The 49,194-nt window shown below is 72.5% G+C and carries 45 protein-coding genes and 1 tRNA gene (1 of these 46 running past the window's edge); 24 read left to right on the forward strand and 22 right to left on the reverse strand.

What is annotated here, in order from left to right; translation table 11 throughout:
- The 4 genes in view from ACZ68P_RS02885 to ACZ68P_RS02900 are tightly spaced (each overlapping or abutting the next) and all read left to right on the forward strand, a layout consistent with a single transcriptional unit that may run on beyond the window.
- Positions 1-130, forward strand: partial view of a hypothetical protein gene (locus tag ACZ68P_RS02885; protein ID WP_471001594.1) — the 3' portion only. The gene continues 62 nt to the left of window position 1, outside the view; only the last 130 of its 192 coding nucleotides appear in the window; its start codon lies beyond the left edge, outside the window; the stop codon is at positions 128-130.
- On the forward strand, positions 127-1,518 hold the full coding sequence (repSA, locus tag ACZ68P_RS02890; RefSeq protein ID WP_471001596.1) for a replication initiator protein RepSA: 1,392 nt from the start codon (positions 127-129) through the stop codon (positions 1,516-1,518). The genes ACZ68P_RS02885 and repSA overlap by 4 nt, the downstream gene beginning before the upstream one ends.
- Positions 1,515-1,706: a helix-turn-helix domain-containing protein gene (locus tag ACZ68P_RS02895; protein ID WP_471001599.1), complete on the forward strand. Its 192-nt coding sequence runs from the start codon at positions 1,515-1,517 to the stop codon at positions 1,704-1,706. The genes repSA and ACZ68P_RS02895 overlap by 4 nt, the downstream gene beginning before the upstream one ends.
- Positions 1,706-2,857 carry a tyrosine-type recombinase/integrase gene (locus ACZ68P_RS02900; RefSeq protein ID WP_471001602.1) on the forward strand — a complete coding sequence of 384 codons (1,152 nt, stop codon included), beginning with the start codon at positions 1,706-1,708 and terminating at the stop codon, positions 2,855-2,857. Before ACZ68P_RS02895 ends, ACZ68P_RS02900 begins: the two co-directional genes overlap by 1 nt.
- 72 nt (positions 2,858-2,929) lie before the next feature.
- On the opposite strand, the gene ACZ68P_RS02905 is transcribed toward ACZ68P_RS02900, so the two are convergent.
- Positions 2,930-3,004 (reverse strand) — tRNA-Val (locus ACZ68P_RS02905).
- Positions 3,005-3,170: 166 nt separating this feature from the next.
- On the opposite strand from ACZ68P_RS02905, the gene ACZ68P_RS02910 reads away from it, so the two are divergent.
- The 3 genes from ACZ68P_RS02910 (at position 3,171) to ACZ68P_RS02920 (ending at position 5,623) form a co-directional block, all read left to right on the forward strand.
- Entirely contained in the window at positions 3,171-3,938 is a 768-nt protein-coding gene (locus tag ACZ68P_RS02910) for a DUF4097 family beta strand repeat-containing protein (RefSeq protein WP_471001605.1), read from the forward strand.
- Between the two features lie 143 nt (positions 3,939-4,081).
- The gene (locus ACZ68P_RS02915) at positions 4,082-5,401 is read left to right on the forward strand and encodes a hypothetical protein (protein WP_471002418.1); all 1,320 of its coding nucleotides are present in this window, start codon (positions 4,082-4,084) and stop codon (positions 5,399-5,401) included.
- 9 nt (positions 5,402-5,410) lie between these two features.
- A complete protein-coding gene (locus ACZ68P_RS02920; protein WP_471001608.1) occupies positions 5,411-5,623 on the forward strand; it encodes an FmdB family zinc ribbon protein in 213 nt (70 codons plus the stop codon).
- Between the two features lie 86 nt (positions 5,624-5,709).
- Here the strand turns inward: ACZ68P_RS02920 and ACZ68P_RS02925 are convergent, their stop codons facing one another.
- The 5 genes from ACZ68P_RS02925 to ACZ68P_RS02945 form a co-directional block, all read right to left on the reverse strand.
- On the reverse strand, positions 5,710-6,357 hold the full coding sequence (locus tag ACZ68P_RS02925; protein ID WP_471002421.1) for a response regulator transcription factor: 648 nt from the start codon (positions 6,355-6,357) through the stop codon (positions 5,710-5,712).
- Positions 6,357-7,505 (reverse strand): sensor histidine kinase, encoded by a 1,149-nt coding sequence (locus tag ACZ68P_RS02930; RefSeq protein ID WP_471001611.1) that lies wholly within the window; start codon positions 7,503-7,505, stop codon positions 6,357-6,359. The genes ACZ68P_RS02925 and ACZ68P_RS02930 overlap by 1 nt, the downstream gene beginning before the upstream one ends.
- 244 nt (positions 7,506-7,749) lie before the next feature.
- Complete coding sequence (locus ACZ68P_RS02935) at positions 7,750-8,640, reverse strand: HAD family hydrolase (protein WP_471002424.1); 891 nt, start codon at positions 8,638-8,640, stop codon at positions 7,750-7,752.
- Positions 8,641-8,654: 14 nt separating this feature from the next.
- Positions 8,655-11,153 (reverse strand): phosphoribosyltransferase, encoded by a 2,499-nt coding sequence (locus ACZ68P_RS02940; protein ID WP_471001614.1) that lies wholly within the window; start codon positions 11,151-11,153, stop codon positions 8,655-8,657.
- Between the two features lie 6 nt (positions 11,154-11,159).
- Positions 11,160-12,449 carry an HpcH/HpaI aldolase/citrate lyase family protein gene (locus tag ACZ68P_RS02945; protein WP_471001616.1) on the reverse strand — a complete coding sequence of 430 codons (1,290 nt, stop codon included), beginning with the start codon at positions 12,447-12,449 and terminating at the stop codon, positions 11,160-11,162.
- A gap of 177 nt (positions 12,450-12,626) precedes the next feature.
- On the opposite strand from ACZ68P_RS02945, the gene ACZ68P_RS02950 reads away from it, so the two are divergent.
- Positions 12,627-13,556, forward strand: a complete 930-nt coding sequence (locus ACZ68P_RS02950) for a TerD family protein (protein ID WP_471001618.1) — start codon at positions 12,627-12,629, stop codon at positions 13,554-13,556.
- A gap of 64 nt (positions 13,557-13,620) precedes the next feature.
- On the opposite strand, the gene ACZ68P_RS02955 is transcribed toward ACZ68P_RS02950, so the two are convergent.
- From ACZ68P_RS02955 to ACZ68P_RS02980, 6 genes are all read right to left on the reverse strand, one after another.
- Positions 13,621-14,358, reverse strand: a complete 738-nt coding sequence (locus ACZ68P_RS02955; RefSeq protein ID WP_471001621.1) for a TerD family protein — start codon at positions 14,356-14,358, stop codon at positions 13,621-13,623.
- A 146-nt stretch (positions 14,359-14,504) separates the two neighbouring features.
- Positions 14,505-15,650: a DUF475 domain-containing protein gene (locus ACZ68P_RS02960; protein WP_471001624.1), complete on the reverse strand. Its 1,146-nt coding sequence runs from the start codon at positions 15,648-15,650 to the stop codon at positions 14,505-14,507.
- Between the two features lie 29 nt (positions 15,651-15,679).
- On the reverse strand, positions 15,680-16,255 hold the full coding sequence (locus ACZ68P_RS02965; protein ID WP_365717275.1) for a TerD family protein: 576 nt from the start codon (positions 16,253-16,255) through the stop codon (positions 15,680-15,682).
- Positions 16,256-16,439: 184 nt separating this feature from the next.
- Complete coding sequence (locus ACZ68P_RS02970; protein WP_471001626.1) at positions 16,440-17,015, reverse strand: TerD family protein; 576 nt, start codon at positions 17,013-17,015, stop codon at positions 16,440-16,442.
- 112 nt (positions 17,016-17,127) lie between these two features.
- Complete coding sequence (locus ACZ68P_RS02975; RefSeq protein ID WP_471001629.1) at positions 17,128-17,586, reverse strand: peroxiredoxin; 459 nt, start codon at positions 17,584-17,586, stop codon at positions 17,128-17,130.
- Between the two features lie 136 nt (positions 17,587-17,722).
- Positions 17,723-18,145 carry a DUF3052 domain-containing protein gene (locus tag ACZ68P_RS02980; protein WP_137989507.1) on the reverse strand — a complete coding sequence of 141 codons (423 nt, stop codon included), beginning with the start codon at positions 18,143-18,145 and terminating at the stop codon, positions 17,723-17,725.
- 399 nt (positions 18,146-18,544) lie between these two features.
- Here ACZ68P_RS02980 and aceE point away from each other — a divergent pair, with 399 nt between their 5' ends.
- Both aceE and ACZ68P_RS02990 read left to right on the forward strand, forming a co-directional pair.
- Positions 18,545-21,277: a pyruvate dehydrogenase (acetyl-transferring), homodimeric type gene (gene aceE / locus ACZ68P_RS02985; protein ID WP_471001632.1), complete on the forward strand. Its 2,733-nt coding sequence runs from the start codon at positions 18,545-18,547 to the stop codon at positions 21,275-21,277.
- 71 nt (positions 21,278-21,348) lie between these two features.
- Positions 21,349-22,251 carry an ion channel gene (locus ACZ68P_RS02990; RefSeq protein ID WP_471001635.1) on the forward strand — a complete coding sequence of 301 codons (903 nt, stop codon included), beginning with the start codon at positions 21,349-21,351 and terminating at the stop codon, positions 22,249-22,251.
- On the opposite strand, the gene ACZ68P_RS02995 is transcribed toward ACZ68P_RS02990, so the two are convergent.
- Positions 22,232-22,687 carry a peptidase inhibitor family I36 protein gene (locus tag ACZ68P_RS02995; protein WP_471001638.1) on the reverse strand — a complete coding sequence of 152 codons (456 nt, stop codon included), beginning with the start codon at positions 22,685-22,687 and terminating at the stop codon, positions 22,232-22,234. The two genes, ACZ68P_RS02990 and ACZ68P_RS02995, sit on opposite strands and share 20 nt — an antisense overlap.
- A 192-nt stretch (positions 22,688-22,879) precedes the next feature.
- The gene (locus ACZ68P_RS03000) at positions 22,880-24,373 is read right to left on the reverse strand and encodes an MFS transporter (RefSeq protein WP_471002428.1); all 1,494 of its coding nucleotides are present in this window, start codon (positions 24,371-24,373) and stop codon (positions 22,880-22,882) included.
- Between the two features lie 255 nt (positions 24,374-24,628).
- Between ACZ68P_RS03000 and ACZ68P_RS03005 the strand changes: the two genes are divergently transcribed.
- The 7 genes from ACZ68P_RS03005 (at position 24,629) to ACZ68P_RS03035 (ending at position 32,987) form a co-directional block, all read left to right on the forward strand.
- Positions 24,629-25,267 (forward strand): TetR/AcrR family transcriptional regulator, encoded by a 639-nt coding sequence (locus ACZ68P_RS03005; RefSeq protein WP_471001641.1) that lies wholly within the window; start codon positions 24,629-24,631, stop codon positions 25,265-25,267.
- A gap of 252 nt (positions 25,268-25,519) precedes the next feature.
- Positions 25,520-26,731: an alpha/beta hydrolase gene (locus ACZ68P_RS03010; protein ID WP_471001644.1), complete on the forward strand. Its 1,212-nt coding sequence runs from the start codon at positions 25,520-25,522 to the stop codon at positions 26,729-26,731.
- A 75-nt stretch (positions 26,732-26,806) separates the two neighbouring features.
- Positions 26,807-27,658, forward strand: a complete 852-nt coding sequence (locus tag ACZ68P_RS03015) for a DUF4429 domain-containing protein (protein ID WP_471001646.1) — start codon at positions 26,807-26,809, stop codon at positions 27,656-27,658.
- Between the two features lie 242 nt (positions 27,659-27,900).
- Complete coding sequence (locus ACZ68P_RS03020; RefSeq protein ID WP_471001649.1) at positions 27,901-29,277, forward strand: sensor histidine kinase; 1,377 nt, start codon at positions 27,901-27,903, stop codon at positions 29,275-29,277.
- Entirely contained in the window at positions 29,274-29,963 is a 690-nt protein-coding gene (locus tag ACZ68P_RS03025; protein WP_471001652.1) for a response regulator, read from the forward strand. The genes ACZ68P_RS03020 and ACZ68P_RS03025 overlap by 4 nt, the downstream gene beginning before the upstream one ends.
- An 850-nt stretch (positions 29,964-30,813) precedes the next feature.
- Positions 30,814-31,794, forward strand: a complete 981-nt coding sequence (locus ACZ68P_RS03030) for an alpha/beta hydrolase (RefSeq protein WP_471001655.1) — start codon at positions 30,814-30,816, stop codon at positions 31,792-31,794.
- Positions 31,791-32,987, forward strand: a complete 1,197-nt coding sequence (locus tag ACZ68P_RS03035) for an acyltransferase family protein (protein ID WP_471001658.1) — start codon at positions 31,791-31,793, stop codon at positions 32,985-32,987. The genes ACZ68P_RS03030 and ACZ68P_RS03035 overlap by 4 nt, the downstream gene beginning before the upstream one ends.
- Before the next feature lie 179 nt (positions 32,988-33,166).
- On the opposite strand, the gene ACZ68P_RS03040 is transcribed toward ACZ68P_RS03035, so the two are convergent.
- Complete coding sequence (locus ACZ68P_RS03040) at positions 33,167-34,177, reverse strand: aldo/keto reductase (RefSeq protein ID WP_471001661.1); 1,011 nt, start codon at positions 34,175-34,177, stop codon at positions 33,167-33,169.
- Positions 34,178-34,181: 4 nt separating this feature from the next.
- A complete protein-coding gene (locus ACZ68P_RS03045) occupies positions 34,182-34,595 on the reverse strand; it encodes a MerR family transcriptional regulator (protein ID WP_471001664.1) in 414 nt (137 codons plus the stop codon).
- Positions 34,596-34,647: 52 nt separating this feature from the next.
- Between ACZ68P_RS03045 and ACZ68P_RS03050 the strand changes: the two genes are divergently transcribed.
- Positions 34,648-35,466, forward strand: a complete 819-nt coding sequence (locus ACZ68P_RS03050) for a serine hydrolase domain-containing protein (protein WP_471001666.1) — start codon at positions 34,648-34,650, stop codon at positions 35,464-35,466.
- 162 nt (positions 35,467-35,628) lie between these two features.
- On the opposite strand, the gene ACZ68P_RS03055 is transcribed toward ACZ68P_RS03050, so the two are convergent.
- The 5 genes from ACZ68P_RS03055 to ACZ68P_RS03075 form a co-directional block, all read right to left on the reverse strand.
- The gene (locus ACZ68P_RS03055) at positions 35,629-36,246 is read right to left on the reverse strand and encodes a hypothetical protein (RefSeq protein WP_471001669.1); all 618 of its coding nucleotides are present in this window, start codon (positions 36,244-36,246) and stop codon (positions 35,629-35,631) included.
- Positions 36,243-37,769: an ATP-binding protein gene (locus ACZ68P_RS03060; RefSeq protein ID WP_471001672.1), complete on the reverse strand. Its 1,527-nt coding sequence runs from the start codon at positions 37,767-37,769 to the stop codon at positions 36,243-36,245. Before ACZ68P_RS03060 ends, ACZ68P_RS03055 begins: the two co-directional genes overlap by 4 nt.
- 8 nt (positions 37,770-37,777) lie before the next feature.
- Positions 37,778-38,461, reverse strand: a complete 684-nt coding sequence (locus tag ACZ68P_RS03065; protein ID WP_471001675.1) for a response regulator — start codon at positions 38,459-38,461, stop codon at positions 37,778-37,780.
- A 471-nt stretch (positions 38,462-38,932) separates the two neighbouring features.
- Positions 38,933-40,639 (reverse strand): murein biosynthesis integral membrane protein MurJ, encoded by a 1,707-nt coding sequence (gene murJ / locus ACZ68P_RS03070; protein ID WP_471001678.1) that lies wholly within the window; start codon positions 40,637-40,639, stop codon positions 38,933-38,935.
- Positions 40,636-41,826: a lipid II:glycine glycyltransferase FemX gene (locus ACZ68P_RS03075; RefSeq protein WP_471001681.1), complete on the reverse strand. Its 1,191-nt coding sequence runs from the start codon at positions 41,824-41,826 to the stop codon at positions 40,636-40,638. Before ACZ68P_RS03075 ends, murJ begins: the two co-directional genes overlap by 4 nt.
- 191 nt (positions 41,827-42,017) lie before the next feature.
- Here ACZ68P_RS03075 and ACZ68P_RS03080 point away from each other — a divergent pair, with 191 nt between their 5' ends.
- Positions 42,018-43,190: a L,D-transpeptidase gene (locus ACZ68P_RS03080; RefSeq protein ID WP_471001684.1), complete on the forward strand. Its 1,173-nt coding sequence runs from the start codon at positions 42,018-42,020 to the stop codon at positions 43,188-43,190.
- A 50-nt stretch (positions 43,191-43,240) separates the two neighbouring features.
- Here ACZ68P_RS03080 and ACZ68P_RS03085 read toward each other — a convergent pair whose 3' ends face one another.
- Entirely contained in the window at positions 43,241-43,897 is a 657-nt protein-coding gene (locus ACZ68P_RS03085; protein ID WP_471002431.1) for a pirin family protein, read from the reverse strand.
- A 187-nt stretch (positions 43,898-44,084) separates the two neighbouring features.
- On the opposite strand from ACZ68P_RS03085, the gene fasR reads away from it, so the two are divergent.
- The 5 genes from fasR to fabF all read left to right on the forward strand — a co-directional run bounded on the left by fasR (position 44,085) and on the right by fabF (position 48,971).
- Positions 44,085-45,266, forward strand: coding sequence for a fatty acid biosynthesis transcriptional regulator FasR (fasR, locus tag ACZ68P_RS03090; RefSeq protein WP_471001687.1), 1,182 nt, complete (start codon positions 44,085-44,087; stop codon positions 45,264-45,266).
- An 89-nt stretch (positions 45,267-45,355) separates the two neighbouring features.
- On the forward strand, positions 45,356-46,276 hold the full coding sequence (locus ACZ68P_RS03095) for an ACP S-malonyltransferase (protein ID WP_471001690.1): 921 nt from the start codon (positions 45,356-45,358) through the stop codon (positions 46,274-46,276).
- Positions 46,277-46,292: 16 nt separating this feature from the next.
- Positions 46,293-47,324, forward strand: a complete 1,032-nt coding sequence (locus ACZ68P_RS03100) for a beta-ketoacyl-ACP synthase 3 (protein ID WP_471001693.1) — start codon at positions 46,293-46,295, stop codon at positions 47,322-47,324.
- A gap of 56 nt (positions 47,325-47,380) precedes the next feature.
- The gene (locus ACZ68P_RS03105; RefSeq protein ID WP_215067269.1) at positions 47,381-47,629 is read left to right on the forward strand and encodes an acyl carrier protein; all 249 of its coding nucleotides are present in this window, start codon (positions 47,381-47,383) and stop codon (positions 47,627-47,629) included.
- Positions 47,630-47,708: 79 nt separating this feature from the next.
- The gene (gene fabF, locus ACZ68P_RS03110; RefSeq protein ID WP_365717226.1) at positions 47,709-48,971 is read left to right on the forward strand and encodes a beta-ketoacyl-ACP synthase II; all 1,263 of its coding nucleotides are present in this window, start codon (positions 47,709-47,711) and stop codon (positions 48,969-48,971) included.
- The last annotated feature ends 223 nt before the right edge of the window (positions 48,972-49,194 follow it).

Consider the following 49,194-nt stretch of genomic DNA (forward strand, 5'->3'; position numbering starts at 1 on the left):
CGCCATCACCCTCGGCGGCCGCGACCACAGCGGCCACCTCCGCACCATCGCCGCCCACTGCCCGGCCTGCCACGGCACCGGCACCCGCCCCGCGCCCCGAGCCTCCACCGTCCCGGCGGTGTCGGCGTGACGAACTCCGCGACCTTCGCGGGCCTGCACCCGGCCACCCTGAGCGACATGCTCACGGTGGCCGGGTCCACCGGCTTCGACCGCTGGAAGGAACAGATCCACCGCACCGGCGGCTGCTCCAACCCCATCCACCTCCAGGGCTGGACGCTGACGCAGGACAAAACCACCGGCGAGACCCTGCACCGCTACTCCACCGATACCGAACCTGGCGGACGGCTCCGGGTCGCCTGCGGCAACCGGCGGGCCTCCCGCTGCCCCGCCTGCGCCTGGACCTACGCGGGAGACACCTACCGCCTCATCCGCGCCGGTCTCGCCGGAGACGACCGCCGCGACATCCCCGCAGCCGTCCGCGAGCACCCCCGCGTATTCCTGACGCTCACGGCACCGTCGTTCGGGCCCGTCCACAACCGGCCCGGCACCCGGCCCTGCCGATGCGGCACCCGCCACCCCGAAGACGCCGCCGAACTGGGCACCCCGCTCGACCCCGACTCGTACGACTACGCCACCGCCGTCCTCTACAACAACCACGCCGGACAACTCTGGGACCGCTTCGCCAAGCGGCTACGCCGAGAGATCGCCGCCGCTGCCGGCCTCTCGCAGCGAGCCTTGAAGGAGGTCGCCCGAATCTCCTACGGAAAGGTGGCCGAATTCCAGAAACGGGGCGCCGTCCACTTCCACGCCGTCGTCCGCCTTGACGGTCCCGACGGACCGGACGCCCCTCCCCCGTCCTGGGCCACCACCGAACTCCTCATCGCATCGATTCAGGCCGCTGCCGCGCACTCCTACACGACCATCACCGTTCCGGCTGCTGGCGATCAGCCGTTACGCCGCCTGCGCTGGGGCACCCAGCTCGACATCCGCCCCGTGAAGGCCTTTGGTGACGGCTCCGACATCACGGAACAGGCCGTCGCCTCCTACATCGCCAAGTACTCCACAAAAGCCGCTGAGACGACCGGCAGCCTCGACCGTCGCATCGGCAACCGGGAGGCCCTCGTCCTTCTCGGCGTCCCCGACCACACCCGCCGCCTCGTCGAAGCCTGCTTCGATCTGGACCCGCTCTACCCGGACCGCAGGCTCCTCGCCTGGGCTCACATGCTCGGCTTCAGGGGCCACTTCTCCACCAAGTCCCGGCAGTACTCCACCACCCTGAGCGACCTCCGCCAGACCCGCGCCGACTACCGCGCCGCGCAGGAACGCACGGCCCGCGGCCTCGACGACATCGAGCCGGACACCGTCCTCGTCCTCACCTCCTGGGCCTACGCCGGCCAAGGCCACACCCCGGGAGAGGCCGCCCTCGCCGCCTCCATCGCCCGGGACATCCAGCTCAACCGCGAAACCGCCCGCGAAGCCCTGCGCGACCAACTCGCTCTGGAAGGAGCCGCAACATGACCACCGCCCCCGCTGAACTGCTGACCGTGCCCGAGGTCATGGCGCGGCTCAAGCTCGGCCGCTCCACCGTCTACGACCTCATCCGCTCCCGCCGCCTGGTCTCCATCACGATCGGTCGGTCGCGCCGCGTGCCCGCCGACGCCGTCCGGGACTTCATCGACAACCAGATCGAGGAAACCGCCGCCTGATGGCCACGCAACGCAAGCGCAACCCCAACGGCGCTGGCACCCTCACCCAGCGCAAGGACGGCCGTTTCCAGGCCGCCGTCTACGTCCTTCAGCCCGATGGCACCCGGGCCCGGAAGTTCGCCTATGGCAAGACCTGGGCAGAGTGCGACGCCAAGCGCCGCGCGCTCCTCGACAAGGTCGACAACGGCATCGCCGTACCGACCCGTTCGATGAAGCTCTCCGAGTGGCTGCCGTACTGGCTCGACAACATCGTCAAGCCGCGCCGGAAGAGGACCACCGCGGCCAAGTACGAGGTGCACGTCCGGCTCTACCTAGTCCCAATGATCGGATCCAAGCGGCTGGAATCCCTCAGCGTCGCTGACGTCCGTCGCTTCCTCGTCCAGCTGGAGAAGAAGACCAGCGCCGCCACGGCTAAGGAGTCGCACCGCGTTCTGCGCACCGCCCTAACTGCGGCCTGCCGTGAGGAGCTGGTGACCCGGAACGTCGCCACGCTCGTTGAGCCGCCGGCCGTCACCGCCCGGGAGCTTTCCCCCTGGTCCCTGGACGAGACGCTCGACTTCCTCTCCGCCGCCCGGAAGGACCCGCTGTACGCCGCGTTCGTGCTCGCCATCGCGCTCGGCTTCCGCCGCGGGGAGGTCGTCGGCCTCCGCTGGGAAAATGTCGACCTCGACAAGCGGGAGATCCGGGTCAGGACGCAGCGGCAGCGGGTGGCCGGTGAGGTGTACGAGGACGACCCCAAGGGGCGCCGGCGCAAGCAGACTCTTCCCCTCCCCGCGATCTGCGTCGCTCCCCTGCGGTGGCAGCGTCTCAAGCAGGCCGCCGCCCGGGAGCGTGCCGGGGAGAAGTGGACGGAGACCGGGTACGTCTTCACCACCCGCACCGGCCAGCCCATCGAGCCGCGCAACCTCTACCGCTCGTTCACCCGCGTCGCGAAGAACGCCGGTCTCCGCGTCGTCCGGCTGCACGACGCCCGGCACGGTACGGCGACCCTCCTGACCGCCGCCGGCGTCCCGCCCCGCGTCGTGATGGAGATCCTCGGGCACAGCCAGATCGCCGTGACGATGAACGTGTACACGCACGTCGTCCAGGACACGCAGCGCGAGGCCGTGAGTCACATGGACCGGCTGCTCAGGAGCCGTCCCCGGGCGTGACCAACCGACCCCGTTGATGTCAGAAGTAGATGTCAAAGGCCCCCAGCCATGATCGGCTGGGGGCCTTTGTGCTGGTGGGCGCGGACGGTTTCGAACCGCCGACATCTGCTTTGTAAGAGCAGCGCTCTACCCCTGAGCTACGCACCCGTGGAATGAGGCAACAGCGTACATGGCCCACGGGTGGGTCCCGCAAACCCATAGTGGCCCGGGGGGTAGCCCCACCCCCGGGTCGGTGGGTCGCCGGATCGTGGGGTGGGGTGGGGGTTCGTACGGTGGGGGGACAGTCAGCGCGTTACCTGGGGGTTGGATCGTCATGGTCGCTCGTCGTCGTATCCGTACGCTCCTCGCCGCCGGCGGGGCCCTCGTCATCGCTCTCGGGGTCACCGGTTGTGGCGACGCGGATGTCGAGGGGGCGCCCATCGAGGCGAAGCGGTTCGCGTTCTCCGGGGGGACGCTCACGATCGACGCCGACGACACCGAGCTGGAGATCGTGCCCGCCGACATCGAGGACGTGCGCGTCAGCCGGCAGGTCGACGGGTGGGTGTTCATGGGGTCCGGGCCCGAGCCGGTGTGGCGGATGGAGGGTGGGCGGCTGACGTTGCGGGTCGAGTGCGACGCGCTCGCCAGTGACTGCGACTCCGTGCACCGCGTCCAGGTGCCCCGTGGAGTGGCCCTCGTGGTGGAGGACGACAACGGGAAGGTGACGGCCGACGGGTTCGACACTCCCGTGACGGTACGGGCCGACAACGGCGCCGTCCTGGTGCGCGACGCCTCCGGCGCGCTCGATCTGGCCAGTGGCAACGGCGAGGTCGTCGTCGAGGGCGACACCACCTCGCAGCGGATCGTCGCCCGTTCCGACAACGGGGCCGTACGGCTCGCGCTCCGCGCCGTGCCGAGCAGCGTGGAGGCCACCAGCGACAACGGGGAGATCGACATCGCCCTGCCGCCGGGGACGTACGACGTCGACGGGCGCAGCGACAACGGGGAGGTGCGTGTCGACGTCCCGACCGCGAAGGGATCCGGGCACGTCGTGACCGCGCGCAGCGACAACGGAGAAGTCGTGGTGCGGAGCGCGAACTAAAGGCCTCGTGTGTTCGTCACTACCTGGTGGGAGAATGAACCGGACCGGGCAGCGCGGCGATCACAGCACGGGAGAGGTACGTGGCGGCGACTCACGCGAGGGGCGGGGCGGCCGGTTCGGCGTCTCCGCGGACCCCCGGCGGCCTGGGGCTCGCGTTCGCGCTTCCGCTTCTCGGGCTCGCCCTTCTTCCCGCCGCCTTCGCCGGTGGCGGCACCCGGCGCTGGTTCGGCGGGCGGGGCGAGAGCCAGCGCGCCGAGGCGCAGGCCGCCAAGGACGCCGCCGCGGCCGCGTTCTACGAGCTGGACACCGCCCAGCGTGACCTGCGGATCTCCATCGAGACGATCACCGCCGTCGACGACTCCCCCGGGGCCCGCCGCGCCGTCGACGGCTTCGCCGATCTCGGGCGGCGGATCGACGAGGTCAGTCACGCGTACATCACCGCCGTCGACGCCCACGATCTCGACCGGGACGAGCTGGACGCGGCGACCGCCGTGCGGGCCAGGACCGAGCTGACCCGGGCCACGGACGAGCTCGTCCGGGTCAAGGGGGAGCTGGACCGGTTCGAGCAGGGGCTCGGGCCGCTGCTCGACAAGGCCGAGACCCAGCTCGCCCGGCTCGCTCCCGCCGTCGAGCGGGCCCGGCAGGCGCTGCGCGCCGCGAGCGACGCTCTCGACGCGGTGCGGGAGGCGGGTCTGCGCGCCGACGACCTCGCGGCGCGGCTCGCCGCGCTGGGCCCCGATCTCACCAAGCTGAACGAAGGCGCCGGCCGCCACGGCGTCCCCGCGACCCTCCAGCGCGCCGACAGCGTCCTGCGGGACGCGGAAGCCGTGCGCTCCGAGGCCGAGCGGCTCCCCGAGCGCGCCGCCGAGACCGACAAGCGCCTGGTCTCCCTGCGGACGCGCGCGCAGGCGCTCACCACCCGGGCCGGGGCCGTCGAACCCGTCCTCTCCGAGCTCCGCCGCCGTTTCTCCGCCGCCTGCTGGCAGGACCTGCAGTACGTCCCCGACCAGGCCGCCGAGAGCGTCCGCCAGGCCGAGGAGCGGTTGAAGGAGGCCGCCGTGGCCCGTGCCGAGCAGCGCTGGCCCGACGCGACGAGCCTGCTGGCCACCGCCCGCGCCCTGCTCAACCACACCGACGAGGCCGTCTCCGCCGCCGGCGACCGGCTGCGCCGTCTCGACGCCGTCGCCAAGGACCCGCAGCACGAGATCGACCGCGCCCGCTTCGCCGTGCGGGACGCCCAGCGCCTCGCCATGGACGGCCGCACCACTCCCGACCCCCGGCACGCCCGGCCTCTCGACGACGGCGTCGCCCGCCTCGACCGGGCGGTCGCCGCCCTCGACAGCGGCCGCCACCCCGACTACTGGCACTTCCTCACCGAGCTGGAGGCCGTCCGCGCCACCGCCGCGCGGGTCGTCGAGCTCATCCGGGAGGAACGGGGCGGGGGCGGCAGCGGCGGCCGTTAGCCTGTCCGTATGCCTCGTTACGAATACCGCTGCCGGACCTGCGGCGACACCTTCGAACTCAGCCGCCCCATGGCCGAGTCCTCCGCCCCCGCCGCCTGCCCCGAGGGGCACGACGACACCGTCAAGCTGCTCTCCGCCGTCGCCGTGGGTGGTACGGCGACCGGTGGTGGCCCCGCGCCGGCCTCCGGTGGCGGGTGCTGCGGTGGCGGCTGCTGCGGCTGACCCGTCCGCCGGGGCTTCGACCCCGCTTCGTCGCCGACGGTCCTCCGCCTCCGGCGGGGCCCGCGGCAGGAGGCGGGGCCGGCGGCTCAGCTGCCGAGGTAGCGCAGCACCGCCAGGACCCGGCGGCTGTAGCCCTCTCCCCGGCCCGTCAGCTCCAGCTTGTCGAAGATCGCGTTGATGTGTTTCTCCACCGCGCTCTGCGAGACGTGCAGCCGGGCGGCGATCGCCGCGTTCGTGTGCCCCTGCGCCATCGCCGCCAGGACCTCCCCCTCCCGGGGCGTAAGCCGGGACAGCGGATCCGTGTGGGAGGAGCGGACCAGAAGGCGGCGGACGACCTCGGGGTCGAACGCGGTACGGCCCTCCCCGACGCGTTCCAGTGCCTCCAGGAACTCGTCGACCTGCGCCACCCGGTCCTTGAGCAGATAGCCGACGGCTCCCGGCCCCTCCGGCTCGCCGGTCAGCAACTCGGTCGCGTACCGCCGCTCCACGTACTGCGAGAGGACGAGCACGCCGACCCGCGGCCACGTCCGGCGGATCTCCAGGGCCGCGCGCAGCCCCTCGTCGGTGTGCGTGGGCGGCATCCGGACGTCGGCGACGACCACGTCCGGCGGGTCGCCCGCCACCGCGGCGAGCAGTTCGACGGCGTTGCCGACGGCGGCCGTCACCTCGTGGCCCTCCTCGGCCAGGAGCCGTACGAGCCCCTCCCTCAGCAGGGTCGAGTCCTCGGCGAGCATCACCCGCACGGCAGCTCCGCCCGCACGACCGTCGGCCCGCCCACCGGGCTGTCCACCGCGAGGCGTCCGTCCAGTGCGGCCGCCCGGCTCGCCAGGCCGGTCAGACCGCTGCCGGCGGCGTCCGCGCCGCCCGTCCCGTCGTCGCGCACGCGCACGTCCAGCACTCCGTTCTCCAGGGTGACTCGTACGTCCATGCGGCTCGCTCCCGCATGCTTGACCACGTTGGTGGCCGCTTCCGAGACGACGAAGTACGCGACCGTCTCCACCGCCCTCGGCAGGGGGCCGGGCGCGTCGTAGACGAGCCCGACCGGCAGCGGGCCGCGCTCGGCGAGCGCCTCCAGGGCGGCCCGCAGGCCCGCCTCGTCCAGGACCGTGGGATAGACCCGCCAGGCCACCTCGCGGAGCTCGGCCAATGCCCGCCGGCTCTCCTCGTGGGCCTGGAGCAGCAGTTCGGCGGCCTGTCCGGGGTCCTTGCTGCGGCGGGCCCGGCCGAGGAGCATGCCGAGGGCGACGAGCCGCTGCTGTACGCCGTCGTGGAGATCGCGCTCGATACGGCGGCGCTCGTCGTGGACGACGTCCATGACCTCGGCGCGGCTGGCGGCGAGCTGGGCGATCCTGGCCTCCAGCGCGTCGGCGTGGCGGGGCCCGAGGAAGTGACGGGCCAGCCGGCCTTCCAGCGAGGCCACCCCCGTGGCGCCCTGGTCGGAGAGGAAGAGCAGGAACAGCCCGCCGAGGCTGGCGAGGGCGACGAGGCCCGGGTAGTCGATGTCGGTGATCAGCCACCCGTAGAGGCCGAAGGTGCCGAGGCCGAGGCCGTACGCGGCGCAGGCCAGTACGACGCCGCCGAGGAGGCCCAGCGGCCAGCGGGCGGCCAGGTGCCGCACGGCCGCGCCGTCCGGCCGGGAGCCGGGCAGGCGTGCGCCGAGGAGCCGGTCGAGCCGCCACCGCTCCAGCCGGGCCAGGGGCCGGGCGGCGGCGGTCAGCCACCGCTGGACGGCGGCGCGCCCTCGCGGCCAGGCCAGGACCGGCAGCAGGACGAGTCCGCCGACGACGACGCCGAGCAGCCCGGCGATCGCGGTGCCGGCCCCGAGGGCGAGGCCGACGGCGGTCAGGAGCCGGTGTGTGAGATGTCCCCCCAGATTCCCCATGACCGGCCACGCTAGCCGGAGCCGGCGGCCTCCCGCACTGCGGAAAACCGCACCGTCGGCGGCGCGGAAACCAGAGAACCTCACGCCCGGTCGGCGACGCTTCACGCCGCGCCGGGGAACCAACACGTCCGGCCGAGCGATCCCGCGCTCGGCGCCGGGGCCCCGACGCCCGGTCGGCGACGCTTCACACCGCGCCGGGAAACCCGCGCCCGGTCGGCGATGCCTCACTCCGTGCCGGGGAGCCTCACGCCGGGTCGGGCAGGGCGGTCGGCCCTCCTGCGGCGGGCGCTCCGCCGAGGGGGAGGGTCGTCGCATCGAGGGTGGAGGGCGTCGCGCGGTGGGTGCGGATCGTGGACAGGAAGCGGCGCAGGATCTCCTCGCCCGCCGCGACGCCCCGTTCGGCGAGGACGTCGAGGTGCGGCGCGGTCCAGCCGCTGTCGGCGAGTTCGCCGTGGCCGGGGCGCCAGGCGTGGTCGGCGGCGAGCAGCAGGTCGGCGTCGAGGAGGGAGTCCCCGGCTGCCAGGGTGAGGCCGGCGCCGGTGCGGCGGGCGACCTCGCGCATCGCCGCGCTCTTGGTGAGCGGCTTCGGTACGGCGTACACCTTGCGGCCCTGGAGGGAGACGGTCCAGCCCCGGTCGTCGGCCCAGTCGCCGAACCGCTTCAGCCACTCCTCCGGCAGCCGCTCGCGCTCCACGACGAGGTACGCGAAGAGGTCCTCGGCGACCCGGTGCTTGCGCACCCAGGAAAGGTCGGTGGTGGCGGTGAAGTAGGCGCGGATCTCGGCGAGCGGAGCGCACTCGTCGGCGAGCCGCCGCAGGACGGCGTCGTGCCAGTCGCGGTCGGTGACGCCGTCCACGAGGAGGTGCCCGCCGTTGGCGCAGATGGCGTACTTCGGTGCCGGGCCCGGCAGTTGGATGCGCTGGTACTGCTTGCGGGTCCGGGTCGTGGTGGGGACGAAGACGGATTCCGCGGACACCTCCGCCAGCAGCACGGCCGCGTCCTCGGTGAGGTACGACAGCGGCTTGGACTCGTGGACCTCGATGCTGAGCAGCCGGGGCGCCTGTGCGTCGGGCATGCCGAGGGCGAGGGCGGCGGCGGAGTAGATCAGCGTACGGTCGAGGTCGCTGGCGACCATCACGGTGTCGGTATTCACTGGGAGACCACCGCCTTCCCGTCGGCGCCCGTGGCGCCGCGCGTGTACTGGGGGTGGATGAGGCCGACGCAGGTGTACGGGAGGTCGTCGACCTCCTCGACGGGCACTCCGCGCTGTTCGGCGAGGAGCCGTACGTGGGCGAGGTCGGCGCCCGCGCCGCGCTGGGCGAGGATCTTCCAGGGAACGCGGCGCAGCAGGACCCGGGTGGTCTCGCCGACGCCCGGCTTGACCAGGTTGACGTCGTGGATGCCGTACTCCTCACTGATCCGCTCGACGGCCGCCCAGCCCTCCCAGGTGGGGGTCCGGTCGGCGGCGAGCAGTTCCTTGACGTCGGTGTCGACGGCGTCGACGACCTCGTCGAAGCGGGCGGCGACGGCGTCGAGGAAGTCGCGGGACACGTCGGCGCCGGCCAGCTCGCGGTAGAACTTCCCGCCGTGGAAGTCGTCGGGGCCGACCAGGTCGGCGCGCAGGACCGTACGCGATATCAGGCCGGAGACGGTGGAGTTGAGGCAGGCGGAGGGGATGAGGAAGTCCTCGCGGGTGCCGTAGGTGCGGACGCAGGAGCCGGGGTCGGCGAGGACGGCGATCTCCGGGTCGAAGCCGGGGAAGTCCTCCAGGGCTTCGGCGAGTTCGCGGGTGATGGCGCCCTTGCCGGTCCAGCCGTCGACGAAGACGACGTCGGCGGGGTCGTGGTGGGCGGCGAGCCAGCGCAGGGCGTTGGCGTCGATGCCGCGGCCGCGCACGATGGAGACGGCGTAGTGCGGCAGGTCGAGGCCGTGCCGGGCCTGCGCCCAGCGGCGCATCAGGACGCCGACGGGGGTCCCGGCGCGGGCGAGGGAGACGAGCACGGGCGTGCCGCTGCCCCGGCCGGACCGCTCGGCGAGGACGGTCTCGGTGACGGTGCCGACGGCGCGGGCGATGCGGGCCGCGGAGGTCTCCAGGGCGGCGTGGAACAGCTCCTGGTACTGCGCGCTGGGCTGGTACTCGACCGGCAGCGACTCGGCGTAGTGGGCGCCGCCGCTCTGGATGGCCTCCTCGCGCTCCTCGGTCGGGGCCTCCAGTTCGACGTCCGAGAGGTCCTGGAGCAGCCAGCCGACCTCCTCCGGCGCGTACGAGGAGAAGGCGGGGCCGCGGAGGGGCTCGGGCAGCATGGACGCCCTTTCGGGGGAAGCGGTGGGCTGGTAGGTCGGTACGACGGCGAGCACCACGTGCGGGATGTGCGCGGCGAGCTGCGCCAGAAGGCCGTCCGGGGCGTGCAGCTCGGGAGTGTCGGCGGCGGAGTCGACCACGGCGACGACGGCGTCGAAGCCGGCGCCCGCGACGTTGTAGGCGTAGCGCGGGCCGGGTCCGTCGGCGGGCGCGTCGTGGGCCGGGAAGACGAGGCGGGTGCGTATGGCGTAGCCGGGGTCGTCGACGGCCAGGACGGGCGAGCGGGTGGTGGTGGAGTACGCGACGTCGTGTCCGGCGCGCTCCAGCTCGACGGCCAGGCGCAGCGGCGCGTACATCAGCTCCTCGAAGCCGAGCACGAGGACACGACGGCCGGCGGCGGGTCGGGGCGCCGGGGCGGCGGCCGGGTCGGCAGCGGCGCCGGAAGGGCCGCCGCCGGGCGCGGGGGCGAGGGCGGTGGCCAGGCGGTCCGCCATGGCCGGCAGGGCGTCCGTCAGCGCCAGGGCGTGCGAGACGGTGAAGCCGTGGCGGCCTCCGTCCGGGACGCCGTCGGGCCAGCCGAGCTCGACCCGTACGGGGCGGCGGCCGGCGGGCGGCAGGGTGGCGGGGGCCGGCGCGGTCTCGTACTCCGCCACCAGGGCCTGGCCCTTCTCCAGGACGCCGTCGGGGAGCCGTACCGTGCCCGCCGCGCCGGCCACGAGGTCGACGCGGGCGCCGATCTCCCGCGCGAAGGCTTCCAGGCGGCCGTGGTCGGCGGGCGAGCGCATGTCGACGAGGGCGACGACCACATACCGGTCGCGGGGGTAGCGCTCGTGCAGGTCCCGGATGGTGTTGAGGACGGTGTTGCCGGTGGAGAACTCGTCGTCGACGAGGACGAGGGGGCCTTCGCCGGCCAGCAGCTTCGGGTCCTCCGGGAGCAGCAGGTGCGAGGTGGCGTGCGAGTGGGACTCCTCGAAGCCGCCGGCCCGTGCCACGCCCTCCACCGGGCGCCGGGTGGAGTGCAGGTAGGGCGCGGACCCGAGGCCGTCGGCGACCGCGTGGCCGAGGGCGGTCGCCGTCTCCGCGTAGCCGACGACGACGGCCCGCCCGGCCTCCTCGCCGCCCAGCAGGTCGCGTACGCGCTCGCCGAGGGCGAAGCCGGAGCCGTACACGACCGTGGGGCGCTGGGGTATGTGCTTGCCCAGCACGTGGGAGACGAGCAGATGCGCCCTCTTGGGGTTGCGGCGCAGTGCGAGGCCCAACAGGCCCGGGAGCTTCTCGTCGCCGACCAGTTCGACACCGAGTCGCTCGGCGACCCATGTTCCCGACCACACCACGTCGTCAATCACCCTTCGTCAGCCGGCCAGTCCGGCGGTCAGCAGATCCACGAAGCCGACGTCCTCCCGTGCGACGCCGAAGACCTCGGCGCGCAGGAGAGTCCGCTCGGCCCACGCGCGATGCGGCTTCACTTCGTTCATCTTGTTCGTGTACGCGGAGCGCATCACTCCGCCTCCGCCCCGCTCGGGGCGCAGGATGTCCTGTGCGTCGCTGAACTCCTCGTGACTGACGACGGAGAGCGCGTGGACGGGCACCACGTGGGTGGGGTGGATGCAGGTCTTGCCGAGCAGGCCGTTGGCCCGGTCGAGTTCGATCTCGCGCAGCAGCCCGTCGAGGTCGTGCTCGATGAGGGCCGTACGCAGGTCCTCCGCGCTGCCCTCCAGGAAGGGGCTGCGGCGCAGCTGCGGCTTGAACATGCGTTCGCCGAGCCGGAAGTACTCCCAGACGGGTCCGGTGATGGTGAAGCCGCTGCCGTCGGAGCGGCCGAGGACGTTGACGACGTCGGCGATGACATGGGCGACGAGCTGGACGTCGTACGCCGTCATGTCGGGCGAGCGGCGCAGTCCGTACGCGGAGCAGAAGTCGGTGACGCCGAGCCGGAGGGCGAGGACCCGGTCGCGGTGCTTGTCGACGATCGAGGCGATGCCGGCGAGGGTCGCGGCGCGGGTCTCGAGGTGGAGCAGCTCGGGGGACTCCAGGACCGGCATGGCGAAAAGTCGCCGTCCGCAGGCCGTCTCGGCGGCGGTGAGGGCCTCCAGGAAGGCGCGGCCGCGGCACTCGTCGAACTTGGGCAGCACGAAGCCGGAGAGCAGGCGGACGTTCTCGCCGAGGCGCGCGACCAGGTCGGTGATCTGGCGGGGCTCGCGGACCCGGATGAAGAGCAGGGGCACTTCCGTGGCCGCGATCGCGGTGTCCTCGCCCGCGCCGGGGGCGCCGGTGCCCGCGCCGGCTCTCCCGAGCGCGTCAGCGCCGGTGCCCGCGCCGGTCCTCGCGAGCGCGTCCGCGCTGGTGGCCGCGGGTGCGCCGCCCGAGGCGAGGTCGGCGAACTGGCGGACCAGGTTCGTCTCGGCGGCCTCCACGTCGGCGTCGGCGATGGAGTCCTCCAGGCACAGCACCATGGAGACGACCCCGCGGGCGGCCTGTTTGCGCACGTCGTCGGCGAGCCGCGGCCGGGTGGCCGGGCTGTAGAGCGTGGCACCCAAGGCCACCGCGAGCACGCTCGCGGGCGAGTCGGCCGTGAACTCGGCCGGCTCCTGGTGGAACAGCCCGGCCCGCGAAGCGGACGGGATGTGCCCGAAATGACGCATGTAACTCCCCCGACTGCCTTTGCGGGCCCTGATGACATGTGGCCGGTAATAGTACGTAGGTGCGGGTGTCCGTAGTTCCCTTCCCGTATGAAATCCAGGTAACTCGTCCGCATCCGATCGGTCTCGCCCGGCTCGCCGTGCCCCCCGCGTTGTCCGGGAGTCGGCCCAGCAGGCAGGATGGCCGTCATGACGCACGCGATGCTGAAGGGCTCGAACGTCCCTCTCGACACCGCGGCCGTACGGGCCGTGCTCCGCTGGACCCCGGGCCCCGGGGTCCCCGACGTGGACGCCTCGGCCCTGCTGCTCGGCGCCGACGGGCGCGTGCGCTCCGACGAGGACTTCGTCTTCTACAACCAGCCGCGCCACCCCTCGGGGCTGGTGCGACGGCTGCCGAAGAAGCGGGTGGCCGAGGGCCTGACCGACACGGTCGAGGCCGATCTCGGCCGGCTCGACCCGTCCGTCGACCAGGTGGTGATCGCGGCCTCCTCGGACGGCGACACCTTCCGAAGCGTCCGTGACCTGCGGATCCTGCTGTACGACGCGGGGGCGCCGGACCGGGAGCCGCTGGCCGTGTTCGACGTGACGGCGGAGACCGGCGAGGAGACGGCGATCATCTGCGGCGAGCTGTACCGGCGCGGGGACGCCTGGAAGTTCCGTGCCGTGGGACAGGGCTACCCGACCGGGCTCGTCGGTCTCGCCACCGACTTCGGGATCTCGGTGGACGAGGCCGCGGACGAGGCGGGCCAGGGCGCCGCAGAGGGCGGGGCCCCGGACGCCCAGGGCGCCCGGAACACCCCCGCCGCCCCGGACCTGGACCTCGGACCGGACCCCGACCTGGACCTCGACCTGGACGCGACGGTGGTCCACCCGCCCGTGACGGCTCCGGCACCGCCGGCCGGGCCCCCCGTCGTACCGCCGCAGCCGGCCACTCCCCCGGCCTACGGCTATCCGCAGCCCGCGTACGGCTACCCGCAGCCCTACCCCTCGTCCCAGCCGTCCTCGGCGCAGCCGGGCTACGGCTATCCCCAGCCCGCCGCGGCGGCCGCGCCCGCTCCGGACCCGAACTTCCGGCTGCCTCCGATGGGCCCGCAGTTCGTCCGCCCCTGAGGACGTACGGGGGCGCGTTCGTGAGCGCGTCCACGGGCGGGCGCGTAAGCGTGTCGGGGTCACATCACGTCTTCGTCTTGTAGCCGCGCCCCCACTGCAGGCCCCACCCGTACAGCCGGTCGAGCTCCGCCTGGAAGCCGTAGACGAACTTCACCTCGCGGCGGACGATCAGCTCGTCCTTCACCTTCTCGACGGTGAAGACGGCGCAGGAGCGGGCCTGGGGGGCGCGCTCCTCCAGCTCGATCTCGATCCGCGGGCCGTTGCTCGGGTAGAGCGTCACCTTGGCGTGGGTGCGGTCGAACGCCGGCGTCTGGTCGTAGATGTACACGAAGAACAGCAGGCGCTTGATCGTGTCCTTGTGGTCGAGATTGACGAAGATCGTCTCGCCGGACGATCCGCCGAACCGGTCGTCACCGCTCAGGTTCACGTACGGCGGGGCGTTCAGGGCGCCGAAGAAGCCGCCGAGCGGCTGCACCACGCCCTTGCTGCCGTCCGTCAGCTCGTACATGCATCCCAGGTCCAGGTCGACGTTGACGACTCCCTGGGTGTGCGCCTGGACGACCTCCGGTTTGAAGAGCTTGGAGGGGTGGCGCAGCAGCCGGCCGCTCTGCCGGGAGCGGCCCTCTATGTCCGAGGTGCGCATCCGCCAGGAGAGGTTGACGCGCAGATTGCCGGTTGCCGCTCCCTGTTTGGTGAGCGAGACCGACGGTCGCCGTTTGGTCAGGTCGATCGAGTTGCTCGAGGCGCTGCCCGAGTCGAACTGCGCCGTCCTGCCTGGAAACAGGCCGTCCCAGAAGGCCATGCCTCCCCACCCCCCACGCGTTGCCGAGATGTCCGCCCGCGCGTGCCCGCGCGGGCGTGTCCGTCCGTACGGGGTCGCCCGCACGCCGAGGGGCGGCCGGGTGCACCGGCCGCCCCTCGGTGAAGCGTTCCTCGATGACGGGGGTGTCACACCCCGGACGACACCTCGGTCTTGCCCGAGGAGTCAGCTTTTCCCTCGGCTGCCGCGAGTGCCTTGTTGCGGCGGACGGAGGACCAGAAGGACCAGCCGATGAGGGCGACACCGATGAGACCGGTGACCACCTCGGGAATCTGGTAGCGGATGGAGATCATGAGGATCACGGCGAGCGCGCCGATGGCGTAGTGCGCGCCGTGCTCCAGGTAGACGTAGTCGTCGAGGGTGCCCTGGCGGACGAGGTAGACCGTCAGCGAACGGACGTACATGGCGCCGACGCCGAGGCCGAGCGCCATCAGGACGATGTCGTTGGTGATGGCGAAGGCGCCGATGACACCGTCGAAGGAGAACGACGCGTCGAGGACCTCGAGGTAGAGGAACATGAAGAAGGCCGCCTTGCCGGCGAGCTGCACGACGCCGACCTTCTTGCCGCTGCGCTTGGCCTCCTCCTCGGCCTCGTGCTCGCGCTCTTCCTCCTCCTCCAGCTTGTTCTCGAAGTAGCCCGAGAGACCGCCGACGACGAGGTACGTGATGAGGCCGAAGACGCCGGACAGCAGGACGGTCGCCGCCTTGTCGACGTGCGTGCCGCCGTGCTGGTGGGCCTGGGTCGCGAAGGTCATGGCGCTGATCGCCAGGACGATCAGGGCGATGCAGACCGACAGCATGTCGACCTTGCCGAGCTTGGCCAGCGGGCGCTCCAGCCAGCCGAGCCACTTGATGTCACGGTCCTCGAAGATGAAGTCGAGGAAGATCATCAGCAGGAACATGCCGCCGAAGGCCGCGATCGACGGGTGCGCGTCGGTCACGAGCTGCTCATAGCGCTCGGCGTCGTTGAGGGCGAGATCGACAGCCTCGATGGGGCCGATCTTGGCGCTGATCGCGACGATCACGACGGGGAAGACCAGCCGCATGCCGAAGACCGCGATGAGCACGCCGATGGTGAGGAAGATCTTCTGCCAGAAGGCATTCATCTTCTTCAGGATCCCGGCGTTGACCACCGCGTTGTCGAAGGAAAGCGAGATCTCGAGGATGCACAGGATCGCGACGATCCCGAACGCTTCCCACCCCCCGTAGAGCACCGCTGCGACCAGTCCGAGCGCCGTGATGGCGAACGACCAGCCGAAGGTTTTCAGTACCACTGTCTACCCCATCGTGTAAGTACGCGGCTTTACGAAACGTTGACCCCGAAGTCTAGAGCGATGCCCCGGAGTCCGGACGCGTACCCCTGCCCCACCGCCCGGAACTTCCATTCACCCCCGTACCGGTACAGCTCGCCGAAGATCATCGCGGTCTCGGTGGAGGCGTCCTCGGAGAGGTCGTAGCGGGCCAGTTCCTGGCCGTCCGCCTGGTTCACCACGCGGATGAAGGCGTTGCTGACCTGGCCGAAGGTCTGGCCGCGGTTGTCGGCCTCGTGGATGGAGACGGGGAAGATGATCTTGTCGCAGTGGGCCGGCACCTTGACCAGGTCGACGATGAGCGACTCGTCGTCGCCGTCACCCTCGCCGGTGAGGTTGTCCCCGGTGTGTTCGACGGAGCCCTCGGGGCTCGTGAGGTTGTTGTAGAAGACGAAGTACTCGTCGCCGAGCACCCGTCCCGACTGGCACAGCAGGGCGCTGGCGTCGAGGTCGAAGGCGGCTCCGGTGGTGGAGCGCGCGTCCCAGCCGAGGCCGACCAGCACCTGGGTGAGATTGGGTGCGGCCTTGGAGAGGGAGACGTTGCCTCCCTTGGCGAGCGTGACGCCCATGATGTGGTTCCTCCCCGGTGAGTACCGCTGCTGCTGCCGGTGCTGCCGGCCGCTGGTGGCGCCGCCGATCGCTCCGATGGTGCTTGTGATGCCTGTGGTGCCGATGAGGCTGGTGGTGCTGGTGGTGAGGCACGTCCGGCGCCGCACGAGAGGTGCGGCGCCGGACGGATCAGTGTCGCGTGGCTCAGACGTTGACGCCGAAGTCCTGCGCGATGCCGCGCAGACCCGAGGCATACCCCTGACCGACCGCGCGGAACTTCCACTCCGCGCCGTTGCGGTACAGCTCGCCGAAGACCATGGCGGTCTCGGTCGACGCGTCCTCGGACAGGTCGTACCGGGCGATCTCGGCGCCGCCGGCCTGGTTCACGACGCGGATGAACGCGTTGCGGACCTGGCCGAAGGACTGCTGGCGGTTCTCGGCGTCGTAGATCGACACCGGGAAGACGACCTTGGCGACCTCGGCGGGCACGGCGGCCAGGTTGACCTTGACCTGCTCGTCGTCACCCTCGCCCTCGCCGGTGAGGTTGTCACCGGTGTGCTCGACCGAGCCGTCGGGGCTCTTCAGGTTGTTGAAGAAGACGAAGTCGCCGTCATCGCGGACCTTGCCCTCCGCGCTGACCAGAATGGCGCTGGCGTCGAGGTCGAAGTCCGTTCCGGTGGTGGTGCGGACGTCCCAGCCCAGACCGACGATGACGGCGGTCAGGCCAGGGGCCTCCTTGGTCAGCGAGACGTTGCCGCCCTTGCTGAGGCTGACTCCCACGAGTCCCTCCATTGGTTTCCAGGGGCAGCGCCCCCGTCGTGCGTTGGCATCGGATCAACGACTGGATCCTAGTGACGGGTTCCCGGCCGAGACAGACGATTGACCCCGATGTTCACAGAGTGTCGAGCGCCTTGAGGTAGTCGTTGAGGTCGCGGGCGTCCGGGAGGGCGTTGACGACGCTCCAGCGGACGACCCCCTCCTTGTCGATGATGAAGGTGCCGCGCACGGCGCAGCCCTTCTCCTCGTCGAAGACGCCGTAGGCGCGCGAGGCCTCGCCGTGCTTCCAGAAGTCGGAGAGCAGGGGGTACTCGAGGCTCTCCTGGTCGGCGAAGATGCGCAGCGTGTGGATGGAGTCGTTGGAGACGGCGAGGAGCTGGGTGTCGTCGTTGACGAACTTCGGCAGGTTGTCGCGCAGCTCGCACAGTTCGCCGGTGCAGACCCCGGTGAAGGCGAACGGGTAGAAGAGCAGCACCACGTTCTTCTCCCCCTTGAAGTCGGAGAGCCTCACGGTGCGGCCGTGGTTGTCCTTGAGCTCGAACTCCGGGGCCTTGGTGCCGACCTCGATCGCCATGCGTACGCGTCCCTTCCGCTGGACCTTGTGGACCTCATTGGACCGAACAGGTGAGAACAGCTTAGGACGGCCCTTCGAGGGGCCACGCACAGAGCCCCCGCCGACGGGGGTCGGCGGGGGCTCCTGCTGCTCGTGGTCAGCGCTTGGGTGCCACCAGTCGGCTGCCCGACCAGTCCTTGGCGACGCTGATGCTCTTGGTCTGGGAGAAGCCGGCGGTCTGCGCGGCATCGCTGATGTCGCTCGGCTCGACGTAGCCGTCTCGGCCCGTCTTCGGGGTCAGGAGCCAAACGACCCCGCCGTCCTCCAGCAGGCCGATGGCATCGACCAGGGAGTCCGTCAGGTCTCCGTCCTCGTCGCGGAACCAGAGCACGACGGCGTCGGCGACGTCGTCGTAGTCCTCGTCAGCGAGGTCCGACCCGATGATGGACTCGATGCCTTCGCGGAGATCGAAGTCGACGTCGTCGTCGTAACCGATCTCCTGGACCACCTGTCCGGGCTCGAACCCCAGCCTCGCTGCCGGGTTGGTCCGCTCCTCCGCGTGGTCCGCGGTCGCGCTCACGGCTTGCCTCCTGATCATGTATCGGAAAATGCTTCGGCCACGCGCGTACGCGCGGCGCTGGCCGTAGTCCACACGGGCTGGGCGGATCGCGCAAGTACCAGGCCGTCGAGACCGCCGAAACGGTGACGTTTGGGGCCGTCTCGCCGAAACCTCCGAGCCGAAACCACTCCGCTCCGTAATAGGGGACACACGCTTCGTACCGGTTTATGGTCTTCCGCGGTTTCAGTCTGCCGAACGTGCGGACGAAACGCATGCGCGGGATGGGCGTAAGGTTGCGATTTGACCCAACCAGACGCCCCTCGGGGGTTACCCCGCGGTAGAGATGACGTTTGACACTGACGGGGTACACGATGGACACCCCGGCCTCCTGTGGGCTCCACCGAACAGCGAAGGAACAGCGTGGCTTCCGGATCCGATCGCAATCCGATCATCATTGGCGGCCTTCCCAGCCAGGTCCCGGACTTCGATCCGGAGGAGACCCAGGAATGGCTCGATTCCCTCGATGCCGCAGTCGACGAGCGGGGCCGTGAGCGCGCCCGCTACCTCATGCTCCGCCTGATCGAGCGAGCCCGCGAGAAGCGCGTGGCCGTGCCCGAGATGCGCAGCACGGACTACGTCAACACCATCGCCACCCGCGACGAACCGTTCTTCCCGGGCAACGAGGAGATCGAGCGCAAGGTCCTCAACGCGACCCGCTGGAACGCGGCCGTGATGGTCTCGCGCGCCCAGCGGCCGGGCATCGGGGTCGGCGGCCACATCGCGACGTTCGCCTCCTCCGCCTCGCTCTACGACGTCGGCTTCAACCACTTCTTCCGGGGCAAGGACGAGGGCGACGGCGGCGACCAGATCTTCTTCCAGGGGCACGCGTCCCCCGGCATCTACGCCCGCGCGTACCTGCTCGACCGGCTGAGCGAGACGCAGCTCGACGCGTTCCGCCAGGAGAAGTCGAAGTTCCCGAACGGGCTGTCGTCCTATCCGCACCCGCGGCTGATGCCGGACTTCTGGGAGTTCCCGACCGTCTCGATGGGCCTCGGCCCCCTCGGCGCGATCTACCAGGCCCGGATGAACCGCTACATGGAGGCGCGCGGCATCGCCGACACCTCCAAGTCGCACGTCTGGGCCTTCCTCGGCGACGGTGAGATGGACGAGCCGGAGTCGCTGGGCCAGCTGTCCATCGCCGCCCGCGAGGGCCTGGACAACCTGACCTTCGTCGTCAACTGCAACCTGCAGCGGCTCGACGGTCCGGTGCGCGGCAACGGCAAGATCATCCAGGAGCTGGAGTCGCAGTTCCGCGGCGCCGGCTGGAACGTCATCAAGCTGGTCTGGGACCGCTCCTGGGACCCGCTGCTCGCCCAGGACCGGGACGGCATCCTGGTCAACAAGCTGAACTCGACGCCGGACGGCCAGTTCCAGACGTACGCGACCGAGACCGGCGCCTACATCCGCGACCACTTCTTCGGCGACGACCAGCGACTCCGCTCGATGGTCGAGAACATGACCGACCACCAGATCCTGCACCTGGGCCGCGGCGGTCACGACCACAAGAAGATCTTCGCCGCCTTCGCGGCGGCCAAGGCACACAAGGGCCAGCCGACCGTGGTCCTGGCGCAGACCGTCAAGGGCTGGACGCTAGGCCCGAACTTCGAGGGCCGCAACGCGACCCACCAGATGAAGAAGCTGACGGTCGACGACCTCAAGCGCTTCCGCGACCGGCTGCACATCCCGATCACGGACCAGCAGCTGGAGGGCGGCGCGCCGCCGTACTACCACCCCGGGCGGAAGTCCGAGGAGATCCAGTACATGCACGACCGCCGCAAGGCGCTCGGCGGCTACGTGCCGACCCGTGTCGTGCGCGCGCAGCCGCTGAACCTTCCCGAGGACAAGACCTACGCGGCGGTGAAGAAGGGCTCCGGCCAGCAGTCGATCGCGACCACGATGGCCTTCGTCCGGCTGCTCAAGGACCTGATGCGGGACAAGGAGATCGGCAAGCGGTTCGTGCTGATCGCCCCGGACGAGTACCGCACCTTCGGCATGGACTCGTTCTTCCCGAGCGCCAAGATCTACAACCCGCTGGGGCAGCAGTACGAGGCCGTGGACCGCGAGCTGCTGCTCGCGTACAAGGAGTCGCCGACGGGCCAGATGCTGCACGACGGCATCTCCGAGGCCGGCTGCACGGCCTCGCTGATCGCGGCGGGTTCGGCCTACGCCACGCACGGCGAGCCGCTGATCCCGGTCTACGTCTTCTACTCGATGTTCGGCTTCCAGCGGACCGGTGACCAGTTCTGGCAGATGGCCGACCAGCTGGCCCGCGGCTTCGTGCTGGGCGCCACCGCCGGCCGGACGACGCTGACGGGTGAGGGCCTCCAGCACGCGGACGGCCACTCGCAGCTGCTCGCCTCGACCAACCCGGGCTGTGTCTCCTACGACCCGGCCTTCGGCTTCGAGATCGCGCACATCGTCCAGGACGGCCTGAAGAGGATGTACGGCCCCGACGCCGAGGACGTCTTCTACTACCTGACCGTCTACAACGAGCCGATCCAGCACCCCGCGGAGCCCGAGAACGTGGACGCCGAGGGCATCCTCAAGGGCATTCACCGCTTCAAGGCGGGCGAGGCCGGCGAACTGCCCGCGCAGATCATGGCCTCCGGTGTCGCGGTGCCGTGGGCGATCGAGGCGCAGCGGATCCTCGCCGAGGAGTGGAACGTCAAGGCGGACGTCTGGTCGGCGACGTCGTGGAACGAGCTGCGCCGGGAAGCCGTGGAGGTGGACCGGCACAACCTCCTGCACCCGGAGGAGGAGCAGCGCGTCCCGTACGTGACGCGGAAGCTGTCCGGCTCGCAGGGGCCGTTCGTGGCCGTCTCCGACTGGATGCGTTCGGTTCCGGACCAGATCGCCCGCTGGGTGCCCGGCACCTACACCTCGCTCGGCGCGGACGGCTTCGGCTTCGCCGACACGCGGGGTGCCGCCCGGCGCTTCTTCCACATCGACGCCCAGTCGATCGTGCTGGCCGTCCTCACCGAGCTGGCTCGTGAGGGCAAGGTCGACCGGTCGGTCCTGAAGCAGGCCGTCGACCGCTATCAGCTGCTCGACGTCGCCGCGGCCGACCCGGGCGCCGCCGGCGGCGACGCCTGACGCGCACCTCCTGGTGAAGGGCGGTGGGACCGAGGTCCCGCCGCCCTTCGGCGTTCCCTACGATGCCTGCCATGAAGGAACCCACCCCACAGCTGCGCTGGGAAGCGCGCACCCGGACTCCGCTGCTGGGGCTCGCCATCGCCTTCGGTGTCGCCTACGCCGTGCCGATCGTGACGCCCGACGCCGACCCGTGGGTGCACCGGCTGTGCGGGCACGTCGAGTGGACGGTCTGGGCCGCGTTCGCCGTGGACTACGTCGTACGGTTCGCCCTGGCACCGGCCAAGTGGCTGTTCGTGCGCCGCCACCCCCTCGATCTGCTGGCGGTCCTCCTGCCGCTGGTGCAGCCGCTGCGGCTGCTGCGGGTGGTCTCCACTCTCCTCCTCGTGGGCCGGCGGGCCCGGATGGCGCCGCAGATCACGCTCACCGTCTATGTGGCGGGCGCGGTGGTCGGGCTGATGATGTTCGGCTCCCTGGCCGTGCTGCACGTGGAGCGCACGGCCCCCGACGGGAACATCAAGACGCTGGGCGACGCGGTGTGGTGGTCGTTCACGACGATGACGACCGTCGGCTACGGCGACCACGCTCCGACCACCGGCCTGGGGCGCGTCCTGGCGGTGGGTCTGATGCTGTCGGGGATCGCCCTGCTCGGTGTGGTCACGGCCAACATCGCCGCCTGGTTCATCTCCCGTTTCGACCGGGACGACGCGGCGGAGCGGCGGCAGACGGAGCTGCTCGAAGCCCTGACCCACGAGGTGAAGGAGCTGCGGGCGGAGGTGGCCCGCCTCGCGGCGCCCCGCGCCGAGCCGGCGCCGCTGCCCGCGACCGTGCTCGTGCCCACGCCCGGGCACGAACCCGCCCCCGCACCCGGCCCCGCACCCGTGTCCGGGCTCGGCCCCGCCCCCGAGCCCGGCCCCGTGCCGACCCGGCCGCCCCGGCCCGGGGCGGCCGGGTCGGCTAGCGCTCCCAGATCTTGAAGGCTCTGACCTGGTACGGGACCTGCGGCACCCAGACCCCGCGGCCCGGATAGGTCTCGAACTCCCCGGTCTCCGCGCACTCGGCCGACTGGTAGACCGTCACGGGCCGCCCCGTGCGGTTGGCGACGGCCTGGGCCGTGGCGCCGGCGGGCAGCGGGACGCAGCTCTCGATGTCGGTGTCGGACAGCTCGTGCGCCAGCGCCTTGCCCTTGAAGTCGGCCTTGGGCCAGAGGCACAGCTGACCGGGGGCGCAGGCGCCGAGCCGGGGCCCCGGAGCGGCCGCGCCGCGGGCCGGGCCCGCACCCGGCCCCGCACCCACCGGTGCCGCCGCGACCGTGTCCGTAGTCGTGGTGGTCCCGGCGGTGGCGGCGGCCGGCACGGCGGCGAGCAGACAGGCCGCCAGGGTGGCGGTCGTCAGAACGGTCTTCGTACGCATGTCGGTGAACCCCCCGCTTTTCGTCACTCTCTGTAGTCAAAACTGTGGACCATCACGCCCTCCGTCCGGAAGGGGGTTCCCCTCGGTTCACCCGGATAGGTGACAGCCCCGCCGGACGGATCCGGCGGGGCTGGTCGGTCACCGCGCGGGACGCGGTGGTTCGCTCATCGGTCGGCCCGGCGGCCGAAGGGGTCAGATGTGGGCCGCGCCCGCACCCGCCTCGGCGTTCTCGCCGCGCTTGGTCAGGGTGGCGACCAGCGCCGCGACGACGGCCACGACGCCGGCGACGGTGAAGGCCAGGCCCATGCCCTCCATGAAGGTGTCGTGGATGACGCCACCGATCGTGTCGAACAGGTCCGGGGTCACCCCCGGTGCCTTGGCCAGCTCCGGCGGGACCATGCCGAACTCGGCGGCCTGCTCCAGCTTCGGGTCGGCCGGGACGGGAATGCCCGCTTCCTTCCAGTTCTCCTCGAACGCGCTGGAGACCTTGGAGGACATGACCGCGCCGAGCACGGCCGTACCGAGCGCGCCGCCGACCTGCATGGCGGCCTGCTGGAGACCGCCGGCCACGCCGGAGAGCTCCAGCGGGGCGTTGCCGACGATGACCTCGGTCGCGCCGACCATGACCGGGGCGAGGCCCAGGCCGAGGAGGGCGAACCAGAGGGACATGGCGAACGTGCCCGTCCCCTCCGTGAGGGTGATCATGCCGAACATCGCGGCGGCCGTGCAGACCATGCCGCCGACCAGCGGGATCCGCGGGCCGAACTTGGTGATCAGCGCGCCGGCCAGCGGCGAGGAGACGATCATCATCGCGGTCAGCGGCAGCAGGTGCAGACCGCTGTCGACGGGGCTGAGGCCCTTGACGCCCTGGAGGTAGAAGGTCACGAAGAAGAGGCCGCCCATGAAGGCGAAGGCCATCAGGACCATCAGCACCACACCGGCCGACAGCGGGACGGAGCGGAACATCGCCAGCGGGATGAGCGGCTCCTTGACCTTCGTCTCCCAGAGGGCGAAGAGCGCGAAGAGCAGCACGGCGCCGCCCAGGAAGCCCCAGGTGTTGCCGCTCGCCCAGCCCCAGGACTCGCCGGCCTTGATGATGCCCCAGATGAGGGAGCCCATCGCCGCGGAGAGCAGCAGGATGCCGACGATGTCGAAGGAGCGCGGGGCGTTCGCCGCACGGTGGTCGCGGAGGATCACGAGGCCGAAGACGAGCGCGAGGACGCCGACCGGCACGTTGATGAAGAAGACGGACTGCCAGCTGACGTGCTCGACGAGCAGGCCGCCGACGATCGGGCCGCCGGCGGTGGAGGCGCCGATGACCATGCCCCAGATGCCGATGGCCATGTTCAGCTTCTCGGCGGGGAAGGTGGCACGGAGCAGGCCGAGCGCGGCCGGCATCAGCAGGGCGCCGAAGAGGCCCTGCAGGACACGGAAGGCGATCACGAGCGCGATCGAGTCGGACATTCCGATCGCGCCGGAGGCGGCGGCGAAGCCCGCGATGCCGATGAGGAAGGTCTGGCGGTGGCCGAAACGGTCACCGAGCTTTCCGGCCGTGATCAGGGCGACGGCGAGTGCGAGCAGGTATCCGTTGGTGATCCACTGGACGTCGGCGAGCGACGCGCCGAGGTCCTTCTGGATGGCGGGGTTGGCGATGGCGACGATCGTGCCGTCGAGCGCCACCATCATCACGCCGATGGCGACGGCGAACAGGGTCAGCCAGGGGTGGCCTCGCAGTCCCTTCGCCGGGGCCGGCGAAGGCTCTCCGGCGCCTCCCTGACCCTGCGGGGCCTTTTCCACGGTGGTCTGACTAGTCATACGGAAGAGGCTAATGTCAGTCACTGACAATTGACAAAGCAATTCACGCGTCGGTAACTGTCACGTAGCTCACAGGTACCCTGAGCTGCACACAGCGTAGAAAAGTGGCGGAAAGAGGACCATGCGGTGACGGTTTCCGGGCTGCGGGAGCGGAAGAAGCAGCGCACGCGCGACGCGCTGCTTCGGGTGGCCCTCGAGCTGTTCACGACGCAGGGGTACGAGCAGACCACCGTCGACGAGATCGTGGACACCGTCGAGGTCTCCCAGCGCACCTTCTTCCGCTACTTCGCCTCCAAGGAGGAGGTGGCCTTCGCCGTCCAGCAGATGGTGGAGGAGCGTTTCGTCCTGGCGCTGGCCGAGCGGCCGGGCGACGAAGGTCCGCTCGACGCGATGCGCAACGCCGTGCTCGCCTCCTGGGACACCATCGGCGAGGCGATCATGGAGGTCGTGCCCGTCGAGCTGTACCTGCGGACCTTCCAGATGATCGAGTCGACGCCCGCGCTGCTCGCCGCCCATCTGCGCCGCTCCACCGAGATGGAGGACGCCATCGCCCGGCTGATCGCCGAGCGGGAGGGCCTGGACGTGGACGAGGACCCGCGGCCGCGCATCGCGGTGGCGGCGTTCAGCGGGGTCATGCGGGTGACGGGCCAGCTGTGGGGCCGGGGCACGGACCCGACGCTGGAGGCGATCCGCGCCCTGACCGAGCGGTATCTGGACCACCTGCGTCCGGCGCTCGAACCGCACTGGCGCGACCGGCGCGACTGACACGAGCCCGCGTCACGTGGCGGCGGTCGGCGCGATCGGTCTCGCTTCCGCGGTCGACGTGCGCACGGCGCATGGGGGCGGGTGCGCCGGAGACAGGTGGCGCGCCTCCGGCGTACGGGCGTGCGTCGGCCGTACGGACGCGCGCACGGCGTACCGCCGCACACACGGAGCGTTACCACATTCCCCGCCCTCGATGTGATCCCCGTCACCGACGGCACGGCGCCGTCCCCGTGTCTCCTAGGGTGGGCCGCGGTGACTTCCTTCGATTCCTCCCCCACTCTCTCCGCCTGGCGCATGCTGCTCGCACTGGCCGTCGTGTTCGTCCTCCTGGCGACCACCGGCTGGACGACCCTGCGTGATCAGCGCGGGCCGGAGCAGCCTCGGGACAGCGCGCTCACCGCGTGGGCGCGCGACCGGATCGGCCTGCGGGCCCTGCCCGACCCAGCCTCCCCCGCCCGTTCGATCGCCGCGTTCTTCGCCTCGATCGGCCCGGCCCAGAGCGCCCGGCTCGCCGACGCCCACCCCTATGTCGTCGGCAATCTCGACGGCACTCCCGTGACGCTCCGCTACCGCGCCAACCGGCTTGCCCTCGCCCGCGCGCACAGCGCCGAGCAGGGAAGGATCAAAGACGCCCGGCTCACCGCGGCGGGACGCCACGAGGCCCTGCGCCGCGTGCACCGGTTCGCCTCCCTCATGCGGCCCGGACGGCAGATCCTGTCCTTCGACCCGGCCGGCTCCGGCCGCACGGCCGAGGTGCTCGGCGATCTCGACCGGGCTCAGCGGGTCTCGGTGATCGTGCCCGGGGTCGACACCAATCTCCTCACCTTCCAGAAAACGCACGGCAAGTACTCGGCTCCCGCCGGGATGGCCGAGTCGTTGTACGCCGCCGAACGCCGGGCCGCACCCCACACCCGTACCGCCGTCATCGCCTGGGCCGACTACACCGCGCCCGTCGGAGTCGGCATCGACGCGGCCATCGGACGGCTCGCGGAGACAGGGGCCGTACGTCTGGTGGACATGGCCTCCGCCCTGCCCGGCACCTCGCGCGTCAGCCTCTTCTGCCACAGCTACGGCTCCGTGCTGTGCGGGGTCGCCGCGCCCCGGCTGCCCTCCCGGGTGACGGACGTCGCGGTGGCCGGCAGCCCCGGCATGCGGGTGCACAGTGCGGCCGAGCTGGCCACCCGGGCCCGGGTGTGGGCGATGCGGGACACCGACGACTGGATCCAGGACGTGCCGCACCTGGAGTTCGGCGGGGTCGGGCACGGGGCGGACCCGGTGGCGCCGGAGTTCGGGGCGCGGCTGCTCTCGGCGGCCGGAGCCGTCGGCCACGCGGGCTATTTCGAGCCGGGCACCGACAGCCTCGACAACTTCGCCGCGATAGGGGTCGGTTCGTACGACGAACTGACCTGCGCGAGCGCCGACAGCGCTTGCCTCAGCGGAATCTCCGGTGCCGAGGGGGCCTGACGCGCGTAGAGCGCGTGCGGGCCGGGCCTTCACCGAGGGGCGACGCGTGGGCGCCCGGCACATACGATGAGGCACATGGGTGATGTGCTGGCCGGAATTCATGCCACCTGGGAGTTCGAGAGCGACGCCGTCGTCATCCGCTTCGAACGGGGGATCCGCACACCGAAACTGTTCCAGGCGCTGCGCGAACGACGCATCCCGCACGAGGCGTTGGCGTCCGTGACGCTGTCCCCGGGCAAGCGGGGCACCGTCGTGCTGCACGCGGTGCCGCGACCGGGCGCCGATCCGCTGATGGAGGCGGCGGCGGGACAGCTGAAGGAGGGGCGCGACCCCTACCGGCTGGTCCTGCCGGCCGAGCGCGAGACCTTGGCGGAGTACTACGCGGACGAGCTGCGACCGTTGCTGGTACGGGACGCCGGGCCGACGGACGGGTTCCTGGTGGCGGCGCCGGAGGGACCGCAGTCCTTCAAGGCCTTCGACGGGAGGGCCGGCTTCGACGGCACCTCGGAAGTGACGTTTCGCTGGTTCGGGACGGGCGCGTCCTCCGAGAAGTGGAAGGCCGGGGACCAGACGTTCTCGGTATCGGATCTCAGCGGGGTCGAGTGGCGCTCGCCGGACGTCTTCGACGGCTACCTGCGGCTGCTGCCCCGAAGCGGCGAGCCGGTGCACGCGCAGGTGGACCGGGACCCCGCGGCGGTCGTCTTCGGCCTCGGGTACGGCCTGGTCCACGAGTCCCTTCCGTTCGCCGCGTCGGTCCTCGCGGCGATCCGGGGCGCGGGGCGGGTGGCGGCGCCGCTGGGCGCGGAACGGTTCGACCCGGCGGGGGTGGCGGAGCGGATCCGGCACCTCGGGGAGCTGCACCGGGCGGGGCTGGTGACGGACGAGGAGTTCACGGCGAAGAAGACGGAGCTGCTGGCGCAGCTGTGAGAGGGCGGGGCGGGGCGTTCCGGGCCGGGGGCCGGGGGCGGGCGGGCTGGGGACGGAGGGCCGGGGGCCTGGCGGGCCTGGGGGCGGGCGGGCGGGCCTCGGGCGTCGACCGAGCCGCGGGGCCGAGCCGGGTGGTCCGGCCAGGCGGTCCGAGTCGGGCTGGTCATACCTCGGTAGGGGGCCGTGTGCGGCTCCTCGGTATGACGCCCTGCGGCGATGAGCCCGCCTAACCTGAGCGGGCCATGAGTACCGAGATCCCCGCCCCAGAGACCCCCCGGGACCCCGAGCGCCCCCAGCCCCCGGAACCGGCCTCCGCCACTGCCGCCGGGCGCGCCGCCGGGTTCCCCGGCCGCGCCGCACGGCTCACCGCTCCCGCCCGGAGCGTGATGCAGGCCTTCGGAGTCGCCCTCGCGACGCCGACGCGGCCCGGCGCCCCCCTCCTCGCCCACGCCCAGAAACGCTGGCTGAGGCTCCTCCCCTACGGCGTGGCCCTGGCCTTCGTCGCCTCTCTGCTCCCCGTCACCATCACGGTCCTCGTCCAGGACTACCAGGTCAACGGCGCCCTCGCCGGCGCCCTCGCCACCGCCCAGACCGCCCCGCTGCTGCTCGCCGTGACCCGCCCCCTCCAGGCGTGGTGGATCATCGGCATCGCCGATGTCGCCGGCGCGCTGGTCCTGCTCGGTGCCGACGGGATCGACGGGCGGTCCTGGCCGTGGACACCGATGGCCGTCGTCGGCTACCTCGCCCTGATGATCGCGCTCGGGCTGCGCGAGTCGCGTCGCGCGCTGCTCGGCGTGTGGCTGGTGACCGGCGCCGTCGGCTTCGCGTTCGAGCTGCTCTCGCAGCGGCGCAGCGACGGCACCCACATCCTCCTCTTCGTCCTGAGCGGCGTCGTCCTGCTCGTCACGGCGACGCTGCGTGAGCGCGGTGACGCCGAGCGCCGCACCGCCGAGGAACGGGCGCGCACCACACTCCTGGAGGAACGGGCCCGGATCGCGCGGGAGTTGCACGACGTCGTCGCCCACCACATGTCGGTGATCACGGTCCAGGCGGACTCGGCGCCCTACCGCATCCCCGACCTGCCCGACGCGGCGCGGGAGGAGTTCACCTCGATCGCGGCGAGCGCTCGGGAGTCGCTCACCGAGATGCGGCGCCTCCTCGTGGTGCTGCGCAACGAGGGCACGGAAGGCGAACGGGCCCCGCAGCCGGGCCTGGACCGGGTGCAGCAGCTGATCGAGGCGACGGTACGGGCGGGGCTGCCGGCCGAGTTGTCGCTGGCGGCGGACCTCGGGGGCCTCGGCGTACCGCAGGCGGTGGACCTGTCGGCGTACCGGATCGTGCAGGAGGCGCTCGCGAACGTCGTACGGCACGCGCCGGGGGCCCGGACCCGGGTGTCGGTGAGCGCGAAGGACGGCTGGCTGAGCGTCCTGGTCGTCAACGGTCCCGGGACGCGGCGCACTTCGCCGCTGGAAGGCGGCCCGGGGACGGGCCACGGGCTGGTGGGCATGCGGGAACGCGTACGGTTGACCGGCGGCACGCTGGACACCGGGCCGCTGCCGGACGGCGGCTTCCGGGTCGCGGCCCGGCTCCCGCTGCGTACGAAGGACGGACTTCCGTGACCCCCATCCGCGTGATCATCGTCGACGACCAGGCCATGGTGCGCGCGGGGTTCGCCGCGCTGCTCGCGGCGCAGGCCGACATCGACGTGGTGGGTGAGGCTCCGGACGGGCGGGCGGGGGTGGAGGTCGCCCGGTCGACGCGTCCGGACGTGGTGCTGATGGACGTACGGATGCCGGAGATGGACGGACTGGCGGCGGCGCGGGAGATCCTGTCGCCGCCGGTGGGGGTGGTGCACCGTCCGAAGGTGCTGATGCTGACGACGTTCGACGTGGACGACTACGTGTACGAGGCGCTGCGCGCGGGGGCGTCGGGCTTCCTGCTGAAGGACGCGCCGCCGGCCGACCTGATCGCGGCGGTACGGGTGGTGGCGGGCGGCGAGGCGCTGCTGGCGCCGTCGGTGACGCGCCGTCTGATCGCCGACTTCGCCGCATCGCGGCCGGCGCCGCGGGGGGACCGGGCGGCCCTGCGGCTCAACGGTCTGACGCCGCGGGAGACGGAGGTGCTGGGTCTGATCGCCCGGGGCCTGTCGAACCAGGAGATCGCGGACCGGCTGGTGCTCGCGGAGCAGACGGTGAAGACGCACATCGGCCGGGTGCTGGCGAAGCTGGACCTGCGGGACCGGGCGCAGGCGGTGATCTTCGCGTACGAGTCGGGGCTGGTGGCGCCGGGGGACGGGGGGCGGTGAGCCGGCTTGTGGGGGTGTGAGGTGGGCGGGGCGCGTCGGCCCGTCGGGTGATGGCGGGGGCGTGTGCGGCTCCTTGGTGCGCTGCGACTCCGCGTCCCGGGTGCGGCTGCGGGTGCCCGCTATGGGGGGCGATTCCCCCACCCCGCCCCTTCCCGGAACTCTGACGAGACCGGGGCTCCGCCCCTGGACCCCTGGGGCGGTGAGGCTGTGCCACGCGGGGCAACGGGCCGGCCGCGCCCGCCGGTGGCGGGCGGCGAACCGCGGCGCCGAGCGGCCCGCGCCGCCCTCCGAGGGTCACTGCGGGTGCGGCCAAGCCCGCCGCCCCACGGGGTGAAGCGCCTTCGGTCCGGGCCCGGGCCCGCCGCCGGGGCGGGCGATGAAGGGGCATGGCCTGCGGCGCACGCCTCCTCGCCGGCAGGCGGGGTACGTCGGGCCCGCGGGCCCATGCCACCGGGCACGGCCGGCGCGGTGAAACCACCAGACCGCTCGCCGCCAGACGGAGCCGCCTCCACCCGCCCCAAGCCCGCCGCACGGCCGGAGGGGGTAACCACCAGGCCCCTCGCCGCCAGGCGAGTCACTTCCGGCCCCCGGCCCCGAACCACCACGCGAGGCACTTCCGGCCCGCGGCCCCGAATCACCAGGGCCCTCCGCCGCCAAGCGTGGGGGCGGGCCGCGCCGCGGCCGCCGTCACCGGGGGAAAGCCCCACCGCCGTACGGGGGTCGGCGCCTCGTACCCCCCCTACTCCGGTAGCAGGGCGGAGTTGGCGCTCCGGGGTGACGTGGCGTCACCCACTCTCTTCCTACCTTCCTCTCGCCACGCACGAGAGACCGGAAGAGGGAGGGCAGCCATATGCGCCGCTACAAGAGGACCCTGGTGGCCGTCGCGCTCGCCACCACGGTGGTGGCCGGGACGGCGGGGTGGGCGTCCGCCGGGGCGCAGCAGGCCGTGACCGGCGGGCCGGTCGGGGTGGAGGCGTGGCGGGCGGCCGGGCTGCCCGATCCGGAGGGGATGACGGCCGCGCGGGCCGCCGCGTTCTTCGCGGGGCTGAGTCCCGCCCGGCAGCGGGAGCTCGTCGTCTCGCACCCCTCCGTCGTGGGGAACCTCGACGGCGCCCCCCTCCCCCTGCGGTACGAGGCCAACGCCCGCACCGCGGGCCCCCGCTACGCCGGGCAGCAGGTCCTCGCCTACGACCCCCGGGGGCGGGGGCAGGTCGCCGTCGTGCGGGGCGACCTGCGCACCGCCGAGCATGTCGCCGTCGTCGTGCCGGGATCCGACGTCGACGCCGGGAACCTCGCTCCCCTCACCGACATGGCCGGCGCCCTGCACCGCGCCACCGGCGGCGACACCGCCGTGATCGCCTGGGCCGGTTACACCACCCCACTCGGCGTCGGTCTGGACGCCGCGACCGGCGACCTCGCCGAGGCCGGGGCCGAGCGGCTCACCCGGCTCGCCGACGGGCTCGACGCGGTCGGCGCCGCCGAGCCGGCCGTCTTCTGCCACAGCTACGGCTCCGTCGTCTGCGGCCTCGCGGCCCCCGACCTGAAGGCCAAGGACCTCGTCGTCCTCGGCTCCCCCGGCATGCGCGCCGACAACGTCTCCGAGCTGCGGACCGACGCCCGGGTCTGGGCCGCCAAGGACCCCTCCGACTGGATCGACAAGGTCCCCTACGTGCGTTTCGCGGGGCTCGGCCACGGCACGGACCCCGCCGACCCCGCCTTCGGCGCCCGCCGCGTCCCCGCCGAGGACGCGCACGGTCACGACGGCTACTTCGCCCCCGGGACCCGCTCCCTCCGTACCTTCGCCGCCATCGCCCAGGGAGACGTCCGATGAACAGGCTGGCCCAGCGCATCGAGCACCTGACCCCCGCCCACCGCGACCGCGCCGTCGACGGCCTGCGCGCCCTCGCGCTGCTCGCCGTGCCGACCGGGCACTGGCTCCTCGGCGGTTTCACCCTGTCCTCGGACGGGGCCCTGCACAACGCCAGCCCGCTGTCCGCGTTCGGCGCGTTCGCGCCCGTCAGCTGGATCCTCCAGATGCTGGGGATCTTCTTCCTGGTCGGCGGCTACGCCTCGGCCCTGTCGTACCGGAAGCGGAAGGGCTCCACCGGCGCCTGGCTGCGGCAGCGCCTCGCCCGGCTCGGGCGTCCCGTCCTCGGCGTCACCGCCGTCTGGGCCGTTCTGCTCCCGCTGCTCCACCACGGGTTCGGCGTGCCCGGCGACACCCTGCGGACGGCGTCCACGCTGGTCGTCCAGCCCCTGTGGTTCGTCGGGGTCTACACGGTCGTCACCGCCCTCACGCCGCTGTGCCTCCGCGCCGCCCGGCGCATGGGCGCCTGGGCCGCCGCCCCGCTGCTCGGCTCCGTCGCCGTCGTCGACTTCCTGCGCTACGGACCGTACGCCGAGGCCGTGCCCTCCTGGCTCGGGGTCCTCACCATCCTTCCCGGCTGGCTCTTCGCCTACCAGCTCGGCGTCTCCTGGGCCGAGGGCCGGCTCACCCGGCGCCACGCGTGGGGGCTGCTCCTCGGCGGCGCGGCGCTCTTCGCCACCTTGCTGCTCGCCTTCGGCTATCCCGCCTCCATGGTCGGCGTCCCCGGCGAGGCCCGCACCAACTCCCACCCGCCGTCCCTGCTCGTCCTCGCCCTCGCCGCCACCCAGAGCGGCGCGGCGATCCTGCTCCGGGACCGGATCGGGAAGCTGCTGACGCGCCCCGCTCTGTGGGCGCCGGTCGTCGTCGTCAACCTGTCGGCGATGACGATCCTGTGCTGGCACCAGACGGCGATGCTCGCCGCCGCGATCCCCGCCTCGTACGCGGGCGAGGTCGCCGGGCTCGTCGGGGCGCCGGACAGTGTCGGCTGGATCCTCGCCCGGCTGGCCTGGATGCCGCTCTTCGCCGCTCTGCTCGTCCTCGTCGGGCGGTACGCGCGTGGCTTCGAGTCCCCGTGGGAACGGTCCGGCACGGCCCGCCGCGCCGCGGCCGGGCTCCTCGCGGTCGGCTTCGCGGCCTTCGCCCTGGGCCTGGCGTGACCGGGCCCGGCGGCCGAGGCGCCCGGGGGCGGGCCCCGGCTCGGGCCTGAGCCCGGGCCCGGCCCGCGCACCCGCCCCCGCCACTGGCTCCGCACCCGCCGCTTCCCGCCCTTCACGCGTCCCGCGCCAGGACCGGCGGCGGCCCGGTGCGGGCCGCGCCGGGCCCGCTGTCGCCGTCCCTACTCCCGGGCCGCCGCCGTGGAGCTCATGTCCGGGTACCGGTCCCCCGCCACCCTCGCCGCGATCGGCTCCAGTTCCGCCAGCTCCGCCTCCGTCAGCGTGATGCGGGTGGCCGCCGCGTTCTCCTCCAGTCGGGCGCGCTTGCGGGTGCCCGGGATCGGGACGACCGTCAGGCCGTGCACCGAGGCCCGCTGCTGCACCCACGCCAGCGCGATCTGCGCCGCCGTCGCCCCGTGCGCCGCCGCGATCTTCAGGACCGGCTCCAGGAGGGCCGCGTTGCGCTCCGCGTTCTCGCCCGAGAACCGGGGCTGGTACTTGCGGTAGTCGCCCTCCGACAGGTCCTTCGACGCGTCCACGAACGCCCCGGTGAGGAAGCCCCTGCCCAGCGGGGAGTAGGGGACGAGCGCCACGCCCAGCTCCGCCGCCGCGCCGACCGCGCTGCGCTCCACGTCCCGGGAGAAGAGGGACCACTCCGACTGGAGGGCGGCGATCGGGTGCACGGCGTGCGCCTCGCGCAGCTCCGCGCCGGTGACCTCGCTCAGCCCGAGGTGCCGCACCTTGCCCTCGCGTACCAGCTGCGCCATCGCGCCGACCGACTCGGCGAGCGGGACGGCCGGGTCCCGCCGGTGCATGTAGTAGAGGTCGATGGTCTCGACGCCGAGACGGCGCAGGCTGGCCTCGGCCGACTTCCTGATGTACGCGGGGTCGTTGTTGATCCCCCGGTAGTGCGGGGCGTCGGCGCGGCGCTCGATGGCGAACTTGGTGGCGAGGACGATCTCGTCGCGGTGCGCGGCGACGAACGGCGCAAGGAATTCCTCGTTGGCGCCCTGCCCGTACACGTCCGCCGTGTCGATCAGGGTGACGCCGGCCTCCAGGGCCGCGTCGAGGGTGTCGCGTGCGGCGGCCTCGTCCGTGTCGCCGTAGAACTCGCTGATGCCCATGGCACCGAAGCCCTGGACACCGGTCTCGGGTCCGTCCGTGCCCAGCCGGACCGTGGAAATCCTGCTCATCGGGTCATGCCTCCCCGTAGTGACTGATCTTGATGTCCAGAACGGCGAGGGTGTCCTGGAGCTCCGCGATCCGGGACAGCACGTCCCGTCGGGTGGTCTCCAGGAGCTCGCGCCGTTCGGCGAAGGTGTGATCGCCCTCCCGGACCAGCTCCGCGTACCGCACCATCGAGGCGACCGGCATCCCGGTCAGCCGGAGCTTGCCGACGAAGGTGAGCCAGCTCAGGTCGCGGTTGGTGAAGCGGCGCTGACCGGTGTGCGAACGGTCGACGTGCGGCATCAGCCCGATCCGCTCGTACCAGCGGAGGGTGTGGGCCGACAGCCCGGTCCAGGCGGCCACCTCGCTGATGGTGTAGCGGTCCTGGCCCTCGGGCCGGGGAAACGCGGGGTCCTGCGAGGTCGTGCGGGCGATCACGCTCATGGCCCCCACGCTAGAACCTTGGAGTGCACTCCAAGCAAGTAGGCTCGGCTGCATGCAGAGCCTGGCGTTGATCGAGAACTGGCCCGTCCCCACCGCTGCCGCCGCCGTCGTCCGCGCGGACGGCACCCTGGCCGGGGCGCACGGTCCCACCGGCCGGCGGTTCCCGCTCGCCTCCGTGACCAAGCCGCTCGCGGCGTATGCCGTCCTCGTCGCGTACGAGGAGGGTGCGATCGACCTCGACGAGCCCGCGGGGCCCGAGGGCGCGACCGTGCGGCACCTGCTGGCCCACACCTCCGGTCTGGCCTTCGACGAGCCGCGCACCATGGCGGCGCCGGGCGCGCGCCGGATCTACTCCAACACGGGCTTCGAGGTGCTCGGCGACCATGTCGCCAAGGCCACCGACATCCCGTTCGCCGAGTATCTGCACCAGGCGGTCCTGGAGCCGCTCGGCATGGCCTCGACGACGCTGGACGGTTCGCCCGCCAAGGACGGCGTGTCGACGGTCGACGACCTGGTGCGGTTCGCGGCGGAGGTGCAGGCGCCCCGGCTCCTCGACGCCCGCACGGTGCTGGACGCGATGACGGTGACGCACCCCGGTCTGACGGGGATTCTGCCCGGGTACGGACATCAGCGGCCCAACGACTGGGGCCTCGGCTTCGAGATCCGCGACGGGAAGTCGCCGCACTGGACGGGGGCCTCGTCCTCGCCGCGTACGTTCGGGCACTTCGGTCAGTCGGGCACGTTCCTGTGGATCGACCCGGACGCGCGGGCCGCGTGCGTGGCGCTGACGGACCGGGCCTTCGGTCCGTGGGCGGTGGAGGCGTGGCCTCCGTTCACCGACGCGGTGCTGGCCGAGCTGCGCGCGGCCTGACGTCGTACGGCTCCGCGCGACCGGTACGCCCGGCACGGTCGCCAGGCCGATCACGACCGACCGACCCCACGACCGGCAGACCGACACGGCGGCCAAGCCCCGAACCGCCGGACCGACACGGGCGCCAGGCCCCGAACCACCGGACCGACCGACCTCCTCGGCTCAGTCTTCGCACGTCCGCGCGGGCAGGCTGCCGTCGGGGCCGGTGACCGTCACGTCGACCCGGCCGCCCACGTCGAGGGCGAACGCGGCCGTGCACACCAGTTGGTCGAGCGCCCCGGCCGGCAGGCCGGTGACGGCGAAGGAGGCCCGCAGCCGGTAGGGCGTGCGGCCTTCCCGCGCGGTGCCGGAGGCGTCCGGCTCGACATGCAGGGAGCCGTCGCCTCGGGGCAGGGCGGTGGTGAGCCCGGCACGGGTCTCCTCGGGACCGGGGCCGGCGAGGAGAGCGGCCAGGATCTTGTCGGCGACCATCCTGATGCCGCCCGGACCCTCCCGGGAGGCGTCGTAGTCCGGGCCGAAGTCGTGGAACGGGACCGCCGGGCCCCCCGATTCGCCGTGGGGGAGGTTGCCGTTCTCGTCGGGCCGCACGAGCGCGCGGGCCACCGGCATCAGCCGGCCGTCGGGGCCGCGGAAGTAGAGCACCGCCCGGCTCTCGGGCAAGGGCTGGACGGCGACCGTCGCCGCCCCGCCCGCCTCCACGACCTCGCTCCCCCGGACTCCGCAGGCGGCGAGCGGCACGGCGAGGAGGGCCGTCAGCGCGGCGGCGGTCCGGCGGTTCACAGCGGCATCCTGACGGTGAACACGGCCCCGCCCTCCGGACGGTTGGCGGCCTCCACGGTGCCCCCGTGCAGCCGGACGTTCTCCAGGGTGATCGCGAGGCCGAGCCCGCTGCCCGCCGAGCGGGTGCGCGCCGGGTCGGCCTTGTAGAAGCGGTCGAAAACGTGCGGCAGGACGTCCGGGTGGATGCCCGGCCCCCGGTCGGCGACCTCGGTCACGAACCGGTCCCCCTCCGCGTACACCCGGACCGTCACCGGCGCCCCGCCGTGCCGCAGCGCGTTGCCGACGAGGTTGGCGACGACGACGTCGAAGCGGCGCGGATCGAGCCGGACCCTGATCCCCCCGTCGAGGTACGGGACGACGGCCTCCGGGTCGGTCCAGTGCCGGTTCTGCAGCGTCTTGCGCACGCAGTCCGCCGCGTCGACCTCGTCCGTGTGGAGCTCGGCGGCGCGCGCGTCGAACCGGGAGATCTCCATCAGGTCCTCGACGAGGACGGCGAGCCGGCCGGTCTCGGCGCTGATCAGCCGTACGGCGCGGGCGGTGTCGCTGTCGAGGGTCCCCGCGTCGGCGTCCTCGTCGAGGACCTCGGTGACGGCGAGCATCCCGGCCAGCGGGGTGCGCAGCTCGTGGGAGACGTCGGAGGCGAAGCGGCGGGCGCGTGCCTCGGCGCGGCGGAGTTCGGCGACGGAGCGTTCGAGCTCCGCCGCGGACTCGTTGAAGGTGCGGGCCAGGTCGGCGAGTTCGTCGCTGCCCTTGGCGTGGATCCGGGTGTCGAGCCGGCCGCGCCCCATGCTGTGGGCGGCGCGGCGCAGTTCGCGGACGGGGCGCAGGACGCCGCGGGCGGCCAGGAAGGCGGGGATCAGGGCGACGGCGAGGGCGGGGAGGGCTCCGTCGCGTGCGGCGGTGACGAGGGCCTGGATGTTGGCCTCCTCCTCGTCGAGGTCCATGACGGCGTAGACGACGAGGCCGGTGGGCTGGGCCTCGCCCTTCGTGGCGTCGGTCCGGAAGACGGCGGGCACGGCGATCGTCAGGTACGGCCTGCCGTTCTTGACGACGCGCTGGAAGCTGCCGTGCGCGGTGGCGTCCCGGGAGTGGGCGCGGGCCCGCAGTTCGGGGGTGATGACGGAGGAGACGGGGCGGTCGGCGGAGGAGACGCGGACGCTGCCGTACTCGGCGTAGACGTGCCAGGCACGCGGTTTGCCCTGGCGGGCGATGTTCTGGAGCGAGTCCCGGAGGTCGGCGGCCTCGACGGGCAGGCTGACGTAGAGCGCGTCGACCTGCTCGCGGAAGGCGGAGACGGCGGTGTCCTGGGTCTGTTCGAGGATCGCGTCGCGAGCGGCGTGGTAGGTGAGCGCGGCGGTGGTGCCGCAGCCCGCGGCGGCGACGAGGAGGAAGGCGATGACGAGGCGGGTGCGGAGTCCGAAGGGGTGGGGGCGGCGGCTGCGGGCCTTGCGGGGCGGGCGGGGCCGGGGTGCGGCGGCGAGGGCCTCGTCCGCCGCCTCGTCGGGCAGCGGATCGCCGCTCACACACGCCTTCACAGCGGTCCGAAGCGGTAGCCGAAGCCGCGCAGGGTCTGGATGTAGCGGGGGGTGCCGGGGGTGTCCTCGATCTTGTTGCGCAGCCGGCGGACGCAGGCGTCGACCAGGCGGGCGTCACCGTGGTAGCTGTGCTCCCAGACGTGTTCGAGGAGCTGCTGACGGCTGAAGACCTGTTCGGGGGCGGCGGTCAGGTGGAGGAGCAGCTTCAGCTCGGACGGGGCGAGGGCGACGCGTTCGCCGTTCTTGGCGACGGTGAGTCCCGCGCGGTCGACGGCGAGTTCGCCGTGGAACTCGACGGCGGCCCGGCCGGCGCCGGGCTCCTCGATCCGCCGCAGGACGGCTCGTATGCGGGCCTCGATGACCTCGGTACGGGCGGGCTTGACGATGTAGTCGTCGGCGCCGGCCTCCAGCCCGATGACCACGTCGAAGTCGTCGCCGCGAGCGGTGAGCATGATGATCGGCAGCTGGCTGTTCTCCCGCACGCGGCGGCAGACCTGGACCCCGTTCATGCCGGGGAGCATGAGGTCGAGGAGGAGCAGATCGGGCCGGAACTCACCGAGTGCGGCGAGTCCCGCCTCCCCGGTGGCGGCGGTCCGCACCTCGTGGCCCCGGCGACGCAGGCCGAGTTCGACCCCTTCGCGGACGGAGGGGTCGTCTTCTATGAGGAGCACGCGAGGCATGACGTCGAGTATCCCAAGGGGTCGTGGGCGGAGCGGACGACGGGGGCGGGCGGACCGGGAGGCGCAGGCGCCGGGGCCGGCGGGGCGGATGGGGCGGAAGCGTCGATGAGGCGGACGACGCGATCACGGGCGCCGAGGCGGGTGGCACGGGCCGAGGCGGGTGGGGTGGGTGGGGCGGGGGCCGGGGGCCGGGACCGCCCCGGAGTGCCGGGGCGATCGAGGCCCGTAGGGCGGGGGGCGTCAGGCGGGCCGGAAGCGTCAGGCGGGTTGGGTGCGCCGGGGGTGCAGGGGCGATCGGGGTCCGAGGGGCGGGAGCGTCAGGCGGGGTGAAAGCGGCAGGTGGGGCGGCTCCGCCCTGAGGGCCGGGTGCGGCGGGGGCAGGCTCCGCCCGCGGTGCCCGGGTCCGCCCCCGGAGTGCCGGGTGCGGCGAGTACGCCCGGGAGTACCGGGTCCGGCCGGGTGCCCGGTGGGTCAGGTGCGGCGGGTGAGACCGCGCACGCGGCTCGCGGCGCCCGTCAGCAGGGCCTGGACCTCGGTGAGCCGCAGCGGGTGGGCCAGCAGGGCGAAGACGGCGAGGATCGCGAGGGCGCCGGCGCAGGCCGCCGCCGGCGCACCGGCGGGCGCGGTCGCGTCGGCGACGAACAGTCCGAGCCCGGCCGCCGGCACGGCGGCGAGCAGCAGCCGCCCGAGCGCTCCCCGCGCCCCGTCGGCGGGTCCCGGACGGGAGGGGCCCGCCGTGACGGCCTGCGCGGGCACCGCCCCCGGTCCCGGCCGGAGCCGGCGGTGGAGGACGTGGGCCGTGAGGGCCCAGCCCGCCCAGAGCGCCACGGAGTAGGCCGCCGCCATGCCCGCCACCGCCCAGGAGGCCGGGAGGGCCACGTACGCGGCCCAGGAGAGGCCCGCGTTGAGACCCGCGATCGCCAGGTTCAGCAGGAACGGGGTGCGGGTGTCGCGCAGGGCGTAGAAGGCGCGGGTGCAGACGTACTGGCCCGACAGCGCGACCAGTCCGGTGGCGAAGGCCATCAGGATCCAGGACATCCGCCGGACGTCCTCCGCGTCGGTCCTGCCGTACTCGAAGACCAGGCCCATCGCCGGCACCGCCAGCGCGAACAGCGCGCACGCCGCCGGTACGACCGCCGCCGAACTCGTCCGCAGGGCGTACGAGACGTCCCGGCGCACCCCCGCCAGGTCGCCGTCGGCCGCCGCGCCGCTCATCCGGGGCAGCAGGGCGGTCATCAGCGAGACCGTCACGATGCCGTGCGGCACGGCCCACAGCAGATACGCGTTGTTGTACGCGGCGAAGCCGACACCCCCGTCGACCCCCTGCTCCGCCGCCCGCAGCCCCGCGGCCGTGGCGAGACGGGTGGTCACCCAGTACGCCCCCTGGTTGGTGAGGACCAGCAGGACCAGCCAGCCGGCCGAACGCAGCGGTGTGGTGAGTCCGCTGCCGCGCCAGTCGAGGCGTGGGCGCCAGCGGAAGCCGGCCGACCGCAGGGAGGGGAGGAGGGCGAGGGCCTGGAAGGCGATCCCCGCCGTGGTGCCCCAGCCGAGCAGGGCCGTCTCGCCGGCGGTGAGGGTCCCTCCGCCGGTCGCCACCGTGGCCAGGTAGAGGCCGAACACGGCGATGACGACGACGTTGTTGAGGACCGGGGTCCACATCATCGCGCCGAACCGGCCGCGCGCGTTCAGGACCTGGCCGAGGAGGGTGAAGAGCCCGAGGAAGAAGATCTGCGGCAGGCAGTAGCGGGCGAAGGCGACCGTCGTCGACAGCCGCTCACCGGTGTAGTCGGTGTAGAGGCCGACGATCGCCGGCGCCGCGAGGACCGCGCCCGCCGTGAGGACCAGCAGCCCCAGGACGCAGAGCGTGAGCAGCCGGTCGGTGTAGGCGGCACCGCCGTCCTCGTGCTCCTTGGCCGCCTTGACCAGTTCCGGTACGAAGACGGCGTTGAGCGCCCCGCCGAGCAGCAGCATGTAGACGATGGTGGGGACGGAGTTGCCGACGGCGTACCCGTCGGCGACCGGGCCGATGCCGAGGGCCGCGGCGACGACGGCGGAGCGGACGAATCCGGTGGCGCGGGAGACGAGCGAACCGCCGGCCATGAGCGCGCCGCTGCGCAGCACGGAGGTCCGCTGCGCGGCGGGGGCGGCGGCGCGCTCGGGGGCGAGCGCGGTCGTCATCGGCGGGCCAGGTAGGCGTGGAACGCCCGGTACAGCGTGTGGTTGGTCGTGCCGCTCAACGGTGTCTCCCACTCCCCCAGCGTCTCGACGGCCTGCCCGCCCGTGCCGAGCTTCCAGCGCAGCAGCCCGTGGGCGCGGACGTCCGGATCAAGGGTGGAGGGTATCCCGCGCATGTCGTAGACGTCGGCGCCGAGTGCGTGGGCGTCCAGCAGCATGCGCCACTGCAGGGCGTTGGAGGGGCGGACCTCGCGGCGGTGGCCGGCGGAGGCGCCGGTCTGGTACCAGACCCGCCGCCCGACGGTGATCATGGTGTGGGCGGCGAGGATCTCGCCCTGGTGGCGGGCGAGGTAGAGCTTCATCCGGCCCGGTTCCTCGGCGTTGAGGACCGCGTACTGGCGCTCGTAGTAGGCGAGGGAGCGGCCGAGCCGGAAGCCGTCGCGCTCCTCGGTGATCCGCAGCAGCCGGTAGAAGTCGGGCAGGTCGGCGGCGGAGCCGACGACGACCTCGACGCCCGAGGCGCGGGCCTTGCGGATGTTGCGCCGCCACTCCTGGTTGAGGCCCTTCCACAGGTCGTCGGAGGTCCGGCCGGCAAGCGGCACCTGGTAGACGTGGCGGGGTTGGGCGTCGGCGCCGTCGGACGTGCCGGTGGAGTCTCCGCCGCAGCGGCGCCAGCCGCGGGAGCGGAGCCGTTCGGCGACGGCGGTGCCGAGCGGGTCGACCTCGTCGGCGAGCACGTCGGCGAGGCGCCGGCCGGGGCCGGTGTGCGCCTTGAGGGTGGCGGCGTTCCAGCGGCGGAAGCAGGGCGAGGGCCCGATGCGTACGGCGAAGGCCCCGAGGGCGCGCAGGTGGCGGAGCAGCGGGGTGAGCCAGCCGTCGATGTCGGGGTCGGACCAGTCGGCGACGGGTCCTTCGGGGAGGTAGGCGAAGGACTTGCGAGTGCCGGGGAAGGTGCGCAGGAGGACGAGGGCGACTCCGGTGAGGTTCCCGTTCTCGGTTCCCCAGCCGAGGAGTCGGTGGTTCCAGCCGTCCTTGACCCCGGCCCAGGAGGGGAGCTGGAGGAAGCCGGCGCCGGCGCCGGTCCGGATGAGGAAGGCGCGGTACTCCTCGGAGGTGAGGGTCTCCACGCGCGTGGTGGGGCGGAGTGCGGCCGTGGGGTGGGGTGCGGCCGTCACGAGCAGAGCTGACACAACGGGAGCCTCCTGGTTCCGCCCCTCGGTCGTGGGGCGCACAGGATGCTCACAGCCGTCCTTGACCGTGCCGCGCGTCGTGTGTGACCGGACGATGACCGTTCCTCACCAGCCCTTGTCACACGGCGTCCGAGGTGCTTTCGGCGGCCTAGAGTCCGGGCATCCCCCACCTTTTCCCGGAGGTTTCCGTGATGTCCGCACGCATCCGCATACTCGTGGCCGCAGCCCTCTGCGGCTCCCTCACCGCGTGTACGGCGGGGGCGGTCGGCGGCGCCCGTGACGGCGGGCCGGCCTCGGACGCCAAGCCGGCCGGGGACCCGGCGAAGGTGACCGTCGTGAGTCCCGCGGCCGGGCGGACCGTGACGGTGACCGCCACGGGCGGGACGCTGACGACGGTGAAGGTCGTCGACGCCGAGGGCGGGGTGCTGGCGGGCCGTACCGGCGCGGGCGGCGCGTCCTGGGTCTCCGACCGCAAGGCGGTCCCGGGGACGTCGTACCGCGTGGAGGTGACGGCCAGGGGCGCCGGGGGGAGGGAGACGACGACCCGTTCGGCCTTCTCCACGGCCGAGGCGGCGCTGGTCAACAAGCTGACGCTGGCCCCGGGGAAGAACTCCACGGTCGGCGTCGGCCAGCCGCTGTCGATCGTCTTCGACCGGCCGGTGACGCGGAAGGCCGAGGTGGAGAAGCAGCTCAGGGTCACCACCTCGAACGGCACCGTCGGGTCGTGGGGCTGGCTGAAGGACTGGTCGGGCAAGGACCGGGTGGACTGGCGGCCGAAGGAGTACTGGAAGGCGGGGACGAAGGTCACGCTCGACGCGACCCTCGACGGGACGGACTCGGGCGGGGGCTGGTTCGTACGGGACTACCGGACGGGGTTCACGGTCGGCGGCGCGGCGCAGGTGGTGCGGGTCGACCTGGACCGCAAGAAGCTCACCCTGGAGCGGGACGGCCGGACCGTGCGCACGATCCCGGTCTCCGGTGGCACGCCGGGCGGCGACAAGCGGTCCTGGCGGGGCACGGCGGTGCTGATGGCGAAGGAGGGCACGATCAACATGAACTCCGAGACGGTCGGCCTCGGTGACGCCTACGACAAGATGGTCGACCACTCGATGCGCCTGACCTGGTCGGGCATGTACGCGCACGCGGCGCCCTGGAACGCGGCCCATTTCGGCAGGGCCAACAGGAGTTCCGGCTGCGTCGGCATGAGCGACGCCGACGCCGCGTGGTTCTACGGGCAGGTCCGCGTGGGCGACCCCTTCGAGATCCGCGGGGCGGAGACGAAGGGCACGGTCGCCGAGGGGAACGGCTACGGCGCGTGGAACGTGGGCTGGGAGCAGTGGAAGGCGAAGAGCGCGGTCGGCTGAAGAAAGCGCGGTCGGCTGAAGAAGGGGCGTGTCAGCCTGCCCGCCGTCCGTCAGGGAGCGCGCAACTCCCAGAGCAGTACCTCGGCGTCGGAGGTGGCGAGCAGGGCGAGGTCCCGCGTGCCGGTGAGGCGGGCCGCGTCTCCGGGGGTGAGGTCCTCGCCGTCGAGGCGGACCGCGCCGCGGACCACGTGCGCGTAGACGAGGTCGGCGTCGGGGACGGCGGTGCGCCCGCCCGCCGCGAGGCGCCGGACGTGGAGCGACGCGGCGGCCTGCGGGAGGGCGTACGGGGTCGAGTCGGCGATGCCCCGGACGATCTCGTACGAGGGGGCGCCGCCCGGCTCCCGGGGCGCGAGCCACATCTGGACGAAGACCAGCGGCACGTCGGCGTCGTTGCGTTCCTCGTGGCGCACGCCCGCGGCGGAGCTGAGCCGCTGGACGTCTCCGGCGCGGACGACGGTGGTGTGCCCGGCCGAGTCGTGGTGGGTCAACTCGCCCTCCACGACCCAGGTGACGATCTCGGTGTGGCTGTGCGGGTGCTCGGCGAATCCGGCGCCGGGCGCGAGACGCTCCTCGTTGCAGGCGAGGATCGCGCCGAAGCGGATGTTGTCGGGGTCGTAGTGCGGCCCGAAGGAGAAGGCGTGGCGGGTCTCGATCCCGGCGTCCGGATCTCCCCCGGGGTACCGCGCCCCGGCGCGCTGAATCGTCATCACGGAACAGACGGTAGCCCGGCGGGCCGCGCGCGGGGCGGGCGATCCCGCCGGGGACGGCCGCCGGGGCGGCGCGGACCGCCGGTCCGCCGGGCGCACCGCTCACCGCCGCCCGGCGGGTGGGGCGGCCCGGGCGGAAACGCACCCGACCCCGCACCCGGCCGTCCCGATAAGGCACCCTTAGTCCGTGCCTGAACCCACGAACGCCGCTCATCCGCACCCCGCCACCCTCAAGCGCCTCGAACAGTCCTCCGGCCGGCTGGCCGCCAACGCCATCGCGCGCATGGACGAGACGCTGCCGTGGTACCGGGCGATGCCGCCCGAGAACCGGTCGTGGATCGGGCTGGTCGCCCAGGCCGGTATCGCCGCGTTCACCGAGTGGTTCCGCCACCCCGAGACCCCTCAGGCGATCTCCACCGACGTCTTCGGCACCGCCCCCCGCGAACTGACCCGCGCCATCACCCTGCGCCAGACCGTCGAGATGGTGCGCACCACGATCGAGGTGATGGAGACCGCGATCGAGGAGGTCGCCGCCCCCGGCGACGAGTCCGTCCTGCGGGAGGCGCTCCTCGTCTACGCCCGTGAGATCGCCTTCGCGACCGCGCAGGTCTACGCCCAGGCCGCCGAGGCACGCGGCGCCTGGGACGCGCGTCTCGAATCCCTCGTCGTCAACGCGGTCCTCTCCGGGGAGGCCGACGAGGGCGCCGTCTCCCGCGCCGCGGCGCTCGGCTGGAACTCCCCCGAGCACGTCTGCGTCGTCCTCGGCACGGCCCCCGACGGCGACAGCGAGCTGACCGTCGAGGCGATCCGCCGGGCCGCCCGGCACGCCAAGCTCCAGGTGCTCACCGGCGTCCTCGGCGACCGGCTCGTGGTCATCGCCGGGGGCAACGACAACCCCCTCCAGGTCGCCAAGGCCCTGATCGGGCCGTACGCGGCGGGGCCGGTCGTCGCCGGCCCCGTCGTCCCGGACCTGCTGGCCGCGACCCGGTCCGCCCAGGCGGCCGCCGCCGGTCTGAAGGCCTGTACGGCGTGGCAGGACGCGCCACGGCCGGTCTTGGCGGACGATCTCCTTCCGGAGCGCGCGATCGCCTCGGACCCCTCGGCTCGCGACCAGCTGGTGGAGGAGATCTACAGACCGCTGGAGGAAGCCGGGTCGGCGCTCCTGGAAACGCTGAGCGTCTATCTGGAGCAGGCGAGCAGCCTGGAAGGCGCGGCGCGGATGCTCTTCGTGCACCCCAACACCGTGCGCTACCGGCTTCGACGTGTGACCGACGTCACCGGCTGGTCACCCTCCGATGTCCGCTCCGCGTTCACGCTGAGGATCGCCCTCATCCTGGGGCGCTTGGCCGACGGAGATACGCAGTCCTAGACTTTTGTCGAACACCGACAATTACCCCGACGGTTCTTCGTCCCTGTCCCCACGGGCGCCCGGGACCGTCCCCAAGAGAGAGTGTGAGGGTGCTCGTACTCGTCGCTCCCGGCCAAGGCGCTCAGACGCCCGGCTTCCTGACCCCCTGGCTCGAACTGCCCGGCGCCGCCGACCGCGTCGAGGCCTGGTCCGAGGCCATCGGACTCGACCTCGCCCACTACGGCACGAAGGCGGACGCGGACGAGATCCGTGACACCGCCGTGGCCCAGCCGCTGCTGGTCGCGGCCGGTCTGCTGTCCGCCGCCGCGCTCGGCGAGGTCGCCCCCGGCGCGGTCGCCGGGCACAGCGTCGGCGAGTTCACCGCCGCCGCGTTCGCCGGCGTCCTCGACGACACCGCCGCCCTGCGTCTCGTACGGACGCGCGGGCTGGCGATGGCCGAGGCCGCGGCGATCACCCGCACCGGCATGTCGGCGCTGCTCGGCGGCGACCCCGAGGTGACCGTCCCCCACCTCGAGAAGCTCGGCCTCACGCCGGCCAACGTGAACGGCGCCGGCCAGATCGTCGCCGCCGGCACGCTGGAGCAGCTGGCCGCCCTCGCGGAGGACAAGCCCGAGGGTGTCCGCCGGGTCGTCCCGCTCCAGGTCGCCGGCGCGTTCCACACGCACCACATGGCTCCCGCGGTCGAGAAGCTGGAGGCGGCGGCCAGGGAGCTGACCGTCGCCGGCCCGTCCGTGCGCTACGTCTCGAACAAGGACGGCCAGGTCGTCACCGAGGGCGCGGAGGTCATCGCGCGTCTCGTCGGCCAGGTCGCCAACCCGGTCCGCTGGGACCTGTGCATGGAGACCTTCCAGGCTCTGGGCGCCACCGCGCTGATCGAGGTGTGCCCCGGCGGCACGCTGACCGGTCTCGCCAAGCGCGCTCTGCCGGGTGTCCGCACGGTGGCCCTGAAGACGCCCGACGACCTCGACGCGGCCCGCACGCTGATCGCCGAGACTGCAAGCGCAGCCTGAGAAGGAGCCGAGAAGCATGTCGAAGATCAAGCCCAGCAAGGGCGCCCCGTACGCGCGGATCCTGGGTGTCGGCGGTTACCGCCCCACCCGGGTCGTGCCCAACGAGGTGATCCTCGAGACGATCGACTCGTCCGACGAGTGGATCCGCTCGCGCTCCGGTATCTCCACCCGCCACTGGGCCTCCCCCGAGGAGACCGTCGCGGCGATGTCGGTGGAGGCGTCGGGCAAGGCCATCGCCGACGCCGGGATCACCCCGGAGCAGATCGGCGCGGTGATCGTCTCGACGGTCTCGCACTTCAAGCAGACCCCGGCCGTGGCCACCGAGATCGCCGACAGGATCGGCGCCGGCAAGCCCGCCGCGTTCGACATCTCCGCCGGCTGCGCGGGCTTCGGCTACGGCCTGACGCTCGCCAAGGGCATGATCGTCGAGGGCTCGGCGGAGTACGTACTCGTGATCGGCGTCGAGCGGCTCAGCGACCTGACGGACCTGGAGGACCGCGCGACGGCCTTCCTGTTCGGCGACGGCGCCGGAGCGGTCGTCGTCGGCCCCTCGGACGAGCCGCACATCGGGCCCTCGGTCTGGGGTTCGGAGGGCGACAAGTCCGAGACGATCAAGCAGACCGTTCCGTGGGACGAGTTCCACGGCGGCGACGTCTCGAAGCTGCCCCTGAACGGGCGGGGCGAGATCAAGTTCCCCGCCATCACGCAGGAGGGTCAGGCGGTCTTCCGCTGGGCCGTCTTCGAGATGGCGAAGGTCGCCCAGCAGGCGCTGGACGCCGCCGGCATCACGTCGGACGACCTGGACGTCTTCATCCCGCACCAGGCGAACATGCGGATCATCGACTCGATGGTGAAGACTCTGAAGCTGCCGGAGCACGTGACGGTCGCCCGTGACGTCGAGACCACCGGCAACACCTCGGCCGCCTCGATTCCGCTCGCGATGGAGCGGCTCCTGGCGACCGGGAAGGCGAAGAGCGGCGACACCGCGCTCGTCATCGGCTTCGGGGCGGGTCTCGTCTACGCCGCGACGGTCGTTACCCTCCCCTAGGCACACCGGATCTCCCGGAAGCCCCTTACCGCAGCACTCACAGAAGGAGCGCCAACATGGCCTTCACCCAGGAAGAGATCGTCGAAGGTCTCGCGGAGATCGTGAACGAGATCGCCGGCATCCCGGCCGAGGACGTCCAGCTGGACAAGTCCTTCACCGACGACCTGGACGTCGACTCGCTGTCCATGGTCGAGGTCGTCGTCGCCGCCGAAGAGCGCTTCGACGTCAAGATCCCCGACGAGGACGTCAAGAACCTCAAGACGGTCGGCGACGCGACCGACTACATCCTGAAGCACCAGGGCTGACTCGGCCCCTGCTGACTCGGTCTGCCACCCGGCGGTGGCGCCGTCATTCGACCATCACACACGTGGAGAAAGAATTCCTGTGAGCTCGACCAATCGCACCGTGGTCGTCACCGGTCTCGGCGCAACAACACCGCTGGGTGGCGACTCCGCATCGACCTGGGAAGGTCTGATCGCGGGACGCTCCGGCGTCAAGCCCCTCGAGGGTGACCGTTTCGCCGACCTGCCCGTCCAGATCGCCGCGCCCGCCGCGGTCGACCCGGGTGAGGTCCTTCCCCGCCCGCTGGCCCGCAAGCTGGACCGCTCGGCGCAGTTCGCGCTGATCGCGGCCCGCGAGGCGTGGGCCGACGCGGGCTACACCGCTCCGGCCGGTGAGGACGAGAAGATCGCGCCCGAGCGGCTCGGCTCCGTCATCGCCTCCGGCATCGGCGGTGTCACGACGCTGCTCGACCAGTACGACGTGCTGAAGGAGAAGGGCGTCCGCCGCGTCTCCCCGCACACCGTGCCCATGCTGATGCCGAACGGCCCCTCCGCCAACGTCGGCCTGGAGGTGAACGCCCAGGCGGGCGTGCACACCCCGGTCTCCGCGTGTGCGTCGGGCGCCGAGGCGATCGGCTACGCCGTCGAGATGATCCGTACCGGCCGGGCCGACGTGGTCGTGGCCGGCGGCACGGAGGCGGCGATCCACCCGCTTCCGATCGCGGCCTTCGCCAACATGATGGCGATGTCCAAGAACAACGACGAGCCCACCAAGGCCTCGCGTCCGTACGACACCGCCCGGGACGGCTTCGTCCTCGGCGAGGGTGCCGGTGTGGTGATCCTCGAGTCCGAGGAGCACGCGAAGGCGCGCGGCGCGCGGATCTACTGCGAGGTTCTGGGCCAGGGCCTGTCAGCCGACAGCCACCACATCGCGCAGCCCGAGCCGACCGGCCGCGGCATCGCCGCCGCGATGCGGAACCTGCTGGACACGACGGACCTCAAGCCGTCCGAGGTCGTCCACCTCAACGCCCACGCCACGTCGACGCCGCAGGGCGACGTCGCCGAGATCAAGGCGCTGCGGCAGGTCCTGGGCGACGACCTGGACCACGTCGCGATCTCCGCGACGAAGTCGATGACGGGTCACCTGCTGGGTGGCGCGGGCGGCATCGAGACCGTCGCGACGGTCCTGGCACTGCACCACCGGGTCGCCCCGCCGACGATCAACGTCGACGACCTGGACGAGAGCGTCGACGCGGACATCGTCCGCGACGAGCCGCGCGACCTGCCGCAGGGCACGATCGCCGCGATCAACAACTCGTTCGGCTTCGGCGGCCACAACGTGGTGCTGGCGTTCCGCACGGTCTGACCGGACGTCACGAACGAAGGCCCACCCCGTACGCCGGGGTGGGCCTTCGCCACGTCCGCCGGACGGAGTCCGGCACAGCGCCCCGAAGCCCGCGGAGCGGCGCGAGGGACGCACGGAGAAGAGGCCGACTCGTTCGGCTTCGGCGGCCACAACGTGGTGCTGGCGTTCCGCACGGTCTGACCGGACGTCACGAACGAAGGCCCACCCCGTACGCCGGGGTGGG

The organism is Streptomyces sp. NPDC036822 (assembly GCF_055609145.1).

Bases quoted from the DNA above. Each gene is read 5' to 3' on its own strand.
- ACZ68P_RS02895 (WP_471001599.1), top strand. From the start codon at position 1,515: ATGACCACCGCCCCCGCTGAACTGCTGACCGTGCCCGAGGTCATGGCG.
- ACZ68P_RS02900 (WP_471001602.1), top strand. From the start codon at position 1,706: ATGGCCACGCAACGCAAGCGCAACCCCAACGGCGCTGGCACCCTCACC.
- ACZ68P_RS02910 (WP_471001605.1), top strand. From the start codon at position 3,171: ATGGTCGCTCGTCGTCGTATCCGTACGCTCCTCGCCGCCGGCGGGGCC.
- ACZ68P_RS02920 (WP_471001608.1), top strand. From the start codon at position 5,411: ATGCCTCGTTACGAATACCGCTGCCGGACCTGCGGCGACACCTTCGAA.
- ACZ68P_RS02925 (WP_471002421.1), bottom strand. From the start codon at position 6,357: ATGCTCGCCGAGGACTCGACCCTGCTGAGGGAGGGGCTCGTACGGCTC.
- ACZ68P_RS02930 (WP_471001611.1), bottom strand. From the start codon at position 7,505: ATGGGGAATCTGGGGGGACATCTCACACACCGGCTCCTGACCGCCGTC.
- ACZ68P_RS02935 (WP_471002424.1), bottom strand. From the start codon at position 8,640: ATGGTCGCCAGCGACCTCGACCGTACGCTGATCTACTCCGCCGCCGCC.
- ACZ68P_RS02945 (WP_471001616.1), bottom strand. From the start codon at position 12,449: ATGCGTCATTTCGGGCACATCCCGTCCGCTTCGCGGGCCGGGCTGTTC.
- ACZ68P_RS02950 (WP_471001618.1), top strand. From the start codon at position 12,627: ATGGCCGTCATGACGCACGCGATGCTGAAGGGCTCGAACGTCCCTCTC.
- ACZ68P_RS02955 (WP_471001621.1), bottom strand. From the start codon at position 14,358: ATGGCCTTCTGGGACGGCCTGTTTCCAGGCAGGACGGCGCAGTTCGAC.
- ACZ68P_RS02965 (WP_365717275.1), bottom strand. From the start codon at position 16,255: ATGGGCGTCACGCTCGCCAAGGGAGGCAACGTCTCCCTCTCCAAGGCC.
- ACZ68P_RS02975 (WP_471001629.1), bottom strand. From the start codon at position 17,586: ATGGCGATCGAGGTCGGCACCAAGGCCCCGGAGTTCGAGCTCAAGGAC.
- ACZ68P_RS02990 (WP_471001635.1), top strand. From the start codon at position 21,349: ATGAAGGAACCCACCCCACAGCTGCGCTGGGAAGCGCGCACCCGGACT.
- ACZ68P_RS02995 (WP_471001638.1), bottom strand. From the start codon at position 22,687: ATGCGTACGAAGACCGTTCTGACGACCGCCACCCTGGCGGCCTGTCTG.
- ACZ68P_RS03000 (WP_471002428.1), bottom strand. From the start codon at position 24,373: ATGATGGTGGCGCTCGACGGCACGATCGTCGCCATCGCCAACCCCGCC.
- ACZ68P_RS03015 (WP_471001646.1), top strand. From the start codon at position 26,807: ATGGGTGATGTGCTGGCCGGAATTCATGCCACCTGGGAGTTCGAGAGC.
- ACZ68P_RS03020 (WP_471001649.1), top strand. From the start codon at position 27,901: ATGAGTACCGAGATCCCCGCCCCAGAGACCCCCCGGGACCCCGAGCGC.
- ACZ68P_RS03030 (WP_471001655.1), top strand. From the start codon at position 30,814: ATGCGCCGCTACAAGAGGACCCTGGTGGCCGTCGCGCTCGCCACCACG.
- ACZ68P_RS03035 (WP_471001658.1), top strand. From the start codon at position 31,791: ATGAACAGGCTGGCCCAGCGCATCGAGCACCTGACCCCCGCCCACCGC.
- ACZ68P_RS03040 (WP_471001661.1), bottom strand. From the start codon at position 34,177: ATGAGCAGGATTTCCACGGTCCGGCTGGGCACGGACGGACCCGAGACC.
- ACZ68P_RS03045 (WP_471001664.1), bottom strand. From the start codon at position 34,595: ATGAGCGTGATCGCCCGCACGACCTCGCAGGACCCCGCGTTTCCCCGG.
- ACZ68P_RS03050 (WP_471001666.1), top strand. From the start codon at position 34,648: ATGCAGAGCCTGGCGTTGATCGAGAACTGGCCCGTCCCCACCGCTGCC.
- ACZ68P_RS03065 (WP_471001675.1), bottom strand. From the start codon at position 38,461: ATGCCTCGCGTGCTCCTCATAGAAGACGACCCCTCCGTCCGCGAAGGG.
- murJ (WP_471001678.1), bottom strand. From the start codon at position 40,639: ATGACGACCGCGCTCGCCCCCGAGCGCGCCGCCGCCCCCGCCGCGCAG.
- ACZ68P_RS03080 (WP_471001684.1), top strand. From the start codon at position 42,018: ATGTCCGCACGCATCCGCATACTCGTGGCCGCAGCCCTCTGCGGCTCC.
- ACZ68P_RS03085 (WP_471002431.1), bottom strand. From the start codon at position 43,897: ATGACGATTCAGCGCGCCGGGGCGCGGTACCCCGGGGGAGATCCGGAC.
- ACZ68P_RS03100 (WP_471001693.1), top strand. From the start codon at position 46,293: ATGTCGAAGATCAAGCCCAGCAAGGGCGCCCCGTACGCGCGGATCCTG.
- ACZ68P_RS03105 (WP_215067269.1), top strand. From the start codon at position 47,381: ATGGCCTTCACCCAGGAAGAGATCGTCGAAGGTCTCGCGGAGATCGTG.